Genomic DNA, 48,838 nt, shown 5'->3' on the forward strand with positions numbered 1-48,838 from the left:
CCCGGGCGTACGGCTGTTGTACGGGAAGCAGCCGGGGTCCACCGGGGCGGCGTGGCCGCCGACACCGGGTCCGGGGCGGAAGGCCTCGAAGCCGAACGGCTTGGTCTCGGCGCACCTGATGACGTCCCAGAGGTCGACACCGAGGTCGTGGCAGAGCACCGCCATCTCGTTGACCAGCGCGATGTTGACGTGCCGGAAGTTGGTTTCGAGGACCTTCGTCATCTCCGCCTCGCGGGGGCCGCGGGCCCGGACGACCTTGTCCGTGAGCCGCCCGTAGAAGGCGGCGGCCGATTCGGTGCAGGCGGGGGTGAGGCCCCCGATGACCTTGGGGGTGTTGCCGTAGACGTGGGTGCGGTTGCCGGGGTCGAGGCGGCCGGGGGAGTGGGCGAGGTGGAAGTCGCGTCCTGCGCGCAGACCGGAGCCCTCCTCCAGCAGGGGGCGCACGACGTTCTCGGTGGTGCCGGGAGGCACGGCGGATTCCACCAGGACGGTGGTGTGCGGCCGCAGCCGGGCGGCGAGCGCCCTGGCCGCGTCCGTCACGGCTCCGAGGTCGAGGGTGCGGTCCGGCCCCAGGGGGGTGGGGGCGCAGATCGCGGCGGTGCGGACCCGGCCCAGCGCGGCCGGATCGGCGGTGGGCCGGAAGCCGCCCGAGACCATCCGCCGGATGTCGGAGGCGCTGAGGGATCCCTCGACCGGCGTACGGCCGGCCGAGAGTTCGGCGAACGGGCGTGGGTCGGTGTCGTAGCCGACGGTGTGGATCCCCACACCGACGGCTGCCTGGGCGAGGGGCAGGCCGAGGTGACCGAGTCCGATGACGGCGAGGTCTGCGGGCATATGGGCCGTCCTTTCCCTAAGGCCAAGAGACAGAAAGTGCAACTGCTGGGGACAGCGCAATGTCAGACTAGGCGTAAATATGACCTATATGTCGCATTCTGTGACTCGTGTGGGGCGGGTGTTGTCCACAGGCGGTGGCTGAAGTCGTGGACCGCGGACAGAATCGAGTGGTGGGCACGGGCGCCCGGCCTTCCGGCCGGTCCCCGCTCCCGTGCCGTACCACCCCGATGCACCGGGATTACCGGGAGGCAGCAGTGAGGACAGCGACACTGGGACCTGCGGAGCGCGCCGAGGCGCTGACCGCGATGGCCGAGCGCGAACTGGACGTGCTGGTCGTGGGAGCGGGCGTGGTAGGCGCCGGGACCGCGCTGGACGCGGTCACCAGAGGACTCTCGACCGGACTGGTCGAGGCGCGCGACTGGGCGTCCGGCACGTCCAGCCGTTCGAGCAAGCTGATCCACGGCGGACTGCGCTATCTGGAGATGCTGGACTTCGCCCTCGTGCGGGAGGCGCTGAAGGAGCGCGGGCTGCTGCTGGAGCGGCTGGCGCCGCACCTGGTGAAGCCCGTGCCCTTCCTCTACCCGTTGCAGCACAAGGGCTGGGAGCGGCTGTACGCGGGCTCGGGCGTCGCTCTGTACGACGCGATGTCCCTGTCCTCCGGCCACGGCCGCGGGCTGCCCGTGCACCGGCACCTCTCCCGCCGCCACGCCCTGCGGGTCGCCCCCGCCCTCAAGAAGGACGCTCTGGTCGGAGCCCTGCAGTACTACGACGCCCAGATGGACGACGCGCGCTACGTGGCGACCCTGGTCCGCACGGCCGCCGGCTACGGGGCGCACGTGGCCAACCGGGCGCGCGTGACCGGCTTCCTGCGGGAGGGGGAGCGGGTCGTCGGCGCGCGCGTGCAGGACGTCGAGGGCGGCGGGGAGTACGAGGTCAGGGCCAAGCAGGTGGTCAACGCGACCGGGGTGTGGACGGACGACACCCAGGCCCTCATCGCCGAGCGCGGACAGTTCCACGTCCGGGCGTCGAAGGGGATCCACCTCGTCGTGCCCAAGGACCGCATCCACTCCTCGACCGGGCTCATCCTGCGGACCGAGAAGTCCGTGCTCTTCGTGATCCCGTGGGGGCGGCACTGGATCATCGGGACGACCGACACCGACTGGGACCTCGACAAGGCCCACCCGGCCGCCTCCAGCGCCGACATCGACTACCTGCTCGAACACGTCAACGCGGTGCTGAACACCCCGCTCGGCAGGGACGACGTCGAGGGCGTCTACGCGGGGCTCCGGCCGCTGCTGGCCGGTGAGTCGGACGCCACCAGCAAGCTGTCGCGCGAGCACACCGTGGCCCACCCGGCGCCCGGACTCGTCGTGGTGGCGGGCGGCAAGTACACGACGTACCGGGTGATGGCGAAGGACGCCGTGGACGAGGCGGTCCACGCGCTGGACCAGCGCGTGGCGGAGTGCGTCACCGAGGACGTCCCGCTGCTGGGTGCCGAGGGGTACCGGGCCCTGTGGAACGCCCGCGCCAGGATCGCCGCCCGCACCGGGCTGCACGTCGTCCGGGTGGAGCACCTGCTCAACCGGTACGGCTCGATGGCCGAGGAGCTCCTCGACCTCGTGCGCACCGACGCGACGCTGGGGGAGCCGCTGGCCGGAGCCGAGGACTACCTCCGGGCCGAAGTCGTCTACGCCGCCTCGCACGAGGGCGCCCGCCACCTCGACGACGTCCTGACGCGGCGTACCCGGATCTCCATCGAGACCTTCGACCGGGGCACGCGGTGCGCCCGAGAGTGCGCCGACCTGATGGCGCCGGTCCTCGGCTGGGACACGGACCAGGTCGAGCGGGAGGTGGAGCACTACCGCAAGCGGGTGGAGGCGGAGCGTGAGTCGCAGCGCCAGCCCGACGACCTGACGGCGGACGCGGCGCGCCTGGGGGCGCCGGACATCGTGCCGCCGCTCTAGCGCCCGGTGTCCCTACGGGCCCTCGGAGCGGGCGGGCGGGCAGAACTCCGCCTCCAGCAAATCCGCTTCGAGGGCCGCGCCGGGCGCTGTGTCCGTGTTGACCCGGAAGGTGAAGGTGTGGCGGCCGTCCCGGGTCGCGGCGCTCCGGACGTAGCTGCCGGTGATGTGCCCGTTGTGGCCCCAGACGGTGAGGCCGCAGGAGAGCTTCTGCGGATAGATCCCCATGCCGTACACACCGGCCGAGGCCCGGGTGTCGAGGAGTGTGGCCAGGTCGGCGGGGAGCAGCAGCCGACCGCCCAGCAGCGCCGCATAGAAGGCGTCCAGGTCGGCCAGCGTGGAGACCAGTTCCCCCGCCGCGCCCGCGAACCGCGGGTCGACGTCCGTGACCTCGCGCAGTGTGCCGTCCGCGGGGGAGCGGTGGTAGCCGCGTGAGTGGGGGAGGGGCAGGACCGCCCGGACGCCGGGCAGTGAGGTGCCGGTCAGCCGGAGGGGGACGAGGACGCGGCGCCGTATCTCGGCGGCGTAGGGATGTCCGGTGACGCGCTGGACGACGAGCCCGAGCAGCGCGTAGTTGGTGTTGGAGTAGGCGTACGAGCCGCGCGCCGCCACCGGAGGGCGGGCCACGGCCGCACGGACCGCCGCTGCGGGGGTGACCGGCTGCGCCGACGGGCCCGCGGCCCCCGTGAGCGCCGGATCGGTGGCCGGCAGGGCCGCCATGTAGTCGTAGAGGCCGCTGGTATGGGTCAGGAGGGCGCGCAGGCTGATGGCGGATCCGTCGTTCCCGTGCCCCTGCACGAGCCCCGGCAGGTGTTCCTCGACGCTGTCGTCCAGCCCGAGCTCGCCCTCGCGGGCCAGTTGGAGGACCACGGTCGCGACGAACGTCTTGGTGATGCTGCCTGCCCGGAAGCGGTCGCCCGGCCCTATGCCGGGGCCCGTGGAGCCGAACGTCTGCCCGCCGCCGGGCGTGTGGTGACGTGCCAGAAAGGCGGCCGCCGGGGCGCGGCCCTCGACGACGAGCCGGGGGAGGTAGGACGATGCGGGCGTGGGGTGTGGTTCGCTGGGCAGGCTCGCGGTTCCCACGGCGAGCAGAGTCAGCACCATCGGGGCGACGGGCAGCGCCCTGGATATCGGCATGGCAGGGGGTCCCTTCCTCCGGTCACATCATGGCCGACCCCGACCCGCGACCATGGCCGGTCCCGGGGTGAGGGACAATGAACGCTCTGCCAGGGCGGGTTGATCGCAGAGGGGACGCATGTCGGAGGCGGAGCAGGCGCGGGAGCCCCAAGGGGACAAGGACGGACGTCTCCTCGCGGGGCGGTACCGCCTCGGGGAGGTGCTCGGCCGGGGCGGCATGGGCACGGTCTGGCGTGCTGCCGACGAGACGTTGGGGCGCACGGTCGCGGTCAAGGAACTGCGGTTCCCCTCGGCCATCGACGAGGAGGAGAAGCGACGTCTCATCACGCGGACGCTGCGTGAGGCGAAGGCCATCGCGAGGATCCGCAACACCAGTGCGGTGACGGTCTACGACGTGGTCGACGAGGACGACCGGCCGTGGATCGTCATGGAGCTCATCGAGGGCAAGTCCCTCGCCGAGGTGATCCGTGAGGACGGGACGCTGACGCCCAGGCGTGCGGCGGAGGTCGGCCTCGCCATCCTCGACGTGCTGCGCTCGGCGCACCGCGAGGGCATCCTGCACCGTGACGTGAAGCCGTCCAACGTGCTGATCTCGGAGGACGGCCGCGTCGTCCTGACCGACTTCGGGATCGCCCAGGTCGAGGGCGACCCCTCCGTCACCTCGACGGGCATGCTCGTCGGTGCCCCCTCCTACATCTCGCCCGAGCGGGCCCGCGGGCACAAGCCGGGCCCGCCCGCCGACCTCTGGTCGCTCGGGGGGCTGCTCTACGCCAGCGTCGAGGGGCGTCCGCCGTACGACAAGGGATCGGCCATCGCCACCCTGACGGCGGTGATGACCGAGCCGGTCGAGACGCCCGTCAACGCCGGCCCGCTGGAGGAGGTCATCTACGGCCTGCTGGCCAGGGACCCCGATCAGCGTCTGGACGACGCCGGGGCGCGCGTCCTGCTCAACGCGGTGATCAACGCACCGGAGGCGCCCGCCGTCCCTCCGGCCGAACGCACCCAGGTCATGGCGCTGCCCACGATCGGCGACTCCGGGAGCGGCAAGGGCGGCCGGAGCGGCAAGGGCGGGCCGAAGAAGGCCGCTGCTGCTGCCGCCGCCGTACCCACGTCCGCCGCTGCCAGTAGCGGACCCGGGGCTCGCGGGGATTCCGGCAGCCCTGCCCCCGACGGCCGGGTGCCCGGTACCCCTGCCGTCCCGGCCTCCTCCGCGGCGCCCCCCGCGGCGGGTGCGGCCGGGATCGCCGAGGGGACGAAGGACCGGCTGCGCGACGCGCTTCGGTCGGTGCGCAACGCCAGGACCCCGGCGGCCACCGCGTCGGCCTCGGGCCCCGCAGCGCCGCCCGGACGTCCGGCAGCGGCCCGTGCGTCGATCACCGATGTCGTACCGCGCCGCACGCTGGCCGTCATCGCCGGTGTCGTCGTCCTCGCCGTGCTCGGCACGGTTCTGGCGCTCACGCTCGGCGACGACGACGCGAGTGACACGGGCGGCTCCAAGGGCGACACCGCCGTCTCTGCCGGCTCCACGGCCGGCGGTGACGCCGAGAAGGCCGCCGGAGGCGGCTCGGGCAAGGGTGAGGGAGAGGCCGCGCAGGACGGCGGCAAGGACGGCCAGGGTGAGGACAAGGGCGAGGACAAGGGCGAGGCGACGGGCGACCCCTCGCCCTCGCAGCAGACCGACGAGCCCTCCCCCGACCCGGACGCGCTGCCCACCGGGTACAAGAAGGTCGCCGACGAGCGGTTCCACTTCTCGATGGCGATGCCCGAGGGCTTCAAGCGCAACGGCATAGCGGGAAGCAACTCGGGTGGCATCTACAACGACGGCGGCGGCTTCCCGCGCGTCCAGATCGACTACAACTCCTCGCCCGGGGACGACGCCGCCGCCGCATGGCGCGGTCTGATGGGAAATGTCGCCGCGAGCAGCAGCGGATACTCGCACATCGGGATAAAGAAGGCCGAGTACAAGGGCTACCCGACCGTCGCGGACTGGGAGTTCACGCGCAACCAGCAGGGCATGCGGGTCAGGGTCCTCAACCGGGGCTTCAAGGTCGACGCCACCCGCGGCTACTCGATCATGGTCAGCTGCAAGGCGGACGAGTGGGACGGCGAGGCGTGCAAGACCCTGCGCGAGACGGCGTTCGCCACGTTCGAGCCCACCGGCTGACCGGCCCGGGCGGGGCCCGTGGCGGCCGGGTTGGCGAGACCCGGCCGCGCCGCCGCCCCTTGCCACGTATTGTGAGAGGCCGAGGACCGTACGCAGCCGTAATCAGGGGTCAATTGCACAGCAAGTGACCGCAATTGACGGATTGATGCGGTCTCGGTGACCGGGGGACAGCGCGCTCTGGGGAGGCGTCGTGGACGACTACGCGGGTCGGGTGCTTGCCGACCGTTACCGCCTTCCGCTGCCCCCGTCCGATGCGTACGAACTGGCGGAGACCCGGGCCTTCGACACGTACAGCGGGCAGGAAGTCCTGGTACGGCAGGTGCCGTTGCCGGAGGTCGTGGACGCCGAGGTGCTCGACGCCGACGGCGCGCCCTCGGCCAGGCGCGCCACCGGCCGTACGGTGCGGCGGTCCACGGATCCCGCGGTCCGGCGGGCCATCGAGGCCGCGCAGGCGGCGGCCCAGGTGCCCGACCACCCGCGCCTGGACCAGGTCTTCGACGTGTTCGCCGAGGCGGGATCGCTCTGGATAGTGAGCGAGCTGGTCGCCGCCCGGCCGCTCGCCGCCCTCCTGGCGGAGCGGCCCCTCAATCCGTACCGGGCCGCCGAGATCGGCTCCGACGTGCTCACGGCGCTGCGTGTGCTGCACGCGCACGGCTGGACGCACCGCAACATCACGATCCGCACGGTGCTGGTCTGCGACGACGGCCGGGTGGTGCTGACCGGACTCGCGGCGGGCGCGGCCGAGGAGGCACTGTGCGGATACGTTCCGGCGCCGCAGCCTGACGAGGAGAACGCCTACGGCCCCCCGGCGGTCGAATCGGGGCCCACCGGCCCGTACGAGCCCCCGGCGGTCGAATCGGGGCCTGTCGGCCCGTACGAGCCGCCGACCCCTCATGAGCCTCCGGCGGCCGAGCCCGGCCGCCACGAACTCCCGGCGGCCGGGCCCGGCCCGTACGAGCTCCCGGCCGTCGAGCCCGGCCCCTACGAGCTCCCGGCGGTCGGGGCAGGCCCGTACGAGCCCTCAGGTCCGTACCGGCCCGGCCCTGCCCCTCAGGCGCCCGGCGCGCTTCCCGCCCCGGAGGCCCTGCCGGCCCCCAGGACACCCACTGACGGGGTGACGCCCCCCGGCCCCCGTGCCGAGATCGAGGTGGCGCCGCCCACCCTGCCGCCGGCGGAGCACGGGGCGGGGAGCGCGGCGCAGCTGCGCGCCGCTCGCGCCGGGGCCATCGCGGCCTACCGGGCGGGGGCCCGCGCCGCGGCCCGCGTCGGCGAGGAGCGCAAGCGCGCGGATCAGGACGACGACGGCCATGGCGGCGGCCACGACGACGGCCATGACGACCGCCATGACGACGGCCACGACGACCGCCACGACGCGGAAGGAACCGAGGAGCCCGCCACTCCTCGCACTCCCGGACCTCCGCAGCTGACCGGCACCTGGGGCCGGGCGGCCGAGGCCCCGTACCCGTATCCGTACGACGACGAGGACGACGAGGACGACGACGAGGATCCGGGCGGCCCCCCGCCCCCCGGCCGGCGTGTCCATCTGGCCGGTACCTGGGGCGACGGCCCCGGCTCCGGCCGTCCCGTGCCCGCGGGCGGTTCCGGGGGGCCGGGCCGCTCCGGCGAGGACGCACTGCGTGCCGACGCGCGGCGCCTCGGCAGCGGTCCCGTCGACCGCCCGGACCGGCTGCCCCGCCCGGTCACCGCGCGGGGACCCGCCGGAGGGTGGGACGAGGTCGTCGCGGGACGCGGTGACGCCCCCGCCTACCGCGGACCGGCCACCCCGCTCGCCGCCGAACGCGCCCGGCAGGCCCGTATCGCGGTCGTCGGCGCCGTCACCGAGCGGTGGGCGCCCGAGCAGGCCGGCCCGGTCCACGACAACTGGCAGCTCGCCCCGCCCATCGGCCCGTCCACCGACCTGTGGGCGCTGGGCGCGCTGCTCTACCGCGCCGTGCAGGGCCACGCCCCGTACCCGGAGGAGAACGCCTCCGAGCTCGTCCAGATGGTCTGCGGCGAACCGCCCGCCTTCGCCGAGGAGTGCGGGCCGCTGCGACCCGTCGTCGAGTCCCTGCTGCGCCAGGACCCCACGGAGCGGCCCGACTTCGAGGAGCTGCGCGGCTGGCTGCGCTCCCTCGTGCGCTCGGCCCCCGAGCCCGAGGCCGGCACCGACATCGTCACGATGCCGCCCGCCGACGCCACCCGCCTGCCGGTCGTACGCCGCCGGGGCGAGCTCGTGCGCAGGCGCCGCGGCCGAGGCGCGGCGCACGGCCGGCACCGGCAGGGAAAGCCGCAGCGCCGCGAGAGCCGGCAGGCGTACGAGCAGCCGCCGGCGTACGAGAAGCCGCCGCGCGCTCCCCGAGAGCCCAAGGGGCCCAAGGTGCTGCGCCAGCCGCGGCCCGGCGGCCGGGCGCCGCGGAGGCTCGGACGCCTGCTGCTGGTGCTGATCCTGCTGGCGATGGCCGCCGCCGTCGCGTACGCCATGCTGTTCATGCCCAAGGACGGATCGGGGACGGGGGCGGCGCCTTCGGACTCCGTCGCACCCGCGGATCCGGGTTCCGGTGACGGCGCGTCGGCCGGGGAGGAGCCGTCGGCCGGTTCGCCCAAGCCTTCGGATCCCTCCGGGCCTTCGGCCTCCACGGGCTCGTCGGGCTCCGAGAAGCCGCAGACCAGCCGCTCCGCGGTCGCCCTCGCGCCGGGCTACAAGCTGCGCAAGGACGCCGAAGGCTTCGAGATCGGCGTACCGGAGGGCTGGCAGCGCAGCCCCGCCAACGCGGACCGTCAGGTCCGTTACGGCAGCGACGGGTTCAGCGTGCTGGTGGTGCCCGGCCGGGACACCGTCAAGGCCAACGGCGGCGACCCGCTGGACTACCAGCGGACCGCGGAGCCCGAGCTGAAGCCCTTCCGTGAGTCGAGCTGGGCCACGTCCACCGGTCTGCGCCGCGTCGACGTCGGACGACAGGCCATGGCGGAGGGGCAGTTCACCTGGCAGGAGGGTGACGGCCGTCAGGTGTACGTCCGCAACCTGGCCATGATCGTGGACGGCAGGTACCACATCGTCCAGGTCATCGGCCCGGAGAACGAGCGGGACAAGGTCTCCGACATCTACGAACAGGCCATCTCCTCTTACCGCGTCAACTCCTGACGGGGCGACAGCTCGACGCGACAAGCATCACAGTGCGGTCTCGTGGGCGATGTGAGGTTCCGTGACACGGCCTCCCGTCCGTACCCTGTCGTCCCAAGGAACGGGGCGAGGACACACGTGGAACACGCGCAGGGCACGGACGCGGGAATCGTACTGGCGGGGCGGTACCGGCTGGGTGACGTCCTGGGGCGCGGCGGCATGGGCAAGGTCTGGCGTGCCCAGGACGAGGTGCTCCACCGGACCGTGGCGGTCAAGGAACTGACCGCCGGACTGTACGTCGCCGAGGCGGACCGGGCCGTGCTGCACGCCCGCACGCAGAAGGAGGCGCGCGCCGCGGCCCGGATCACGCACCCGGGAGTCGTCACCGTCCACGACGTCATCGAGTACGACAACCGCCCCTGGATCGTCATGCAGTACGTCGACGGGCCCTCGCTCGCCGACGCGGTGAAGGAGTCGGGCGAGGTCGCTCCGCGCGAGGCGGCCAGGATCGGGCTCCATGTGCTGAGCGCCCTGCGGGCCGCCCACAGCGCGGGAGTCCTGCACCGGGACGTGAAGCCGGCCAACGTCCTGCTCGCCCGTGACGGCCAGGTCCTCCTGACCGACTTCGGGATCGCCGCGATCGAGGGCGACTCCACCATCACCAGGACCGGCGAACTGGTCGGTTCGATCGACTACCTGGCACCCGAGCGGGTGCGCGGCGGCGATCCGGGCCCCGCCTCCGACCTCTGGTCGCTGGGGGCCACGCTCTACACGGCGGTCGAGGGGAGCTCGCCGTTCCGTCGCACGTCCCCCATCTCCACCATGCAGGCCGTGGTCACGGAGGAACCGCTCCCGCCCACGCGCGGCGGCGCGCTGGCGCCCGTGATCACCGCCCTGCTGCGCAAGGACCCCGCGGACCGCCCGACGGCCGCGGAGACGGAGCGCATGCTGCTGGACGCGATGGAGGGGCGGAAGCCCCGCGCCGCGCAGGCGCACGTGCCGACCCAGCGGGTCTCCGAGGAGGAGCTGCGCGACTTCTCCGCCCCGGACGGCTCCACCGCCCACCTGGCCCGGCCCCTGCCCCCGGTGGCCGAACCCCCGTACACCACCGCGCCCGCCACCCGGCCCCCCGGGAACCGCTGGCGCACCGTCCTGGTGATCCTCGCGGTGGCCGCGCTGATCGGCGGGGCGGTGGGCCTGGTCATCCGGAACACCGGGGGCGGCGGGAGCGCGGCCGGTGACTCCTCGGGGCGGAGCACCGCGGGCCCCGCCCCCTCGGTGTCCTCCGCGTCCTCCGGGGACGGCGCCGGGGATCCGTCCGCGGAGCCGGCCGGCGAGGACGAGCCCGCCGCGGGGAAGACCCCCGACGGCTGGAAGCGGGTCGAAGCTGCCGAGGGCTTCAGCCTCCTGCTCCCGGAGGGCTGGGAGCGGCAGTCGGGCAGCGACCAGATCGACTACACCCCTGACGGCGGGGCGCACAGCCTCCGGATCAGCCTCGATCCGCAGCCCGACTTCGACACCTCGTACGCGCACATGCAGAGCATCGAGAAGGACCTGGCCCAGCGCCTGCCGGACTACGGACGCCTGACGCTGGAGGAGAACGTCTTCCGTGACCGCCCCGGCTCCCGCTGGGAGTTCACCTGGATGGAGTCCAAGGACCACCCGGGCCCGCGCCACGGCATCGACCAGATGTACTTCGCCGAGGCGGGCGGGCCGGAGTACGCGCTCTACCTGACCGGGCCCGAGGAGGACCGGGCCGAGACGCGGGAGCTCTTCGAGACCATGCTGCGCAGCTGGGTACCGCCGGAGCGGCTGGGCTGAGGGGGCCCGTGAGGACGCCGGGGGCCGGTCCTGCGGCGCCGCGCGGGGAGATCGTCGGCGCCGGCCCGGCCGAGCGGTGGAAGATTCACGGATCTTGACGGCCGATCCCGAGAATCACGGAGGATCGCCCCTGATCAGCGGTTATACAGCCAGTGATCACTGGCTGTATGGCTGGGCGCGGCGGGAGTCTCTGGCGGGGTCTGTGAAAACCTGTTACCCACGGGTACCCAAAGTGGGCGGGTGGACATACTCTCGCCCTCATGACGGACTCGCAGGCTTCCTCGACCACCTCCGCCGCCTCCGGCAGCCGTGTCGGCACCAATCCGGTGGCCGCCGCCCCGGCGGGCGCACGCACCGCCGCAGACGTGGTCACACCCGAGGTGATCGCCCAGCTGACCCGTGGCGTCGTGGGCTCCGGCCGCACGCTCAACCACAGCCCCTTCACCGGGGAGAAGCTGGCGGACCTTCCCGAGTCCACCCCCGAGGACGTCCAGACCGCCTTCGACCGGGCCCGCGCCGCCCAGCCCGCCTGGGCCGCGACCCCGGTCCGGGCCAGGGCGGCGGTGCTGCTGCGCTTCCACGACCTGATCCTTCAGCGCCAGTCCGAGGTCCTCGACCTCATCCAGCTGGAGACCGGAAAGGCCCGACTGCACGCACACGAAGAGGTGCAGGCCGTCGCCGTCTCGGCCCGGCACTACGGGCGCAGGGCCGCCGCGTACCTCAAGCCGAAGCGCCACACCGGGGTCGTCCCGGCCCTGACCAAGGTCACCGAGCTGCGCCAGCCGCGCGGCGTCATCGGCCAGATCGCCCCCTGGAACTACCCGCTCGAACTCTCCGTCGGTGACGCGCTCCCCGCCTTCGTCTCCGGCAACGCCGTCGTGATGAAGCCCGACACGGAGACCGCGCTGACCGCACTCTGGGCCCGTGACCTGCTGATCGAGGCCGGACTGCCCGCCGAGGTGTTCCAGGTCGTCCTCGGCGCGGGCCCCGTCGTCGGGCCGGAGGTCGTCCAGCGCGCCGACTACGTCTCCTTCACCGGCTCGACCGCCACGGGCCGCGACGTGGCCCAGCGTGCCGCGGCACGGCTGGTCGGTGTCTCGCTGGAGCTCGGCGGCAAGAACCCCATGCTGGTCCTGGAGGACGCCGACGTGGAGAAGGCCGCCGAAGGCGCCGTGCGCGCCTGCTTCTCCTCGGCCGGCCAGCTCTGCATCTCCATCGAGAGGCTGTACGTCCACGCGTCCGTCGCGGACGCCTTCGTGGAGCGCTTCGCCGCGCGCACCAAGGCGATGCGGCTCGGCAACTCCCTCGCGTACGGGGCCGACATGGGCTCGCTCGTGGGCGAACGTCAGCTGGAGACCGTCAGCCGGCACGTGGCGGAAGCCGTCGAGAAGGGTGCCACGCTCGTCGCGGGCGGCGTCGCCCGCCCCGACATCGGCCCGCTCTTCTACGAGCCGACCATCCTGGACAACGTGCAGGAGCCGATGGCCGTCTGCACCCAGGAGACCTTCGGCCCGGTCGTCTCCCTCTACCGCTTCACCGACGAGGACGAGGCGGTGACCCTCGCCAACGCCACCCCCTACGGCCTCAACGCGAGCGTCTGGACCAAGGACGCCCGGCGCGGCCACCGGATCGCGGCCCGGCTGCGGGCGGGCACCGTCAACATCAACGAGGGCTACGCACCCGCGTACGGCAGTGTCCAGTCGCCCATGGGCGGCATGAAGGAATCCGGGCTCGGCCGGCGGCACGGCTCCGAGGGCATCCTGAAGTACACCGAGGCCCAGACGGTCGCCCAGCAGCGGCTGATGCCCCTCGCGCCGGCCTTCGGGATGGACGACGAGAAGTACACGGCCTTCATGACCCGCAGCCTCAAGGCGATGAAGGCCTTCCGGCTGCGCTGATCCCCAGCGACCCACCTGCACCCGCACCTGCCCTTTTCGTACCGAGGAGAGCCATGTCCCAGGACAGCCCTGCCCAGAATCAGGCCGACACGGCGGCGACCGACGACGCGTACGACTACGACGTCCTCGTCGTCGGTTCGGGGTTCGGCGGCGCCGTCTCGGCCCTGCGGCTGAGCGAGAAGGGGTACCGGGTCGGCGTCCTGGAGGCGGGCCGCCGCTTCACGCGGGCGACGCTGCCCAAGAGCTCCTGGGACATCAAGAACTATCTCTGGGCGCCGGCGCTCGGCCTGTTCGGCATCCAGCGGGTGCACCTGCTGGGCAAGGTGATGGTGCTGGCGGGCGCCGGTGTCGGCGGCGGCTCCCTCAACTACGCCAACACGCTGTACGTGCCGCCCGCGCCGTTCTTCGAGGACCGCCAGTGGTCCGGCATCACCGACTGGAAGGCCGAGCTGGCGCCGTACTACGACCAGGCGAAGCGGATGCTCGGGGTGCGGCTCAACCCGACGATGACCCCGGCGGACGTCCACCTCAAGGCCGTGGCCGAGACCATGGGGGTCGGCGACACCTTCCATCTCGCCCCGGTCGGCGTCTTCTTCGGGGACGGGAAGGACGCCGACGGCACGGTGGGCACTAAGCCCGGAGGGGAGGCGGCCGACCCCTACTTCGGTGGCGCGGGCCCGGCCCGCAGGGCCTGCTCCCAGTGCGGCGAGTGCATGACGGGCTGCCGGCACGGCGCGAAGAACACCCTCAACGAGAACTACCTGTACCTCGCGGAGAAGGCCGGGGCCGTCATCCACCCGATGACGTCCGTCGTCGCGGTCACGGACGGCCCGGACGGCGGCTACCGTGTGTCGACCGTCCCCACGAACCGGCGTCGCAAGGCGGAGCCGTCCGTGCTCCGGGCCCGGAAGGTGGTCGTCGCCGCGGGCACGTACGGCACCCAGACCCTGCTGCACACGATGAAGGACGAAGGGTTGCTGCCCCGGCTGTCGTCCCGGCTCGGTGAGCTGACCCGCACCAACTCCGAGGGCCTGGTGGGGGCGCAGACGACCGACCGCCGCTACCGCAGGAGGCACGGCGCCGCCAAGGCCGACTTCACCAAGGGCGTCGCCATCACCTCGTCCATCCACCCCGACGAGAACACCCACATCGAGCCGGTGCGCTACGGCAAGGGCTCCAACGCCATGGGGGCCCTCACCATCCTCCAGGTGCCCTACGGCACCCACCGGGTGATGGGCTGGTTCGGCAACGTGGCCAGGCACCCGTGGCTCACGATGCGGTCACTGTCCAACCGCCGCTGGTCGGAGCACACGATCATCGGCCTCGTCATGCAGTCGCTCGACAACTCGCTGACCGCCTATCGCAAGCCCGGCGGCCTCGGCAAGGGGCTGCTCACCGCCCGGCAGGGCCACGGCTCGCCCAACCCGACCCAGATCGCCGAGGCCACCCAGGGCGCGACGCTGCTCGCCCAGGAGATCAACGGCTTCGCCGGATCGAACATCGGGGAGCTGATGGGCACGCCGCTCACGGCGCACTTCCTCGGCGGCTGCCCGATCGGCGCGAGCCCGGAGGAGGGTGTCATCGACCCGTACCACCGGCTGTACGGACACCCCGGCATCTCCGTGGTCGACGGCTCCGCGGTCTCCGCGAACCTCGGCGTCAACCCGTCGCTGACGATCACCGCGCAGGCCGAGCGCGCCATGTCCTTCTGGCCCAACAAGGGTGAGGAGGACCCCCGTCCGGAGCAGGACGCGGCGTACGAGCGGCTCGCCGCGGTCGAGCCGATGGCGCCCGCCGTGCCCAAGGAGGCGTTCGGTGCGCTGAAGCTTCCGTTCCTCGGGATGCCGGCGGTGCCCCCGAAGGCGGCCGTCAAGGAGGCCTGACCGCGATTGCGCGGAGACCTGAGCGCGATCCGGCCGAGGGCCCGCCCCGCGATCCCGCCGGGGGAGGGGCCGCACCCCTCCGCGGGAACGCCGAGGGGCTGCACCCCCCTCCGAGTGCAGCCCCTCCACGTACCTCCCGGTGACGCGCCTTACGCGGCGGCGTCACCGTTCTTGCGGCGCCGCACGATGAACATCGCGCCGGCACCCAGCACCACGGCCGCGCCGCCCGCGAGGGCGAACACCGGAGTGCTGGAGGACGAACCGGTCTCGGCGAGGCTGCCGGTGACCTTGTTGGTGGTGCCGGCCGGCTTCTCGGAAGGCACGGGGATCTTGCCGCCCTCCTGGGGCTTCGCGCCGTCGTCGTCACCGGCCTCGACGATCTGGAACTTGTAGGCGACGTCCGTGAAGCACGGCTCCGACTCGAAGTCGTCGCCGAAGACGAGCCCGCCACCGAGGCTGAAGCCGGCCCCGACGGGTGCGCTCGCCCCGACCTTGAGGCGCAGGGAGATGTCGACCTCGTAGCCCGGCTTGATCCCGTCGGTCTCGCCGACGTAACCGGACGAGGTGCCCAGCTCGTCCAGGTCCTCCCACGTGCCGTCGGCCTCGTTGAGCGCCTGGAGGCGGACCTGCTTGGAGGTGAAGAGCTGCTCGCCCGCCTTGTCGGCGGCGGCACCTGCGAAGAACACCACGTTCTTCACGGTCTTCTTCGAGTCGTTGTAGATGTTGAAGGTGAAGCGGTCCCAGCCGCTGCCCCGGACGATCTTTCCGGACAGGCCGTTGATGGCGAGCTTGAGCGGACGCGGCTCACACGTCGCCGTGGGCTCGTCCTCGTCCTCGTCCTCGGTCTCCGTGGCGGTGGGCGTCGGCGTCGCGGACGCCGTCTCCGACTCGGTGGCGGTCGGGGTCGGGGAGGTGGTCTCCGGAGTGGTGCCCTCGGACGACTCCGTGGCCTCCGGCGTCTCGGAGGGCGTGGCCGACTCGGTGTTCTCCGGGGACGGCGACTCGGTCGTCGTCTCAGTCGGCGTGGGCGAGGCGGTCTCGGTCGTCGTGGTCTCGGTCTCCGCGAACGCGGCAGGTGCCGAGAGCAGGACGACCGGGCCTATGACGGCGGTGGCGGCAGCGAGTGCCAGGGTGCGGCGAAGCTTCATCTGGGGGCCTCAGCGGGTCCGTGGTACCGCGCGGGTTGCGGTACGGCGAGGAAAGGGGCGCACGGGCCTGCCGTAGTGGGGCACGGAACGAGCCGGTGTGTTCGCCATGGATGACCTGTGAAGCCCGGTAACGGTTGTCCCCCGTTTCACAGAATCTTTATGTGGTGCTCGCCACACTCCCGCGCCGTGGTCAATTCGTGATCTTGCCCGGCGCAACTCTTCGCGCCTCGGCGCGGTCGAACCCGTACCGAGTCACAGCAGTCGCACAGCTCCGCCGATCCCCAGAGGTTCGCGATGTCACGCATGTCCCCGAGACCCGCCCTGCGCCGCGCGGCAGGCAGCCTCGCCGCCGCCGGTCTGCTCGCCGCCGGATCACTCGCCGTCGGTACGCCGGCGCAGGCCGCCGACCCCGTGTTCACGCTGGGCGGGCCCGCCGAGACGGCGCTGCACCCCTACCCGGCGTCCGGGTCCCCGCAGAAGTCCTCGCTCGGGCTCACCGTCCACAACCCGGATCCGGACGAGGAGAGCACGGGCTACGAGGGTGAGGTGACGTACACCCTCGACCTCAGCGGCATCGCCGGCGTCGCCCAGGTCCTCCCGGCCGAGGACACCGGATCGGACTGCGAGATCACCGGCGTTACGGCCGTCTGCCACGACTACGGGGTGTACGCGGGCCTCAGCTCCATCGCGGACTTCGACCTCGCGGCCGCCGAGGGCAGCGAGGACGGAGCCTCCGGCACCATCGAGGTGACGGGCTCGGCGGACGGGGCCACCTTCACCCCGTTCTCCACGAAGGTGACGATCGGCGGCCCCGACCTGGTCATGGAACGGCTCCCCTTCGAGCAGGAGCTGAAGCCGGGCGACACACAGCCCGCCCCGATCACCTTCACCAACAAGGGCACCACGGCCGCGGACGGCGTCCTGCTGACACTGAGGTACTCGCGCGGGCTGGAGATCCCCGAGCAGTACGCCAACTGCGAGTACAACGGCGAGGCCGGCGACGAGCCGTTCGACAGTGACGCCTGGGCCACCACCCTGTGCTCCGTCGAGGGCACCTACGAGCCGGGCGCCACGTACACGCTGGGGGTGCCGCTGTCCGTCAAGGCCACCGACCGCGCGTTCTACGACACCTTCATCTACCGCATCAACGAGGACAGCGGCGCACAGCGCTCCGCGCAGCGCGCGGGAGCGCCCTTCACCCGGGGCACCGGCCCCGATCTGACCCTGAAGAAGGTTGCGTCCTCCGCCCGGGGCGCGGACCTCGACCCCTGGGACAACCAGCAGGAGGTCGACTTCCGCACCGAGAACACCGCGGACTTCGTGGCGGTCGGCGGCACGGCCGACGGCGCCGTGGGCGACATCGTCACCGCCGGCATCGGCTTCCGCAACGACGGGCCGGCCTGGATCGGCTACATCCGCTCCGGCGAGCCCGTGGCCACCCTCGACTTCACCGTCCCCGAGGGCGCCGAGGTCACCGGCAAGCCGGACGCCTGCCGAGGTGTCACGGCCGACGGCAAGTACCGCGAGGACCAGAGCGCCGCGCCGCGCTACGTCTGCGACACCCGGATGACCGTGCGCGACGGGTCGGAGCGCACGTGGCCGTTCGACCTGAAGATCACCGAGGCGGTCCCGAACGCCTCCGGAGCCGTCCGGATCCGCAACACCTGGCTGAGCGACCCCGAGCTGCCCTTCGACTCGAAGCCGGCGAACAACACGGCGAAGCTGGTGCTCAACGACGACGGCTCCGGCTCCGGGGACACGGGCGACACGTCGGGCGGCGCCCATGGGGCGGGGGGTGCCTCCGGGGGTTCCACCGGAGGTGACACCGCAGGCTCCGGGACGACCGGCTCCCCGGGTGCCTCGTCGGGTCCGGGCTCGGCCGGGGACACCGGCACGTCCGGATCCGCGGCGCCGGGCACGGACGGCGGCCTCGCCTCCACCGGCTCGGTCGCGCTGATCTCCGCCGCGGCCGCGGCGGCCGCCCTGGCCGTGGGTGGCGTGCTGTACGGGACGACACGGCGTCGCGCCCGGCAGGGCTGACGCCGCCAATGTGACGGACCGCCGTCACGACGGTCCGAAGGCGGCCGGTCCCGGGCGTCCCCGGGGCCGGCCGCGCATGGGTGACCGGGCTGCTGTCCCCTGCCGACCGGTCACACACGCCGGGCCGTGGTCCCACGACGCGCTTGAGGCACGTCACACGATCCGGCGGAGCCACGCGTGGATTCCTGCCGGTGCCGCCCCTGGCTGGCACGGACACCCGGACCAACGAAGCCGTCCGGGGCCCGGTCACGCGCCGTACGGGTGAGACCGGGACCGAACGCGGGTGCGGCCGTACAGCCTTCCCGTACGTCACACCCGGCCGCGGCACAGCTCCAGCAGCGTCATGGCGAGTGACGTGCCCGGCTTGCCCAGGGCGTCGCTGTAGTGGTTGAGGACGTCCATCTCGCGGGACAGGTTCACCCGGCGGCCACCGGACGTGATCCTGGCCTCCTGGATGACAGCCGAGACGGCCATCCGTTCCTGGACGAGACCGATGATCCGGTCGTCCAGCGTGTCGATGCGGGTCCGGGCGCCCCCGATCAGGGACGCGGCCTCGTCGGTGTGCGCGCCGGTCCGCTCGGCGGCCGTCTTCGTGGGTGCGGTGCTGGTCATCTGTGACTCCTGGGGGCCGGGGCCTCCGGAGCGACGGGTCCGGAACGACAAGGCGCCCCGGGCCTGTCGGCCCGGGGCGCCTTGGAAAGTGCTTGTCAGTTGCTCAAGCAGCACGACCATGGCAGCCGGCGGGCCGGGTGCCATAGGTAAAGACGAAGATCGTGTGCTGACGCATGAGGGCAAGTATGGACCCCGCCCGGGCCGGGGTCCACGCCGGGCCCGGATCGTGAGACGGGAGCCCGGCGGGGCGCTGTCCCACGGCCGGTAGAATTGGGAGGACCGACCCCCTCTCCACCGCCGGAAGGCCGCCCCGTGCCAGCAGCACCCCCCGCCGCCCCCGACACCACGACCGACGTCGTCCTGGTTGTCGACTTCGGCGCCCAGTACGCCCAGCTCATCGCCCGTCGCGTCCGTGAGGCCCGGGTCTACAGCGAGATCGTCCCGTCCACCATGCCGGTGGCCGAGATGCTGGCGAGGAACCCGCGGGCGATCATCCTCTCCGGCGGCCCGTCGTCGGTGTACGCGGAGAACGCGCCCAGCCTGGACCGTTCGCTGTTCGAGGCCGGGATCCCGGTCTTCGGCATGTGCTACGGCTTCCAGCTCATGGCCACCACCCTCGGCGGCACGGTCGACGACAACGGTGCCCGCGAGTACGGCCGTACCCCGCTCGCCGTCTCCAAGGCCGGCTCCACCCTCTTCGAGGGCACGCCCACCGAGCAGCCTGTATGGATGTCGCACGGCGACGCCTGCTCCGCCGCCCCCGAGGGCTTCACCGTGACCGCGTCCACGGACGTCGTGCCGGTCGCCGCGTTCGAGAACGACGAGAAGAAGCTGTACGGCGTCCAGTACCACCCGGAGGTCATGCACTCGACCTACGGCCAGCAGGTCCTGGAGCACTTCCTCTACCGGGGCGCGGGCATCGAGCCGACCTGGACGACCACCAACGTCGTCGAGGAGCAGATCGCGCTCATCCGCGAGCAGGTCGGCGACAAGCGCGCCATCTGCGGCCTCTCCGGCGGCGTGGACTCCGCGGTCGCCGCGGCCCTCGTACAGAAGGCCATCGGCTCCCAGCTGACCTGCGTCTACGTGGACCACGGCCTGATGCGCAAGGGCGAGACCGAGCAGGTCGAGAAGGACTTCGTCGCCGCGACCGGGGCGAAGCTCAAGGTCGTCGACGCGGAGAAGCGCTTCCTCGACGCCCTGGCCGGTGTGTCCGACCCGGAGCAGAAGCGGAAGATCATCGGCCGCGAGTTCATCCGCGTCTTCGAGCAGGCCCAGCTGGAGATCCTCCAGGAGGACGGCCCCGAGGTCGCCTTCCTCGTCCAGGGCACCCTCTACCCGGACGTCGTCGAGTCCGGCGGCGGCACCGGCACCGCCAACATCAAGTCCCACCACAACGTGGGCGGGCTCCCCGACGACATCGAGTTCCAGCTCGTCGAGCCGCTGCGCCAGCTGTTCAAGGACGAGGTCCGGATGGTCGGCCAGGAGCTCGGCCTGCCCGAGGAGATCGTCCAGCGCCAGCCGTTCCCCGGCCCCGGCCTCGGGATCCGCATCGTCGGCGACGTCACCAAGGAGCGGCTCGACCTGCTGCGCGAGGCCGACGCCATCGCCCGCGAGGAGCTGACCGCGGCCGGCCTGGACCGTGACATCTGGCAGTGCCCCGTGGTCCTGCTCGCGGATGTCCGCAGCGTCGGCGTCCAGGGCGACGGCCGCACCTACGGCCACCCGATCGTGCTGCGCCCGGTCTCCTCCGAGGACGCCATGACGGCCGACTGGTCGCGCCTTCCGTACGAGACGCTGGCGAAGATCTCGACCCGCATCACCAACGAGGTCGCCGACGTCAACCGTGTGGTGCTCGACGTGACGAGCAAGCCGCCGGGGACGATCGAGTGGGAGTGACCCCTGCCCCCTGAGGTCAATGCCGATGCCGTCGCTCATTCGTTTGGGCGGCGGCATCGGCGTATCCGCTGGGTACGCTGACCGAGGAGACGAGACTCAGCCCCATGGGAGCACTTATGAGCGCCGCATCCGACGAACAGCGGTATCGCTGGCCCATCCCGCCCGAGGGCGGATGGACGTCGGACGACCTCGACCGGATCCCGGGCCTCCCGCCCCACACGGAGCTGATCGACGGGAGTCTCGTTTTCATGAGTCCGCAGCGGAAGTTCCACACCCGCACGATGTGGCTGCTGGAAAAGGCCCTGCTGGCGTATCTGCCGCACGATCTGGATGTCGATCGTGAGATGGGCATCAGGCTGGACGCCCGGAACCGCCCGGAGCCGGACCTGCTCGTCTACCGCGCGGAGGCGGATCTGGGAGCCGATCAGACGTGGTACGCCCCCGAGGACGTCGTCCTCGTCGTCGAGGTCGTCTCCCCCGACTCGGTCGACCGCGATCGTGAGGTCAAGCCGCGCAAGTACGCGGCCGCCGGAGTGCCGCACTTCTGGCGGGTCGAGGCGAACGGCGACGGCCTGCCCATCGTCTACGCCTACGAACTGGATCCGGCTCTGAAGGCCTACACACCCACGGGTATCCATCACAACAAGATCAAGCTGGACTCGCCCTTCCCGATCGAGGCGGACCTCACGGAGATCTACAACCGGGGCCGGTAGAAATCCCTGGCCTCCGCCGACGTCCCGTGCCAGGCTCCCGGTCATGCCGAGCGAAGAGATCCGCGCCCTCATGTCCGCCCCCGGGAACGACCGCCTCACGTGGAACACCCCGCTCTCCGAGGAACACGCCGCGCAGCTGATCGCCGCGTGCGCGCCCGCCCCCGGCGCCCGGATCGCCGACTTCGGCAGCGGCTGGGGCGAGCTGCTGATGCGCCTGGTCGAAGCGGCGCCCGGCTCCACCGGGGACGGCATCGAGACCGACCCGGAAGCCGTCGCGCGCGGCCTGCGGCTGGCGCGGGAGCGTGGGCTCGCGGACCGGGTGCGGTTCCACGAGGTGCCGGCGGCGGAGTATCCGGGTGACGGCTACGACCTCGTCGTCTCCATCGGTTCCTCGCACGCCTGGCCCGGCGGCACCCCGGAAGCGTTGAAGGCCCTGCGGGCAGCCGTACGACCCGGTGGGCGGGTGCTGTTCGGGGACGGGTTCTGGGAGCGTGAACCCTCGGCCGCCGCGCTGGAGGGGCTGGGCGCCGAGCCCGGTGACTTCGGCTCGCTGCTGGAGCTGATCCGGCAGGCGGAGGCCGCGGGGCTGAGGCCGCTCCAGGTGACCGTCGCCGACCAGCGCGAGTGGGACCTCTTCGAGTCCGCGGCCAACATCGGGCGCGGCGAACGCTGGGCACTGGCCAATCCCGGGCACCCGCTGCACTCCGGGGTGACCGAGGCCGTCGACGCCCGTCGCACCGGTTACTACGGGGGATACCGGGGGACCCTGGGTCTCGCCTACCTCGTGCTCAGCGCCTGAGAATCGCACATTTCTCCGACACGCGCTCCCGGCCCGCCCCGATGTGGGGCGAGCCCGCCCCGTACGGCACAATTCGCAGAAATCGCAGGCGAGTTGGTTTCACCGGGGTGGGAAAGGGCGGCGTTCTCCGTGGCGTTGGACGAGGCGAGGGCGAAGAGTGCGCACGGCGGTGGCTGTACGTGCGGCGACTGCCCGCACGGAGCACGTGAAGGTCACCGGCGGGCCGTGGCGGCCTTCCTCACCAAGCGGGACGAACTCGCCGCCGGGCAGGGCCTGCCCGGCGGGGTCGCGCAGTCCGTCTCCGCGTCCCGCCAGTGGGTGTCGGACGAGCTGACCGAGTCGGCCCGCGCCGTCGCCGAACGCAGCCGTGAGGCCGGTGACGCCTGGCTCCACACGCTCTGGCAGCGCACCCTGGTGGCGGTCTGGGGCGGTGTCGCGCTGCTGGTCATCGGCGAGGCCGCCACCGCCATCGGTGCCGGCTGGTCCACGGCCCGCACCGCGGGGCTGGTCGCGGCGCTCGTCACCGCAGGCCTCCTGACCGGCGCGGCCCGAGTCCACCGGGCCCGCGGCGGCCTCCTCGCCCCGCTGATCGGCGAGGACAACCGGCTCTCCACCTCGCGCACGGTCGCCGCGTCCTGGGTGCTCCTCGCCGCCTTCGCCGTGCTCGTCCTCGCGCTGCAACTGGCCGGAGCGTCCGACCACGGCGACCGGGACGCCCTGATCGAGGGCCTGGACCTGGTCCGCTCGGCCGGCGTGCTCACCGTGCTCGCCCTGGTGTGCGCCGTCGCCGTCGTCGTACGCCGGGTGGTGACCGTGCGCGTGCTGGGGCAGCGGCTGCAGAAGCTGCGCGCGGACCGGCCCCGGGCCGCCGATCTGCTGACCGACGACTCCGGGCGCGGCAGTTTCACCGATGTGCAGTACGTGCTGGTCAGCGCGGTCGCCGTGCTGTTCGCCGCGGTCCGTCTGGCCCGCCGGCCCGAGCAGCTCCCGGACCTTCCGTGGGGCCTGGCGGTCCTGGTGGCCGTCTCGGCGGCGACGTACTTCGCCGGCAAGTACGCGGAGGGCGGCCGGCCCGTCATCCTGTCGGTCGTCAGGGCCAGGGAGGCTGGGGACCTGGACGCCCCGATCCGTACCGGCGACGACATCGAGATCCGCGGCGCCGGATTCGTCGCGCCCGGCGCCGGCAGCCCCGACAGGCTGGCACGGGTGGTCGTCAGGATCGGACGGGTGCATGTGCACGTCCCCCTCATCCCGGTCACCGGAGGGTTCGCCAACCCGTCGGACACCGTGCTCACCGTGCCCGTGCCCGTCGAGGTCGAACCCGGCACCGTGGAGGTACAGGTCGTCACGGCGGCGGGTGTGGAGACGAATTCCTGCCTCATCGACGTCACGGACTGAACCGCGCACCTGGTGAGCGGCACCGAACCGGCGTACGTATGGTCTGTTGAAGGGCCAACGGAAAGCGGGACAGTGATGAGTGGGTACAGGGGCGGTTCGTACGGGCTGGACGAGCCGAAGGGGCTGCGGGACCGGGCGCGGGAGTACGCGCTCCTACCCCTGCGGATCTTCCTCGGCGTCACCTTCGTCTACGCGGGGCTCGACAAGCTGACCGACAGCGCGTTCCTTTCGGCGAGCGGGCCCGGCTCCATCGGCGAGATGATGAACGCCGTACGGGACAGCGCGGCGATCCCGGGCCTCGTCGACCTGGCGCTGAAGAGCCCCGAGGGCTTCGGCTACGCCATCGCGATCGGCGAGCTCCTCGTCGGCCTGGGTACCCTCGCCGGCCTCTGGGCGCGCCTGGCGGCCTTCGGCGGCGCCCTGATCTCCCTGAGCCTGTGGCTGACCGTCAGCTGGCAGAGCACGCCGTACTACTACGGCAACGACCTGGTCTACCTGATGGCCTGGCTCCCGCTGGTGCTGGCGGGCGCGTCCTACTGGTCGGTGGACGCCCTGAGGGGGAGCCGACGCCCCGGGAGGATCTGAGGCTCCGGGGGGATCCGGGGACCCGGGCCGTCTACGTGGACGGGGCCGCCGAGGACGCCTTCTTCGCTGCCCGCCGCCGGCGCAGCCGGTAGTTCACCCAGGTCACCGTGGCCGCGAGCCACAGGCCGCCGAGGAACACGGGGCCGAAGAACGTCCAGGGGACCTCCCACGCCCCGGCCGCGTCCGCCGCGTATCCGCCCGCCAGGGTCAGCATGGCCAGGCCGGCCACCGCGCGGCCCGGCCGGATCTCATGACGCACCACGGGTGACCTCCAGCTGTCCGATGCCGATGCCCATGCCCAGCTCGATCGTGCCGGCGGGTGCGCTGCCCCCGGGGGGTGCGACGGTCCGCCGGGTGTGACGGTCGGGGGCGATGTCCACGTCCTTGCGCACGTCGGACGGGAACCGGATGTCGCCCAGGCCCGCTTCGGCGTCGACCTTCACCGTCACCCCGGCCGGGACGACGACGACCGCTCGGCCGGCACCGACCTCGACGCGGGTCCGCAACGTCTCGCCCTTCGGGAGGGTGATCCGGGACAGGTCGAGCTTCGCGTCACCCAGGTCGAGCTTGTACAGGGGCTGGACCGCGGCGACCGAGGCCGGACCCCATTCCTCCCTCACCCAGTCGGTGCCGATGTCCTTCGGGACCACGGACGCCCCTGCCAGCAGCCCCGCCGTGATCATGGCCAGCAGGACCGTGCCGAAGCCGGTCCTGCCGAGGACGGAGGCGACCAGCAGGCCGAGGCCGAACACTCCGAGCGCGGCGGCGAGCCCGATCTGCAGGCTCGTCCCGAGCGGATGGGTCCCCCAGCTCAGCCCCGTGCCGAGACCGCCCGCGACGAGGGCGAGCAGGAATACGAGGCCGCCGATCGAACGCGGTCCCCGGGTCCCGGGCGGCCGGCCGGGCGGGGAGAACGGGGCGTCGGCCTTCGCACCGCTCCCGCCGGGCTCCGCCACCTCCGGCAACGCGCTCGCCGGGCCCCACAGATAGCCGCTGCTCGTGGGGCCGGTCGTGCCGTCCTTGACGATCGGGTCCCGCCACCAGGACGGGGTGCCCGTGGTGGGCGGTGCCTTCACCTCAGGAGGCGCCCCGTGGCCGGCGGTGTGCGCCGCGCTCTTCGGAACGTGCGCCGACGCCCCGGGAGCGTCCTCGGGCGGAGCCGTCCCGCGGTGCTGCGTCCAGACCGAGACGCCGATCACGGTCAGCGAGAGCATCGCGGCGAAGGCGAGCATCCCGCCGTTGTGCAGCATCGACAGCAGCAGCCCGCAGCCCACCAGGGCCAGCAGCAGCGCGATCAGCGAGGCGCCCTCGACCCGGCCCGACAGCAGCCGCCGCGCCTCGTTCTCGTCCTCGCCGTCCACGGGGAGCAGCAGCCAGGCGAAGCCGTAAAAGATCAGGCCGATGCCGCCCGTCACCGCGAGGACGCCGAGCACGATCCGGAAGATCACCGGGTCCACGTCGCAGTACCGGCCGAGCCCGCCGCACACCCCGGCCACCACCTTCTGCCGCTTGCTGCGACGCAGCCGCGGTGCCGGTTCTGGGGGCGGAGCGACGCCGGGGGAGGCGTCCTGGGGAACGGTCATGGCTCCATGGTGACGGCCCGTACGCCCTTGTGGGGCCCACGACGACCCTGGCCCGTCCCTGATATTGCGTCCCTCAGGCCCCTGGGGACCCCGGCCGTCCCGCCCCGCCCGGCGGGCCGGAGCGGCGGAGCCCGTCCCGGGGCCTCAGGGTCGAGTCCGGGCAGACCCTGATGCCACGACCCGCCGGGACGTGTGACGATCGGTGCATGCCAGCAGCCACGACGCGAGCCGCGAGCTCCCACGCCCCGGACCCGGAGGAGCCTGCGCCGCGCAAGCTGTACCGGAGCGCCGACGGACGGATGCTCGGTGGTGTCGCGCGAGGGCTCGCCGGGCATCTGGGACTGCCCGTCGCGTGGGTCCGGTTCGTCTTCCTCGGACTGTTCTTCGCGGACGGCCTGGGCGCCCTGCTCTACGCCGTGTTCTGGATCGTCGTGCCGCTCGGTGTCGGCGGGGTCGGCGGGGTGGAGAACCGGTCCCTCTTCGAGACCGCCCCCGACGGCCGTCGCCGGCTCCGCAAGCCCGACAAGGGCCAGGTCTTCGCCCTGGTCGCCCTGCTCGTCGGCGCCGTGACCTTCGTCGGCAACGTCGACATGGGCAGCAAGGCGGACCGTTACGTCTGGCCGGCGCTGCTGATCGGCGCGGGCTCCGTCCTCGTGTGGCGCCAGGCCGACAACGCCCGGCGCGCCCGGTGGATGGAGGTCGGCCGCCGTCGCCGGGTGCTGCACCTGGCCCGCGGACTGGCCGGGGTCGCGCTCGTCGGCCTCGGTCTCGCCGCCTTCATGGTGGTGCGGGGCTCGGCGGCCCAGCTGGGCACCGCGCTGACGGCCGCCATCGCCGTACTCACCGGCATCGCGCTCCTCGCGGGCCCCTACCTCGTGCGGATGACGCAGGACCTCTCCGAGGAACGCCTGATGCGCATCCGGGCACAGGAGCGTGCCGAGGTCGCCGCCCACGTCCACGACTCCGTCCTGCACACCCTCACGCTGATACAGCGCAACGCGGACGACGGCGGCGAGGTCCGCAGGCTCGCCCGCGCCCAGGAACGCGAGCTGCGCAACTGGCTGTACAACCCCGAGGGCACCGGCAAGGACGAGGCCGAGGAACCGTCCGGCCTCGCCGAGGCCGTCAAGCGCGCCGCCGCGGAGGTCGAGGACAAGCACGGGGTCCCGCTGGAGGTCGTCGTCGTCGGGGACTGCCCGCTCGACGAGAAGCTGGTGGCGCAGATGCAGGCCGCACGCGAGGCGATGGTCAACGCCGCCAAGTACGGTGGCGAGGGCGGTGCCGTCCAGGTCTTCGCGGAGGTCGAGGGCCGCACGGTCTTCGTCTCCGTACGGGACCGGGGGCCGGGATTCGACCTGGACGCCGTTCCCGGCGACAGGATGGGCGTACGAGAATCAATCATCGGCCGGATGCAGCGCAACGGCGGGACGGCGCGGCTGCGTTCGGTCCCCGGCGGGGGCACGGAAGTCGAGCTGGAGATGGAGAGGGCGGGCGAATGACCGAGAACACCGAAGCCACCGGGGGCCCGGAGCGCCGGGTACGGGTCGTGCTCGTCGACGACCACCGGATGTTCCGCACCGGGGTGCAGGCCGAGATCGGCCGCACCGAGGAGACCGGGGTCGAGGTCGTCGGCGAGGCCGCCGACGTCGACCAGGCGGTCACCGTGATCACCGCGACCCGGCCCGAGGTCGTGCTCCTCGACGTCCACCTCCCGGGAGGCGGAGGCGTCGAGGTGCTGCGGCGCTGCGCCCCGATGATGGGCGCGGTCGAGAACCCGGTGCGCTTCCTGGCGCTGTCCGTCTCGGACGCGGCCGAGGACGTCATCGGCGTCATCCGGGGTGGCGCCCGCGGCTATGTCACCAAGACCATCACCGGCGCCGATCTGGTCGACTCCGTCTTCCGGGTCCAGGACGGCGACGCGGTGTTCTCGCCGCGGCTGGCCGGGTTCGTCCTCGACGCCTTCGCCTCGACGGAGGCCCCGCCGGTCGACGAGGACCTCGACCGGCTGACGCAGCGCGAGCGCGAGGTGCTGCGGCTGATCGCCCGGGGATACGCGTACAAGGAGATCGCCAAGCAGCTGTTCATCTCGGTGAAGACGGTCGAGTCCCACGTCTCGGCCGTGCTGCGCAAGCTCCAGCTCTCCAACCGCCACGAGCTGACCCGGTGGGCGACGGCACGGCGGCTGGTCTGAGCCGCACGCACGCTCAGGCGGGATCGAGCGAGATGTTGAGCTTCTCGCCGGTCCTTCGGTAGCCGACGCTCGCGTAGATCCGCTCGACGTCGGGGCCGCCGGGCTCCAGCCACACGGTGTGGAAGCCGCGTGCGAAGGCGGTGCGGGTCAGCCAGGCGGCCAGTGCCGCGCCCACACCCCGGCGGCGGAAGGTGCCGGCGACGGCCAGGCCGGCCAGTTCGCCGATCCCGTCGGACGGGGCGGAGCAGCCGCCCGCCCCGGCGGGGTGCCCGTCCACGGTGGCCAGGGCCGAGACACCGCCGCCCGCCGTCGCTTCCCGCAGCCAGGCGATCTCGCCGTCGTCGGGGCCGCCCTCGCCGCCGAAACCGGAGTGCTGGACGGCGGCCGCGGCGGCGAACTCATCGGCGGTGACCGGCTCGGCGACGCGCAGGCCGTCCACCGGCTTCGGCGGCAGGAGGCCCCCGGCGGCGCAGGCCATGACCGGGGCGCGGCTCTCCGCCGTGAACCCCGCGGCCATCAGGGCGGGTTCGACGGCGGGCGCCCAGGCGGGCAGGAACTCCAGCCGGGGCAGCCGTTCGCGCGAGCGGAACGCCGCGACCAGGTCGGCGATGTCCTGCGCCGTGGGCTCGGCGTCCCGGTCGGGGATGGCGTAGTTGGCGAACTTCAGCTCCCAGCCCGGATTGTGGCGCACCGTGAACGGGCCCACCCGGTAGTGGTCCGGGGAGCGGAGCGTGAGTGTACGCACGTAGTTCTGGATGGCTGTGTCCATGAGGCCGGGAGCCTATGCGATGCGGGTGGCACCCGCGAGGGGCATTTCGCTGATCGGCGCGATACGGACGGGGGCTCCGGGGCGCGGGGCGTGGATCATCTGCCCGCCGCCGATGTAGAGCCCGACGTGGGTGATCCCGGAGTAGAAGAACACCAGGTCGCCCGGTGCGAGTTCGGACTGCGGGACGCGCCGGCCGGCGTTGATCTGGGTGTACGTCGTGCGGGGCAGGGAGACTCCTGCCGCGCGCCAGGCGGCTTGGGTGAGGCCGGAGCAGTCGAAGGAGGAGGGGCCCGTGGCTCCCCAGACGTACGGCTTGCCGAGCGCCCCGTAGGCGAAGTCGACGGCTTGTGCGGCACGGGCGTTCGGCGCGGCCACGGAGCCGCGCGGGGCGCTCCGGTCGGCGCGGGTGGCGGTGCCGCCGTGCGCGGCGTCGGCGGAGCGCTCGTAGGCGGCGCGCCGGTCCGCGGTCATGGTGGCGAGCAGCTTCCGGGCGTCGGCGAGTTTGGCGCGCACCTCGTTCTTGTGCTTCTGGAGATCGGCCCGGCGGGAGGCGAGCACCGCGAGCTCGTCCTCGGCCTGGGCGCGCAGCCGGGCGATGTCGCCGATCTGCCGGCGCACCCCGTTGATCGCGCCCGCCTGGCGGTCGCCCGCCCGGTCCTCGTACGAGGCGCGCTCCAGGTACTGGTCGGGGTCCGAGGAGAGGGCCAGCCGGACGGCGGGGTCGATGCCGGCGCTGCGGTACTGGGCGGTGGCGTACGAGCCGAGGGCGTCGCGCGCGGTGTTGAGGCGCTCGGTCCTGCGGGCCGCCTCGTCGCGCAGTGCGTCGAGGGCCTTCTCGGAGGCGGCGGTCTCCTCCTTCGCGCCGTTGTACTTCTCGGTGGCGACCTCGGCGTCGTGGTACAGCCGGTCGATCTTGGCCTCGACCTGGGCCGGGGTGGGCCGGGGATCCGCCTGGGCGGCACCTTCGAGAGTGGCGGCGGTCGCGGCCCCGGCGAGGGCGAGGGTCGCTGCGGTGCGGGCAGCAGGCCCGGTGAACAGGCGCTGCTTGGGCTTGCGGTGAGCGGCTTCTCGATGGCGGGGCACGGGGGTGGTGCGTCCTTCCGTTCGACTGCCCGTCGGGGATGCCGGCGGGCCCGCCGGGGTCCGGCGGCGGGCCACCACAGGGGGGAGCGGCCCGCCGCCGGATTCCTGGCGGGGCGACCGGCACGCCGCCCGGTACGGGGGCGGTGATGCAGAGCCGGTCACCTGGGAGGGACGCTAAACCCGGCGCACGGGGAAGAGGCGTAATGACAGGTATTGCCTGCATGTGCTGTTTCGTTTCCCTCGAATGACCGGAAAAATCAACCGGAGTCCGGCAATTCGCGCAGACCTGAGATGAACTCATCGGTAAGTCGTACCGTGCCGAAGAGTGGTGATATGGCCGCCGTTAGGCTGCGGCCATGGACGTACTCATCAATGTCTTCGTGGCCCTGCACATCATCGGGATCGCCTCCCTGCTCGGCGGCTTCCTGACCCAGATGAAGGCCATGGGGGCGGGTACGGCCCGCTTCGTCCCGGCCATGCTGCACGGTGCGCTCACCATGCTCGTCACGGGCGTCGCCCTGGTCGGTCTGAACCAGGCCGACGACCAGAGCGTGAACAACGTCAAGATCGGCGTGAAGCTGCTGCTCCTGGTCGTGATCCTGGCGCTCGTCTATGTGAAGCGGGACGACGAGAGGGCGGGCAAGGGCGCGTTCGCCGCGGTCGGCGGGCTGACCGTCGCCAACATCTTCATCGCCACGCTCTGGACCTGAGCGGAACGGGCGGGCCGGGGCTGTGCCCCGAACCCGCCCGCCGGTGGTGTCCCGCGCGCTACGCCGGGCGCACGCTGCCGTAGATCGGCATGTAGTAGATCGACTCCTCGCGGACGTTCGCTCCGGGCTTCGGCGCGTGGATCATCATGCCGTCGCCCTTGTAGATGCCGACGTGGCTGATGTCGTCGTAGAAGAAGACCAGGTCACCCGGCCGCAGATCCGCCGTGGCCACCCGGGTGCCGACCTCGACCTGGTCCCAGGTGGTGCGCGGCAGGTCGACACCGGCCGCCTTCCACGCGGCCTGGGTGAGCCCCGAGCAGTCGTACGAGGACGGGCCCGTCGCCCCCCAGACGTACGGCTTGCCGATCTGGGACCGGGCGAAGGACAGGACCTTCTCGGCCTTCGAGGCGTAGCCGCTGTCGGAGCCCGTGCCCCCGGTCTCCGTACCGGTGCCCGTTCCCTCCTGCGCGGCCTCCTCGGTGGCGGCCCGGTCGGCCTTCTCCTTCGCGGCGGCGGCCTGCTGCCTGGCCAGCTCCTCGGCCTTGCGCTCGGCCTCCGCCTCCTTCTTGCGCTCCAGCTCCGCGAGCCGTGCCTTCTCCTCGGCGGTGAGCTCCGACAGCAGGGAGCGGGCCTCGGTGAGCTTCGTCTGCACCTGCTGCTTACTGGTGCGCAGCGTGGCCTGCGACGTGGTGAGCGTCTCCAGGCTCTTCGTCGCCTCGACCCGCTTCGCCGCCGCCTCCTTCTGCTGCGTACGGAAGTCGGCGACCGACTTCTGCTGCTGGCTGGTCATCCGGGCCATCAGCTGGTCCTGGTCGAAGTACGACTGGGGGTCGTCCGCGAGGAAGAAGGTCGCGGTCGGGGCGATCGAGCCGGTGCGGTACTGCGCGGCCGCGTAGTTGCCCAGCTCCCGGCGCGTCTCGTTCAGCTTGTCGGCCCGCTTCGCCGCGGCCTCCAGCAGCGCGTCGACCTTCGAGCGCTGCTCGGCCGAAGCGGTCTTCGCCTGGTTGTACTGCTGGGTCGCCGTGCCGGCCTGGCGGTACAGGGCGTCGACCTTCTTCTGTACTTCCTCGATGCTGGGCCGGGGCTCCGCCGGGGCGGCCGTCGCGCTCTGCGTGGAGAGCAGGGTGACGGAGGCGAGCGCCGCGGTCGTGAGACCGACGGCAGGGGTGGTGCTGCGCACACGGGTGCGCGGTCTGCGATGCGACGCCAAGGCCGGCATCTCCTTCCGTGGACCGCCTACCCGGGTTAGCGATGGGGGTCCCCCCAGGCCGTTCAGGCCCTGGGGGAGGGTTCGGGCGGAACGGAAGGCTGCCCTACGGTCCGGCGAGGACGGACCGATTCACCCCGGTGCTGCGTCTGGGTCCCCGGTTCCGGCCCCCTGGGCGGGAGCGCGGATTCGGCGGGAGCGCCCGTGCGGCGCTGTTCGCCTCAAGGGGGTACGGGGCACCCGCCGGAGACGCTAGCCAACCCGTGGCGTCCCTGTGAAGGTTGATGTGCGATATGCCCGATACATTTTCGTGACCTTCGCCGCACGGCGGACCGTGTGGCCGGATCGGCCCCCTGAATCTCACGCACCGTGCGCGAACCGTGTCGGTGCGCGCACGTGCCGGAGCCCTTGTAGCCGATGCGGCCCGGGCTGTCGGTGCGGCCGCCTAGACTCGTGAGGCGATGAGCAGCCTCTTTGACGACAGTTTCCTGACCGGCCTCCAGCAAGCTGAGGAGGGCCCCCCGCCGCCCCCCGAGGAGCACGCACCCGAAGCGGTGCCGGAGGGCCTCTTCGAGGCTGTCTTCGACACGCCTCCGCCGCCGCGTGACGCCCACTACCGCGACGGTGCCCCGCGTCCCGTCATCGACTCCGCCGCGCTGCTCGACGGGCTGAACACCGAGCAGCGCGCCGCGGTCGTGCACGCCGGGTCCCCGCTGCTCATCGTCGCCGGGGCCGGGTCGGGCAAGACCAGGGTGCTCACCCACCGGATCGCCCACCTCCTGGCCGAGCGCGGGGTGCACCCGGGACAGATCCTCGCGATCACCTTCACCAACAAGGCCGCCGGCGAGATGAAGGAGCGGGTGGAGGACCTCGTCGGCCCGCGTGCCAACGCCATGTGGGTCATGACCTTCCACAGCGCCTGTGTGCGGATCCTGCGCCGTGAGTCGAAGCGCCTCGGCTTCACCTCGTCGTTCTCGATCTACGACGCCGCCGACTCCAAGCGGCTGATGGCGCTGGTCTGCCGCGATCTGGACCTCGACCCGAAGCGCTACCCGCCGAAGTCGTTCACGGCGAAGGTCTCGAACCTCAAGAACGAGCTCATCGACGAGGAGACGTTCGCGGGCCAGGCGGCCGACGGCTTCGAGAAGACGCTGGCCCAGGCGTACGCGCTCTACCAGGCGCGGCTGCGCGAGGCCAACGCGCTCGACTTCGACGACATCATCATGACGGCGGTCCACCTGCTCCAGGCGTTCCCCGACGTCGCCGAGCACTACCGCCGCCGCTTCCGCCACGTCATGGTCGACGAGTACCAGGACACCAATCACGCCCAGTACACCCTGGTGCGCGAGCTGGTGGGCCCGTCCGGCGAGGCCGAGGCCCCCGGTGAGCTCTGCGTCGTCGGTGACGCGGACCAGTCGATCTACGCGTTCCGCGGCGCGACCATCCGCAACATCCTCCAGTTCGAGGAGGACTACCCGGACGCGAAGACGATCATGCTGGAGCAGAACTACCGCTCCACGCAGACGATCCTGTCCGCCGCCAACGCCGTCATCGAGCGCAACGAGAGCCGCCGCCCCAAGAACCTCTGGACGAACGCCGGCGCGGGCACCCGGATCACGGGCTACGTCGCCGACACCGAGCACGACGAGGCGCAGTTCGTCGCCGACGAGATCGACCGGCTGACGGACGCCGCGGAGGCGAAGGCGGGCGACGTCGCCGTCTTCTACCGCACGAATGCCCAGTCCCGTGTCTTCGAAGAGATCTTCATCCGCGTCGGACTGCCCTACAAGGTCGTCGGCGGAGTGCGCTTCTACGAGCGCAAGGAGGTCAGGGACGTCATGGCCTACCTCCGTGTCCTCTCCAACCCCGAGGACACCGTCCCGCTGCGCCGCATCCTCAACGTGCCCAAGCGGGGCATCGGCGACCGGGCCGAAGCCATGATCGACGCCCTGTCCATGCGCGAGAAGATCTCCTTCCCGCAGGCGCTGCGCCGCGTCGACGAGGCGTACGGCATGGCGGCCCGCTCGTCGAACGCGGTGAAGCGGTTCAACACGCTGATGGAGGAGCTCCGCACGATCGTGGAGTCGGGCGCGGGCCCGGCCGTCGTGCTGGAGGCCGTCATGGAGCGGACGGGATATCTCGCCGAGCTCCAGGCCTCCACCGACCCGCAGGACGAGACCCGTATCGAGAACCTCCAGGAGCTCGCCGCCGTCGCCCTCGAGTTCGAGCAGGAGCGGGCGGAGGAGGAAGGCGCGGGCACGCTCGCCGAGTTCCTGGAGAAGGTCGCGCTCGTCGCCGACGCCGACCAGATCCCCGACGAGGACGAGGACGGGTCCGGCGTCATCACCCTGATGACCCTGCACACGGCCAAGGGCCTCGAATTCCCGGTGGTGTTCCTGACCGGCATGGAGGACGGCGTCTTCCCGCACATGCGCGCGCTGGGCCAGGTGAAGGAGCTGGAGGAGGAGCGCCGGCTCGCCTACGTGGGCATCACGCGCGCCCGCGAGCGCCTCTATCTGACCCGGGCGTCGATGCGGAGTGCGTGGGGCCAGCCCTCGTACAACCCGCCGTCGCGGTTCCTGGAGGAGATCCCGGACCAGCACCTGGAGTGGAAGCGCAAGGGGCCGATGGCCGCTCCCGCGGGTCCGACGTCCGGCATCACGTCGTCGCTGTCCTCGTCGCGCGCGAAGTCCGGGCCGTCGGGATTCGCGACCCGGCGCACGTCCGACAAGCCGGTGGTCACCCTGGTCGCGGGGGACCGGGTCACGCACGACCAGTTCGGCCTGGGCACGGTCACGGCGGTCGAGGGATTCGGCGACCAGGCCAAGGCCACGGTCGACTTCGGCGACGAACGGCCCAAGAAGCTGCTGCTGCGCTACGCACCGGTCGAGAAGCTCTGATCCGGCCGCCGGCGGAAAGCCCCGGCCTCGTATCTCCCGGACCGGGAGATACGAGGCCGGGGCTTTTCAGTCCGCGACGTGCCGGCTCAGTAAGGGTTGATCCCGTGGCTGCGGAGCCACGGCATCGGGTCGATCGCCGAGCCGCCGCCCGGCCGGACCTCGAAGTGGAGGTGCGGGCCGGTGGAGTTGCCGGAGTTCCCCGAGAAGGCGATGACGTCGCCGGCCTTGACCGATCCTGAACGGATCTTGGTGGTGCTGAGGTGGCAGTACCACGTCTCGGTGCCGTCGGCCGCGGTGACGATGGCCATGTTGCCGTAGGCGCTGTTCCACTGGGTGCGCACGGTGCCGTCGGTCGCCGCCATGACGGGGGTGCCGTAGGAGACGGGGAAGTCGATGCCCGTGTGCACGGACATCCAGTTCACGCCGGCCTGCCCGTAGGTGGCGCTGAGTCCGTGCTGCTTCACGGGCAGGACGAACTTGGGGCGCGCTGCCTCGCGGCGGGCCGCCTCCTCCTCGCGCTTCTTCTTCTCGGCGGCCTGACGCTCCTTCAGGTCGATGCGCTCCTGGGTGCGGCTGGCCCGGTCGGCGAAGTTCTCCGCGTCGGCGCTGAGGTTGGCGAGCTGGGTGTCCAGCTTGTTGTTGGCCGCGGCCGGCTTGACCGTGTCGGCGGCCGCCATGGACGTGGTCTCGTCCTTCGTCTCCTCGGCGCCGACCCCGCTCACCGAGGCGGCGGCGATGCCCGCGACGCTCATGACACAGGCGGACGGGACGGCGACGGTGAGGAGAGCGGAACGCTTCGCGGGGGTGCGGCGCCGGCCCCGGCCCCCGCCGCGCGGGGCGGCGGAGCGGCTCACGGGACGCGGGACGGCCGCCGTGGGCACGGATTCAGCCGATTCCGAGGTCACGTCGACGACGTCCGGATGGGGCTCGGGCCTCTCGGTCCCGAGACCTTCGTCGTACGCGTCGTCGTAGGCGTCCGTCCGCACGGTCCCGGCTTCTGTTCCGGCGGTTCCGACGTGGTCGGGGGAGTCGTGGAGGTCGTGGGAGCCGATTCCGTCGTGCGCGGCGAACTCGGCCGTCCCGTACGGCTCGTACGAGGCCGGCTGGTGTTCGTACGAGGGATACGACGTCTGTTCGGGTGCGTACGCCGGGCTCTCGGGCGTGGCGCCGGTGTTCCAGGCGGTGGCGTCGTAGGCGCCGGTGTCGGCGGCCGCGTAGTTCTCGTACCCCGCGGTCTCGAAGGCGGGGACGGCGTAGGTGCCGGTCGCGTAGGCCGTGGTGTCGAACGTGGTGGTGGGGAAGGCGCCGGTGTCGCCCGACGCCCACTGGGTGTCCTGGCCGGTCTGGTTCCAGCCGGTGGTGTCCCACTGGCCCGTCGCGTCAGGGGCCTGGGCGGCGGCCTGGGCCGGGATTCCGGCCTCGGGCATCCAGGTGGCGGCCGTGTCGTAGCTCTGGTGCATCTGCGGATGGCCCTGGGTGCCGTAGGCGTCGTACGGGGCCTGTTGATGCGCTCCGGTGTCCCACTGGTTCGCGTCGTAGCCGCCGTAACCGCCGTCGTACGCCGGGGCGTAGCCGTCGCCGTACGTGACCTCGGGGCCGGTTTCGTGCTGACCCGGCAGGGTCCCGAAGAGTGGATCTGTGTCGAAGCTGCCGGTGGACTGGCCGTCGTATCCGGCATTCCCGGCGTGGGGGTGCTGGTCGTTCACCAACTTCTCTCTCGCCTCGGCAGCAGGACCTGTTCCGGGGTCCGGTGGGGGGACCCCAGGGTGAGCAGTGGCCGCGACTGTACCCGGCGGTAGGTGAGGACGACAATCTTCGGCGGCTTCCAGCCCCGAAGGAATCGGGCAATCGGCCGCCTTTCGGCGGACGGGGCGTACAGGCTTGGCCCTATGTTCGAAATTAGTTCTAATCGCCAGGCGCTGTGCGGCGGTTCAGCCGTCGGATATCAGGCGACGGAGGCAGCTCCGGGGATGCCGATGGCCGTGCCGTCGGACTCCAGGGCCTGACGGATCGCGGACGCCACCGTGGGGTGCACCGGAAGGGCCAGGTGGCCGATCCCCGTGACGCGCACATTCACCGCGTCGAGGTCCGGGTGGTCGACGCAGGCCGTCTCGACGGGGAGCATCACCCTGTCCAGCTCGCTCCAGAAGCTGACGAACCGCGTCCGGCAGCCGGGAGCGGGACGGCGCAGCTCCTCGATCAGGTCGGAGCCGCCGCGCATCTGGCGGACGATGGGGTGGGCGCCGGCCAGCGGGGCGGCGGCCGTCCCGCCGTGCGGCGTGCCCAGGGTGACGAGGGTGCGCACCCGGCGGTCCCCGCCGAGCCGCTGCACGTAGTACCGCGCGATGAGGCCACCGAGACTGTGACCGACGATGTCGATCTCGCGGTGGCCGGTGCGGGCGCAGATCTCCTCCACGTGGCGGTCCAGCAGCTCGGCCGCCGTGCGGATGTCACAGGTCAGGGGTGAGTAGTTCAGTGATTCGAGATGGCGCCAGCCGTGCCGGGCCAGGGAGCGGCGGAGCAGGACGAAGACGGAGCGGTTGTCGATGAACCCGTGCAGGAGCACGACGGGCGGCCGGTCGACGGCCTTGGTGGGCAGCACGGCGGTGTCCGCCGAATGGGTGATTCCGTCTGCTTCAGCTGTTCCCGCTGTTCCCGCTGGTTCTGCCTGGGCGTGACCGTCTTCGGTTCCGTTGCCGTCACGTCCCGGGCCGGTCGGGGCCGGGGGCGTGGGTGCACGGCGCTCCGGAGTGAGGCCCGAGGGGTAGATGAGCACGTGCCCTGCCAGGATCACCAGCTCCAGCGCGGTGGCCCTGAGCAGCGTCGACGACAGCCAGGCGGGGCGCAGACACGGCCTGCGCAGCAGTAGGGGTAGGAAGGACAGGACCTTCATGGCCGACCTCCTGCACTGGCATGCGGGGAGGCGGCTCCCAGCCCCGTACGCCCTCACGGGAGTCGCTGCGGAGGCGGCCGGCCGCCCTGATGCGACCGGGGAGCCGTACCACCGTGCCGTGCGGCTGACGGCGCGGTGGTACGACGGCCTCGTTGCGGCTCCTCTGGCGACGCTCCCCGCGCGGCCGGTGGGCCGCCCGGTGCCGGGAACGGCGCCGGCGAACATGTCCCATGTGTGATTTCCCCCTCCCGGTCCACCGCGAAACGGCGCCGTGCGGGATGCTGTGGATAACGTTCGTTCACATCACCGGCCCACCGGGCACGGGAGACGCATGTGGAGGCAGTGATGGGTGTGACCGGTCCGATCCGTGTGGTGGTGGCCAAGCCGGGCCTCGACGGCCATGACCGCGGGGCGAAGGTGATCGCCCGGGCGCTGCGGGACGCGGGCATGGAGGTCATCTACACGGGGCTCCACCAGACCCCCGAGCAGATCGTGGACACGGCGATCCAGGAGGACGCCGACGCCATCGGGCTCTCCATCCTCTCCGGTGCTCACAACACGCTCTTCGCCAAGGTCATCGAGCTGCTGAAGGAGCGCGAGGCGGAGGACATCAAGGTGTTCGGCGGCGGCATCATCCCCGAGGCGGACATCGCTCCGCTGAAGGGGCTCGGCGTCGCGGAGATCTTCACCCCGGGCGCGACGACTGCTTCGATCGTGGACTGGGTCAACGCCCACGTCCGCCAGCCCGCAGAGGCCTGAGCACGCCGGAGCGAGGCTGATTCCGGGCGGGCGTCTGCGGCCGGTCCGTGGTGGGGCGGGGCCGGTGCGCCCTGCCTCCGCACCGAGTTCTTCCCGGACCCTGCCTGCACCTCTCCTGCCTGCGTGCCGAGTTGTTCCTGCCCTCCGCCCGCGCCTCCCCTGTCCCCGCGTCGAGACTCTTCCGGCTTCCGCCCGCATCTCCCCTCTCTCCGGGCTGAGTTGGTCCGTCCTCCGCTCGCACCTCCCGTGTTCCGTGCCGAGTCGCTCCCGTCCTCCGCCCGCGCCCTGCCCGGTCCGCTTCCCGAACCGATCAGCCCGTGCCCGCCCGGGCCAGCTCCGCATCCATGGCGGCGCGCAGCCGCAAGGTGGAGACCAGACGCTGGAACGCCTCCGACCAGTAGCCGCCCGCACCCGGCGAAGCGCCTTCCCGTTCGTCCGGAGTGGTGGTGAGCACCGCGAGCCGGTCCGCCTCGGCGGGGTTCAGACAGCGCTCGGCGAGACCCATCACCCCGCTGAAACTCCAGGGGTAGCTCCCCGCGTCCCGGGCTATGTCCAGTGCGTCGACCACCGCCCGGCCGAGCGGCCCGTCCCAGGGGACGGTGCAGACGCCGAGCAGCTGGAAGGCCTCGGACAGACCGTGCGCGGCTATGAAGCCCGCGACCCAGAGCGCCCGTTCGGCCGGAGGCAGGGTGGCGAGGAGCTTCGACCGCTCCGCCAGCGATGCCGTCCCCGGGCCGTTCGCCGGCGGTGTCGCGGGGGCACCGAGCAGGGCTCGCGCCCAGTCCGGGTCCTGTTGTCTCACCGCGGCGCGGCACCAGGCGGCATGCAGCTCACCTGCCCAGCCGTCGGCGACCGGCAGGGTGACGAGCTCGTGGGCCGTCCGGCCGCCGAACCTCTCCCGCCAGACACCGAGCGGGGTGGCCTCCACCAACTGACCGAGCCACCAGGACCGTTCGCCGCGTCCCGAAGGGGGCACGGGAACCACACCGTCGCGCTGCATCGCGGCGTCGCACTCGTGCGGCGCCTCCACGGCGACGGAGACGGCGCCCCCCGTACGGTCCGGGTTCACGCAGGACGTGGCACGGTCCGCCATCCGCCCGGCGAGCGCGGAACCGGGCAGCGCGGACAGCAGCTCGGCGGCCGTGGAGCGGACGTTGCGGCTGCGGTCCGTGAGAGCCCCCTCCAGAAACGCCTCGTCGGCCCCGGAGAGGCCGGACCGCAGGGAATCGAGGAACATCAGCCGGTCCTCCGCCCTCTCCGCGGGCCATGTGGCGGCGAGCAGGGTCCGGGCCGCGGCGGGATCCCGCTCCCGCAGGGCCTCCAGCAGGGCGACCCGTTCGGCGAAGAGGCCCTCTTCCCAGAGCAGGCGCACCGCCTCCGGATCTGCCGTGTCCGGCCGCGGGGCTCCGCGTGACGAGGCGCGCAGCGCGAACCTCCACTCCGGATTCAGCCCGGCCAGCCAGATCCCGCGCGGCCCGGCGAAAGCCAGGACGTGCGGACGCAGATCCGTGCGCGCCCTCGCCGCGTCCAGCAGGGCGGGCAGCAGCTCGGCCGGTGCCCGGTAGCCCCGGGCGCCGGCGGCAGCCAGCCACTGGGGGATGAGCTCGGTGAGATCGGGGGCCGTGCCCCGGCGTCCTCCGCCGGTCGGCGCCGAGCGGTCGGCGAGCAGCTGGGCGAGCCTGCGGCGCGCGGCAGAGGGCACCGGCGGACGAGGGTCGGCGGGTGCGGGCCCGGGCGGGATGGCCCCGGTGACCGGTACGAGTGCCGCCCGGCGCCGCACGGTGTGCACCGCAGCCGCGGCGAGCACGGCCGCCGGTCCGAGCACGGCGCCGTCCTCCGCCCGCAGCGGGCGCCGGTCGGTGCCGAGCAGGGCCGAGGTGACGAGGTCGTCCCACGGTGTGTCCAGGGGCACGCCGGTCGTCGTGGCGGTGGTGGGCATCGGGTCCCTTCCGGTGCTGGTCCAGGAATCGCGGATCGGGAATGCTGCGGATCGGGGGCGGAGGGGGCCGGCGGTGTGTCAGGCGAGCGCCACGGCCGCACCCGCTCCGACGTCGTCCGAGGACTCGGGCCCCCACGCCGCGAGCGGATCGAAACCGCGGTGTCCGCACTCGCCGAAGACCGTCAGCGGACTGCCACCGGCGAGGGCCACGAGCTTCCACAGGCCGGGCCGGGACAGCGCGGAGGGTGCGACCGGCAGGGCGGATCCGTCCGCCGCGCCGATCAGTTGCCAGCCGTCCGAGGACGGCGCGGGTATGACGTCCCGCAGCACGGCGGGCCAGGCATCCAGCCAGGGATCGTCCCGCAGGGCGTCTCCGTACGCGGCGACGGCATCGGCCGCGGTGCCGCCGGGTGGCGGCGCCGCGGTGACGACGGGCTCACCGAACCGCTGCCCCAGCTCGGCCCGCAGCCCTCCGCCACCCGGATACGGCCTCACCTCGGCGTCGATCACGGTGCTCACCGGCAACGCCAGGGCCGGGGCCCGGCCCTGGGCGCCGTAGGACAGCAGGAGCGCCGTGCGGCCCGACTCCTCGCCGTACAGCCAGATGCGACGGGTGACGATCCTGCCGTCCGGTGCGTCGTACTGTGCGAGGACCGTCCAGCGGTCGCGGACAGCCGGTCCCTCGGGGGAGGCCGTCAGGCCCACCCTCGTACGGACGGTCGCCGCCAGCGGGCCGGGCAGCCGATCGAGTCCCAGCCAGGCCGAGTCCAGCAGGTGCAGGAGCGCGCACTGCTCGAGCAGCCGCACCGGCCAGCCGGGTCCCGAAGCGGCTACGGACCCCAGATCCCGCACCCGGTGGGCGAGACCCGGCGCCTGCGCGTCGACCATGCGCGCCGCGGTCTCCTCCCACAGCCCGTAATCCGGCCGGTCCGCCGTCGCGAGTCCGCCGCGCAACAGGTCGGCGAGGCGCTGCTCCAGCTCCTGCGCGCCGCCCGTGACGCGCTCGGCCCTGCGGGCGGCGCGACGGGCGGCTGCGGCCCGGCTCGCCGCGCCCCCGGACGCCTCGGGGCGTCGCTCCGCCAGCCACTGTGCCGCCCAGGGCGGCGGATCCCCCGGCGGCGACGGCATCGGGGCGTCGGCGGCCAGGAGGAGCAGCAGGCCCAGGACGTGTCCGCAGGGAGAGGCCCCGGCGGAACAACTGCACGTGGAGGACGACCCGTTCGCGTCGACCGCCGTGCGGTACTGCGTGCCGTCGGTTCCCGGGCAGAGACCCCACGCCATGCCCGGTCCGGCCCGGCCGGCCTCGGACCACGCCGACTCCGCACCGAGCGCGCGACCGGACGCGCGCGACGCCTCGTCAGGAGCGAGCTCCAGCACGCGATCCACCGTCCGACGCTCCACCGGGCCCATGGGGCGCCCGGATTCTCCCCCGTGAGATAGCACCATGGAACCGACGGTAGAGGGCGGCACTGACAATCGGCTCCGGCCTGCGGTTCCATCCGCTGCGAGGTGCCCCGACCGCCTCTCCTCCGTGCGAGGCCATCGGGGAGGCGAAGGGCGGAGCGCTCCTAAAGGGCGGTGGACGCGTCCCGCTCCCGCCTGTCGGGACCGGCTCCGCCGTTCACCGGCCGCCCGGCCGCAGCCGATTGTCAGTGGTGTGGTGCACGGTGGAAACCGCATCGGATCGACCGATCCGGAGGGGGATCCATGACCGTGTCCGTACAGACCGACGCAGCCGGCGGCGAAGTCCTGAGGCCGCATGCCGAGCATGCCTTCGCCGACGAGCTCAAGGCGCTCGCCGCCGCCGACGACCGTCCCAGGCCGACCCGTTGGAAGCTCTCCCCGTGGGCCGTCTCCACCTATCTGCTGGGCGGGACGCTCCCGGACGGCACCCTGATCACACCGAAGTACGTGGGCCCGCGCCGCCTCGTCGAGGTCGCTGTGGCCACGCTCGCCACGGACCGCGCCCTGCTGCTCCTCGGCGTTCCCGGGACCGCCAAGACCTGGGTGTCCGAGCATCTGGCCGCGGCCGTCAGCGGAGACTCGACCCTGCTCGTCCAGGGCACCGCGGGCACCCCCGAGGAAGCCGTCCGCTACGGATGGAACTACGCGCGGCTGCTGGCCCACGGCCCCAGCCGCGAGGCCCTGGTGCCCAGCCCGGTCATGCGGGCCATGACCGACGGCATGACCGCCCGCGTCGAGGAGCTCACCCGCATCCCCGCCGATGTGCAGGACGCGCTCATCACCGTCCTGTCGGAGAAGACGCTCCCCGTCCCGGAGCTGGGGGAGGAGGTCCAGGCGGTCCGGGGGTTCAACCTCGTCGCCACGGCCAACGACCGGGACCGCGGCGTCAACGAACTCTCCAGTGCCCTGCGTCGGCGGTTCAACACCGTCGTCCTGCCGCTGCCCGCGACACCCGAGGCCGAGGTGGACATCGTGTCCCGTCGCGTGGCCCAGATGAGTCATGCGCTCGAACTGCCCCCGGCGCCCGACGGCATGGCGGAGATCCGGCGCGTCGTCACGGTCTTCCGTGAACTGCGCGACGGCATCACCACGGACGGCCGCACCACGCTCAAGTCGCCCTCGGGGACGCTGTCCACGGCCGAGGCCATCTCCGTGATCACCGGGGGCCTGGCGCTCGCCGCCCACTTCGGCGACGGCGTCCTGCGCCCCGGTGACGTGGCGGCGGGGATCATCGGGGCCGTCGTCCGCGACCCCGCGGCGGACCGGGTCGTCTGGCAGGAGTACGTGGAGACCGTCGTCCGCGAGCGGGACGGCTGGAAGGACTTCTACCGCGCCTGCCGAGAGGCCTCCGAATGACACCCCGCGCCGCGGCCGACGGTCCTCTGCTGCTGGGGGTGCGTCACCACGGCCCCGGCTCCGCCCGCGCGGTCCTGGCGGCTCTGGAGTCCGTACGGCCGCGTGCCGTGCTCGTGGAGGGGCCGCCCGAGGGCGACGCGCTGCTGCCGCTCGCCGCGCACAGCAGGATGCGTCCGCCGGTCGCGCTGCTCGCCCACGCCGTGGACGATCCGGGGCGCGCCGCGTTCTGGCCGATGGCCGGCTTCTCGCCCGAGTGGGTGGCGATCCGCTGGGCCCTGACGCACGGGGTCCCCGTGCGTTTCGTGGACCTGCCGGCCGCAAACTCCCTGGCGCTGACGGGCAGGCAGGAGGACGGCGCGGACAGGGAGGAGAGGGGCCGGGGCATCGACCCGATCGGCATCCTCGCCGGGGCCGCGGGCTACGACGACCCCGAGCGCTGGTGGGGGGACGTCGTCGAGCACCGCGCGGCGGACGGAGGGACGGCCGACCCGTGTGCCCCGTTCGCCGCGCTCGCCGAGGCGATGGCGGCGCTGCGTGAGGCGCACGGTGACGGGGGGCATCCGCAGGACGCCGTCCGGGAGGCGTGCATGCGCCTCCAGCTGCGCGCCGCCCGCAAGGAGTTCGGCGACGGCATCGCCGTGGTCTGCGGTGCGTGGCACGTGCCCGCCCTCACCGCGAGGACGACGGTCGCCGCGGACCGGGCCCTCCTCAAGGGGATACCCAAGGTCAGGGCGGAGCTGACCTGGGTGCCCTGGACCCATCGCCGGCTTGCCCGGCACAGCGGATACGGCGCGGGGATCGATTCGCCCGGCTGGTACGGGCACCTGTTCGGCGCCCCCGACCGGCCCGTGGAGCGCTGGATGACGAAGGCCGCCGGGCTGCTGCGCGACACGGACAGAGCCGTGTCCTCGGCGGATGTGATCGAGGCCGTCCGGCTCGCCGCGACGCTGGCGGCCCTGCGCGGCCGTCCGGCCGTCGGACTCGCCGAGGCCACCGACGCGGTCAGGGCCGTCATGTGCGAGGGCTCCGACGTGCCGCTCGCCCTCGTCAGGGACCGGCTCGTCGTCGGCGAGATCCTCGGCGAGGTCCCGGACACCGCCCCCGCCGTGCCCCTCCAGCGCGACCTGGACAGGCAGCAGCGCACTCTGAGGCTCAGACCGGAGGCGGAGAAGCGCGAGCTGGAGCTCGATCTGCGGAAGGACACCGACGCGGCCCGCAGCAGACTGCTCCACCGGCTGCGGCTCCTCGGAGTGGACTGGGGCGAACCCGCCGCGGGCCGGGGCAGCACGGGGACCTTCCGGGAGAGCTGGAGGCTGCACTGGGAGCCGGAGCTGTTCGTCCGTATCGCCGAAGCCGGTGTGTGGGGCACCACGGTGCTCGGCGCCGCGACCGCCAGGGCCGGGTCGGCCGCCGTGTCTGCGTCCTCGCTCGCCCGGGTCACCGCGCTCGCCGAGCAGTGCCTCCTGGCCGGTCTGCCAGAGGCGCTGCCCGTCGTGATGAGGGCCCTCGCCGACCGGGCCGCCCTCGACGCGGACGTCGGCCACCTCGCCGACGCACTGCCCGCCCTGGCGCGCTCCCTGCGGTACGGGGACGTGCGGTCCACCGACACCTCCGCCCTGGGAGAGGTGGCCGTGGGTCTCGCCGAGCGCGTCTGCGTCGGCCTGCCGTCCGCCTGCACCTCCCTCGACGCGGACGCCGCCGCCGAGGCGCACCGCCGGGTGGACGGCGTGCACGGTGCGATCGCGCTGCTCGCCGGCGCCGTCCGGGCGGACGGGCTGCCCGAGCGGTGGGCCGCCGTCCTGCGCAAGCTGTCCGGCAGGGACGCGGTCGCCGGTGTGATCCGGGGCCGCGCCACGCGACTGCTCCTGGACGACGGGCGGCTCACCGGGAGCGAGGCCGCGCGGCTGACGGGACTGGCCCTCTCGCCCGGGACGGCCCCCGCCGACGCAGCGGCCTGGATCGAGGGCTTCGTCGGTGGAGCCGCGGGCGGCGGCCTGCTGCTCGTCCACGACGAACGGCTCCTCGGGCTGGTCGACACCTGGCTGACGGGCATACCGGACGACACGTTCACCGACGTACTGCCCCTGTTGCGCCGTACGTTCTCGGCCTACGAGCCCGGTGTCCGGCGCGCGCTGGGCGAGCTCGTCCGCCGTGGACCGGGTACCGGCACCGCGCACGAGGAGGGCGCTCCCGCCGTTCCCGGCTTCGGCGGAGCACTCGACGAGGAGCGGGCGGACGCGGTGGTCCCGGTGCTGCGGCTGCTCCTCGGCCTGGACGACCCGGCCCGCCGGGCGGCGACCGGATGAGCACGGAACGCGCGGACACCGGGGGACAGGAGAGAGCGATGCACACGACTCCCGCCGCCGATGAGCGGCTGCGGCGCTGGCGCATGGTGCTCGGCGCGGACGGCGCCGAGAGCACGGGACGCGCGCTCACCGGACGTGACGCGGCGATCGACGAGGCGCTGGCCGCGCTGTACGACGGGAAGAAGTCCGGCGGCAGGGGCGGGGCCGAGCGATCCGCGGGGCTCGGGGCTTCCGCCCCGTCCATGGCCCGCTGGCTCGGCGACATCCGTACGTACTTCCCGGGCCCCGTGGTCCAGGTCATGCAGCGCGACGCCATCGACCGCCTCGGACTGGACGCCCTGCTGCTGGAGCCGGAGATGCTGGAGGCCGTCGAGCCCGACGTGCACCTCGTCGGCACCCTGCTCTCGCTCGCCAAGGCCATGCCGGAGACGACGAAGGAGACGGCCCGGGCGGTCGTACGCAAGGTCGTCGAGGACCTGGAGCGCCGACTGGCCCCGCACACGAGGGCGACGCTCACCGGTGCTCTGGACCGCTCGGCCAGGGCTCACCGGCCGCGCCACCGGGACATCGACTGGGACCGCACGATCCGGGCCAACCTCAAGAACCACGTGTCCCTTCCCGGCCGGGAGGGGGCCGGCACGGTGGTGCCCGAGCGTCTCGTCGGATACGGGCGCTCGGACCGGTCGATGAAGAAGGAGGTCATCCTCTGCGTCGACCAGTCGGGGTCCATGGCCGCGTCCGTCGTCCACGCCGCGGTCTTCGGCGCGGTGCTCGCCTCGATGCGGACCCTGTCGACCCGGCTCGTCGTGTTCGACACGGCCGTCGTCGACCTCACCGACCAGCTCGACGACCCGGTCGACGTCCTGTTCGGCACGCAGCTCGGAGGCGGGACGGACATCAACCGCGCGCTCGCCTACTGCCAGTCGAGAATCACCCGTCCGGCGGACACGGTCGTCGTCCTCATCAGCGATCTCCACGAGGGAGGGATCCGCGACGAGATGGTCCGACGGGCCGCCGCGATGACGGCGTCAGGTGTGCGGTTCGTGACCCTGCTCGCGCTCTCCGACGAGGGAGCCCCCTCCTACGACCGGGCGCACGCGGCCGCGCTGGGGGCACTCGGTGCCCCGGCCTTCGCCTGCACTCCGGACCTCTTCCCCGAGGTCATGGCCGCGGCGATCGAGCGGCGGCCCCTGCCGGTGCCGGACACCGGCCGGTGACCATGCCGCCCGGTCCCCGCCGCCGGACCGGGGGGCGCCCGGCACCGCCCTGCGGACGTGCCGTTTTGTCCCTCGTACCCCGGCCACCAGCGCGGTCTGTGACCGGTATCACCGCTCAGGTGTGATCTGCAATTTAGGGTCCGGTGCGGCGCGGGGGATAACCTGCCGGATGGACATGCCGCGTACCCGGTCACCGTGTGCGCCTCCCTTGTGACCGCGCAGTCACGTTGCCCTCGCGGCACGCCCACGCAGAAAACCAACCGCGAGACCACTAAAAGGGACGGACGCGCGTGGACCTGTTCGAGTACCAGGCGAGGGACCTCTTCGCCAAGCACGGTGTACCGGTGCTGGCCGGTGAAGTGATCGACACGCCTGAGGCAGCCCGCGAGGCGACCGAGCGGCTGGGCGGCAAGTCCGTCGTCAAGGCGCAGGTGAAGGTCGGTGGCCGAGGCAAGGCCGGCGGCGTCAAGCTGGCGGCAGACCCGGATGAGGCGGTCGCTCGCGCGACCGACATCCTTGGCATGGACATCAAGGGCCACACGGTCCACAAGGTGATGATCGCCGAGCTGTCCCCGGAGATCGAGGCGGAGTACTACGTCTCGTACCTCCTCGACCGCACCAACCGCACCTTCCTCGCCATGGCGTCGGTGCAGGGCGGCATGGACATCGAGGAGGTCGCGGAGAAGACCCCCGAGGCCCTCGCGAAGGTCCCGGTCAACGCCGTCGACGGCGTCGACATCGAGAAGGCCCGCGAGATCGTGGCCCAGGCGAAGTTCCCGGCCGAGGTGGCCGAGGGTGTCGCCGAGGCGATGGTGACCCTGTGGGACACCTTCGTCGCCGAGGACGCGCTCCTCGTCGAGGTCAACCCGCTGGTGAAGACCAAGGACGGCCGCATCCTGGCGCTGGACGGAAAGGTGTCTCTCGACGAGAACGCCGACTTCCGCCAGCCCGACCACGAGGCGCTCGAGGACAAGGCCGCGGCCAACCCCCTCGAGGCAGCCGCCAAGGCCAAGAACCTCAACTACGTCAAGCTCGAGGGCGAGGTCGGCATCATCGGAAACGGTGCCGGTCTGGTCATGTCGACCCTGGACGTCGTCGCGTACGCCGGTGAGAACCACGGCAACGTGAAGCCCGCCAACTTCCTCGACATCGGTGGCGGCGCCTCCGCAGAGGTCATGGCGAACGGCCTCGAGATCATCCTCGGCGACCCGGACGTCAAGTCCGTCTTCGTCAACGTCTTCGGTGGCATCACCGCCTGCGACGAGGTCGCCAACGGCATCGTCCAGGCCCTGGAGCTGCTCAAGTCCAAGGGTGAGGCCGTCACCAAGCCGCTGGTCGTGCGCCTCGACGGCAACAACGCGGAGCTGGGTCGCAAGATCCTCTCCGACGCCAACCACCCGCTCGTTCAGCGCGTGGACACCATGGACGGCGCGGCCGACAAGGCCGCCGAGCTCGCCGCGGCTGCGAAGTAAGGGACGAGGGACTCCAACACCATGGCTATCTTCCTCACCAAGGACAGCAAGGTCATCGTCCAGGGGATGACCGGCGCCACAGGCATGAAGCACACGAAGCTCATGCTGGCCGACGGCACCAACATCGTCGGCGGCGTGAACCCGCGCAAGGCGGGCACCTCCGTCGACTTCGACGGCACCGAGGTACCCGTATTCGGGTCCGTCGCCGAGGCGATCGAGAAGACCGGCGCCGACGTGTCGGTCCTCTTCGTGCCGCCGGCCTTCGCGAAGGCCGCCGTCGTCGAGGCCATCGACGCCGAGATCCCGCTGGCCGTCGTGATCACCGAGGGCATCGCCGTCCACGACTCGGCCGCCTTCTGGGCGTACGCCGGCTCGAAGGGCAACAAGACCCGGATCATCGGTCCGAACTGCCCCGGTCTGATCACCCCCGGCCAGTCCAACGCCGGCATCATCCCGGGCGACATCACCAAGCCCGGCCGCATCGGCCTCGTGTCCAAGTCCGGCACGCTGACCTACCAGATGATGTACGAGCTCCGTGACATCGGCTTCTCGTCCGCCGTCGGCATCGGTGGCGACCCGGTCATCGGCACGACGCACATCGACGCCCTCGCGGCGTTCGAGGCGGACCCCGACACCGACCTCATCGTGATGATCGGCGAGATCGGCGGCGACGCCGAGGAGCGTGCCGCCGACTACATCGCGAAGAACGTCACGAAGCCGGTCGTCGGCTACGTCGCGGGCTTCACCGCCCCTGAGGGCAAGACCATGGGCCACGCCGGCGCCATCGTCTCCGGCTCCTCCGGCACCGCCGCCGCCAAGAAGGAGGCCCTCGAGGCCGCCGGCGTCAAGGTCGGCAAGACGCCGACCGAGACCGCCAAGCTGGCTCGCGAGATCCTCGGCGGCTGACCGCCCGGCTTCACCGCTTCACCGCGGGAACGGCGCGGGTCCGCACCCCATCGATGAGGGGGTGCGGACC

At 72.5% G+C, this 48,838-nt stretch carries 35 protein-coding genes (1 of these 35 cut by a window edge); 22 read left to right on the forward strand and 13 right to left on the reverse strand.

The window, feature by feature from the left end:
* Nucleotides 1–834 carry the 5' portion of a nucleotide sugar dehydrogenase gene (locus tag ACFUNE_RS14950; protein ID WP_383566604.1) on the reverse strand. The gene continues 429 nt to the left of window position 1, outside the view, so only the first 834 of its 1,263 coding nucleotides appear in the window; it begins with the start codon at nt 832–834; the stop codon falls past the left edge of the window.
* Between the two features lie 254 nt (nt 835–1,088).
* Between ACFUNE_RS14950 and ACFUNE_RS14955 the strand changes: the two genes are divergently transcribed.
* Complete coding sequence (locus ACFUNE_RS14955; protein WP_383566607.1) at nt 1,089–2,798, forward strand: glycerol-3-phosphate dehydrogenase/oxidase; 1,710 nt, start codon at nt 1,089–1,091, stop codon at nt 2,796–2,798.
* A gap of 12 nt (nt 2,799–2,810) precedes the next feature.
* On the opposite strand, the gene ACFUNE_RS14960 is transcribed toward ACFUNE_RS14955, so the two are convergent.
* Complete coding sequence (locus ACFUNE_RS14960) at nt 2,811–3,932, reverse strand: serine hydrolase domain-containing protein (protein WP_383566610.1); 1,122 nt, start codon at nt 3,930–3,932, stop codon at nt 2,811–2,813.
* A 118-nt stretch (nt 3,933–4,050) separates the two neighbouring features.
* Here ACFUNE_RS14960 and ACFUNE_RS14965 point away from each other — a divergent pair, with 118 nt between their 5' ends.
* The 5 genes from ACFUNE_RS14965 (at nt 4,051) to ACFUNE_RS14985 (ending at nt 14,819) form a co-directional block, all read left to right on the forward strand.
* Nucleotides 4,051–6,096, forward strand: coding sequence for a serine/threonine-protein kinase (locus ACFUNE_RS14965; RefSeq protein ID WP_383566612.1), 2,046 nt, complete (start codon nt 4,051–4,053; stop codon nt 6,094–6,096).
* Between the two features lie 190 nt (nt 6,097–6,286).
* On the forward strand, nt 6,287–9,238 hold the full coding sequence (locus ACFUNE_RS14970; RefSeq protein WP_383566615.1) for a protein kinase: 2,952 nt from the start codon (nt 6,287–6,289) through the stop codon (nt 9,236–9,238).
* A 117-nt stretch (nt 9,239–9,355) separates the two neighbouring features.
* Nucleotides 9,356–11,038 carry a protein kinase gene (locus ACFUNE_RS14975; protein ID WP_383566618.1) on the forward strand — a complete coding sequence of 561 codons (1,683 nt, stop codon included), beginning with the start codon at nt 9,356–9,358 and terminating at the stop codon, nt 11,036–11,038.
* A gap of 260 nt (nt 11,039–11,298) precedes the next feature.
* A complete protein-coding gene (locus tag ACFUNE_RS14980; protein WP_383566621.1) occupies nt 11,299–12,936 on the forward strand; it encodes a succinic semialdehyde dehydrogenase in 1,638 nt (545 codons plus the stop codon).
* A gap of 53 nt (nt 12,937–12,989) precedes the next feature.
* Nucleotides 12,990–14,819: a GMC oxidoreductase gene (locus ACFUNE_RS14985; protein ID WP_383566624.1), complete on the forward strand. Its 1,830-nt coding sequence runs from the start codon at nt 12,990–12,992 to the stop codon at nt 14,817–14,819.
* Nucleotides 14,820–14,968: 149 nt separating this feature from the next.
* On the opposite strand, the gene ACFUNE_RS14990 is transcribed toward ACFUNE_RS14985, so the two are convergent.
* Nucleotides 14,969–15,967, reverse strand: a complete 999-nt coding sequence (locus ACFUNE_RS14990) for an LAETG motif-containing sortase-dependent surface protein (RefSeq protein WP_383566627.1) — start codon at nt 15,965–15,967, stop codon at nt 14,969–14,971.
* Nucleotides 15,968–16,261: 294 nt separating this feature from the next.
* Between ACFUNE_RS14990 and ACFUNE_RS14995 the strand changes: the two genes are divergently transcribed.
* The gene (locus tag ACFUNE_RS14995) at nt 16,262–18,007 is read left to right on the forward strand and encodes a peptidase (RefSeq protein WP_383566630.1); all 1,746 of its coding nucleotides are present in this window, start codon (nt 16,262–16,264) and stop codon (nt 18,005–18,007) included.
* A gap of 309 nt (nt 18,008–18,316) precedes the next feature.
* Here ACFUNE_RS14995 and ACFUNE_RS15000 read toward each other — a convergent pair whose 3' ends face one another.
* Nucleotides 18,317–18,619, reverse strand: coding sequence for a chorismate mutase (locus ACFUNE_RS15000; RefSeq protein WP_383566633.1), 303 nt, complete (start codon nt 18,617–18,619; stop codon nt 18,317–18,319).
* Nucleotides 18,620–18,931: 312 nt separating this feature from the next.
* On the opposite strand from ACFUNE_RS15000, the gene guaA reads away from it, so the two are divergent.
* The 5 genes from guaA (at nt 18,932) to ACFUNE_RS15025 (ending at nt 24,013) form a co-directional block, all read left to right on the forward strand.
* A complete protein-coding gene (gene guaA / locus ACFUNE_RS15005) occupies nt 18,932–20,518 on the forward strand; it encodes a glutamine-hydrolyzing GMP synthase (RefSeq protein ID WP_383566636.1) in 1,587 nt (528 codons plus the stop codon).
* 116 nt (nt 20,519–20,634) lie between these two features.
* Complete coding sequence (locus ACFUNE_RS15010) at nt 20,635–21,231, forward strand: Uma2 family endonuclease (protein WP_383566639.1); 597 nt, start codon at nt 20,635–20,637, stop codon at nt 21,229–21,231.
* Between the two features lie 43 nt (nt 21,232–21,274).
* A complete protein-coding gene (locus ACFUNE_RS15015) occupies nt 21,275–22,030 on the forward strand; it encodes an SAM-dependent methyltransferase (protein ID WP_383566642.1) in 756 nt (251 codons plus the stop codon).
* 129 nt (nt 22,031–22,159) lie between these two features.
* Nucleotides 22,160–23,428 carry a hypothetical protein gene (locus ACFUNE_RS15020; RefSeq protein ID WP_383566645.1) on the forward strand — a complete coding sequence of 423 codons (1,269 nt, stop codon included), beginning with the start codon at nt 22,160–22,162 and terminating at the stop codon, nt 23,426–23,428.
* A gap of 75 nt (nt 23,429–23,503) precedes the next feature.
* Nucleotides 23,504–24,013, forward strand: a complete 510-nt coding sequence (locus ACFUNE_RS15025) for a DoxX family protein (RefSeq protein ID WP_383566648.1) — start codon at nt 23,504–23,506, stop codon at nt 24,011–24,013.
* Between the two features lie 31 nt (nt 24,014–24,044).
* On the opposite strand, the gene ACFUNE_RS15030 is transcribed toward ACFUNE_RS15025, so the two are convergent.
* Nucleotides 24,045–24,275 carry a hypothetical protein gene (locus ACFUNE_RS15030; RefSeq protein WP_383566651.1) on the reverse strand — a complete coding sequence of 77 codons (231 nt, stop codon included), beginning with the start codon at nt 24,273–24,275 and terminating at the stop codon, nt 24,045–24,047.
* On the reverse strand, nt 24,262–25,596 hold the full coding sequence (locus ACFUNE_RS15035; RefSeq protein WP_383566654.1) for a PspC domain-containing protein: 1,335 nt from the start codon (nt 25,594–25,596) through the stop codon (nt 24,262–24,264). Before ACFUNE_RS15035 ends, ACFUNE_RS15030 begins: the two co-directional genes overlap by 14 nt.
* A 206-nt stretch (nt 25,597–25,802) precedes the next feature.
* On the opposite strand from ACFUNE_RS15035, the gene ACFUNE_RS15040 reads away from it, so the two are divergent.
* Nucleotides 25,803–27,095, forward strand: a complete 1,293-nt coding sequence (locus tag ACFUNE_RS15040) for a PspC domain-containing protein (protein ID WP_383566657.1) — start codon at nt 25,803–25,805, stop codon at nt 27,093–27,095.
* Nucleotides 27,092–27,787, forward strand: a complete 696-nt coding sequence (locus ACFUNE_RS15045) for a LuxR C-terminal-related transcriptional regulator (RefSeq protein ID WP_383566662.1) — start codon at nt 27,092–27,094, stop codon at nt 27,785–27,787. The genes ACFUNE_RS15040 and ACFUNE_RS15045 overlap by 4 nt, the downstream gene beginning before the upstream one ends.
* Before the next feature lie 13 nt (nt 27,788–27,800).
* Here the strand turns inward: ACFUNE_RS15045 and ACFUNE_RS15050 are convergent, their stop codons facing one another.
* Entirely contained in the window at nt 27,801–28,556 is a 756-nt protein-coding gene (locus tag ACFUNE_RS15050; protein ID WP_383566665.1) for a GNAT family N-acetyltransferase, read from the reverse strand.
* A 12-nt stretch (nt 28,557–28,568) separates the two neighbouring features.
* Entirely contained in the window at nt 28,569–29,639 is a 1,071-nt protein-coding gene (locus ACFUNE_RS15055) for an NlpC/P60 family protein (protein WP_383566668.1), read from the reverse strand.
* 356 nt (nt 29,640–29,995) lie between these two features.
* On the opposite strand from ACFUNE_RS15055, the gene ACFUNE_RS15060 reads away from it, so the two are divergent.
* Nucleotides 29,996–30,349 carry a hypothetical protein gene (locus ACFUNE_RS15060; protein ID WP_383566671.1) on the forward strand — a complete coding sequence of 118 codons (354 nt, stop codon included), beginning with the start codon at nt 29,996–29,998 and terminating at the stop codon, nt 30,347–30,349.
* A 58-nt stretch (nt 30,350–30,407) separates the two neighbouring features.
* On the opposite strand, the gene ACFUNE_RS15065 is transcribed toward ACFUNE_RS15060, so the two are convergent.
* Nucleotides 30,408–31,568, reverse strand: coding sequence for an NlpC/P60 family protein (locus ACFUNE_RS15065; protein WP_383566674.1), 1,161 nt, complete (start codon nt 31,566–31,568; stop codon nt 30,408–30,410).
* 449 nt (nt 31,569–32,017) lie between these two features.
* Here ACFUNE_RS15065 and pcrA point away from each other — a divergent pair, with 449 nt between their 5' ends.
* A complete protein-coding gene (gene pcrA, locus ACFUNE_RS15070) occupies nt 32,018–34,456 on the forward strand; it encodes a DNA helicase PcrA (protein ID WP_383566677.1) in 2,439 nt (812 codons plus the stop codon).
* Between the two features lie 86 nt (nt 34,457–34,542).
* Here pcrA and ACFUNE_RS15075 read toward each other — a convergent pair whose 3' ends face one another.
* Together ACFUNE_RS15075 and ACFUNE_RS15080 are read right to left on the reverse strand one after the other, a co-directional pair.
* On the reverse strand, nt 34,543–36,162 hold the full coding sequence (locus tag ACFUNE_RS15075) for a peptidoglycan DD-metalloendopeptidase family protein (RefSeq protein WP_383566680.1): 1,620 nt from the start codon (nt 36,160–36,162) through the stop codon (nt 34,543–34,545).
* A gap of 239 nt (nt 36,163–36,401) precedes the next feature.
* Nucleotides 36,402–37,349 carry an esterase/lipase family protein gene (locus ACFUNE_RS15080; protein WP_383566682.1) on the reverse strand — a complete coding sequence of 316 codons (948 nt, stop codon included), beginning with the start codon at nt 37,347–37,349 and terminating at the stop codon, nt 36,402–36,404.
* Nucleotides 37,350–37,694: 345 nt separating this feature from the next.
* Between ACFUNE_RS15080 and ACFUNE_RS15085 the strand changes: the two genes are divergently transcribed.
* A complete protein-coding gene (locus tag ACFUNE_RS15085; protein WP_383566685.1) occupies nt 37,695–38,108 on the forward strand; it encodes a cobalamin B12-binding domain-containing protein in 414 nt (137 codons plus the stop codon).
* Nucleotides 38,109–38,418: 310 nt separating this feature from the next.
* Here the strand turns inward: ACFUNE_RS15085 and ACFUNE_RS15090 are convergent, their stop codons facing one another.
* A complete protein-coding gene (locus ACFUNE_RS15090; protein ID WP_383566688.1) occupies nt 38,419–40,047 on the reverse strand; it encodes a DUF5691 domain-containing protein in 1,629 nt (542 codons plus the stop codon).
* 78 nt (nt 40,048–40,125) lie between these two features.
* Nucleotides 40,126–41,493 (reverse strand): SWIM zinc finger family protein, encoded by a 1,368-nt coding sequence (locus ACFUNE_RS15095; RefSeq protein WP_383566691.1) that lies wholly within the window; start codon nt 41,491–41,493, stop codon nt 40,126–40,128.
* A 261-nt stretch (nt 41,494–41,754) separates the two neighbouring features.
* On the opposite strand from ACFUNE_RS15095, the gene ACFUNE_RS15100 reads away from it, so the two are divergent.
* From ACFUNE_RS15100 to sucD, 5 genes are all read left to right on the forward strand, one after another.
* A complete protein-coding gene (locus ACFUNE_RS15100; protein WP_383566694.1) occupies nt 41,755–42,867 on the forward strand; it encodes an AAA family ATPase in 1,113 nt (370 codons plus the stop codon).
* Nucleotides 42,864–45,173 carry a DUF5682 family protein gene (locus ACFUNE_RS15105; RefSeq protein ID WP_383566697.1) on the forward strand — a complete coding sequence of 770 codons (2,310 nt, stop codon included), beginning with the start codon at nt 42,864–42,866 and terminating at the stop codon, nt 45,171–45,173. The genes ACFUNE_RS15100 and ACFUNE_RS15105 overlap by 4 nt, the downstream gene beginning before the upstream one ends.
* A 38-nt stretch (nt 45,174–45,211) precedes the next feature.
* The gene (locus ACFUNE_RS15110; RefSeq protein WP_383566700.1) at nt 45,212–46,390 is read left to right on the forward strand and encodes a vWA domain-containing protein; all 1,179 of its coding nucleotides are present in this window, start codon (nt 45,212–45,214) and stop codon (nt 46,388–46,390) included.
* 290 nt (nt 46,391–46,680) lie between these two features.
* Entirely contained in the window at nt 46,681–47,862 is a 1,182-nt protein-coding gene (gene sucC / locus ACFUNE_RS15115; RefSeq protein ID WP_383566702.1) for an ADP-forming succinate--CoA ligase subunit beta, read from the forward strand.
* Nucleotides 47,863–47,883: 21 nt separating this feature from the next.
* The gene (sucD, locus tag ACFUNE_RS15120; RefSeq protein WP_099173770.1) at nt 47,884–48,768 is read left to right on the forward strand and encodes a succinate--CoA ligase subunit alpha; all 885 of its coding nucleotides are present in this window, start codon (nt 47,884–47,886) and stop codon (nt 48,766–48,768) included.
* Nucleotides 48,769–48,838: the final 70 nt, after the last annotated feature.

The organism is Streptomyces sp. NPDC057287 (genome assembly GCF_042667905.1).
Classification (GTDB): Bacteria; Actinomycetota; Actinomycetes; order Streptomycetales; family Streptomycetaceae; genus Streptomyces.

What these genes read in the sequence shown, in the direction of transcription:
- ACFUNE_RS15060 (WP_383566671.1), top strand. Translation starts at nt 29,996, where the DNA reads ATGGACGTACTCATCAATGTCTTCGTGGCCCTGCACATCATCGGGATC.
- pcrA (WP_383566677.1), top strand. Translation starts at nt 32,018, where the DNA reads ATGAGCAGCCTCTTTGACGACAGTTTCCTGACCGGCCTCCAGCAAGCT.
- ACFUNE_RS14985 (WP_383566624.1), top strand. Translation starts at nt 12,990, where the DNA reads ATGTCCCAGGACAGCCCTGCCCAGAATCAGGCCGACACGGCGGCGACC.
- ACFUNE_RS15040 (WP_383566657.1), top strand. Translation starts at nt 25,803, where the DNA reads ATGCCAGCAGCCACGACGCGAGCCGCGAGCTCCCACGCCCCGGACCCG.
- ACFUNE_RS15015 (WP_383566642.1), top strand. Translation starts at nt 21,275, where the DNA reads ATGCCGAGCGAAGAGATCCGCGCCCTCATGTCCGCCCCCGGGAACGAC.
- ACFUNE_RS15095 (WP_383566691.1), bottom strand. Translation starts at nt 41,493, where the DNA reads ATGGTGCTATCTCACGGGGGAGAATCCGGGCGCCCCATGGGCCCGGTG.
- ACFUNE_RS14995 (WP_383566630.1), top strand. Translation starts at nt 16,262, where the DNA reads ATGTCACGCATGTCCCCGAGACCCGCCCTGCGCCGCGCGGCAGGCAGC.
- ACFUNE_RS15105 (WP_383566697.1), top strand. Translation starts at nt 42,864, where the DNA reads ATGACACCCCGCGCCGCGGCCGACGGTCCTCTGCTGCTGGGGGTGCGT.
- ACFUNE_RS14960 (WP_383566610.1), bottom strand. Translation starts at nt 3,932, where the DNA reads ATGCCGATATCCAGGGCGCTGCCCGTCGCCCCGATGGTGCTGACTCTG.
- ACFUNE_RS14965 (WP_383566612.1), top strand. Translation starts at nt 4,051, where the DNA reads ATGTCGGAGGCGGAGCAGGCGCGGGAGCCCCAAGGGGACAAGGACGGA.
- ACFUNE_RS14980 (WP_383566621.1), top strand. Translation starts at nt 11,299, where the DNA reads ATGACGGACTCGCAGGCTTCCTCGACCACCTCCGCCGCCTCCGGCAGC.
- sucD (WP_099173770.1), top strand. Translation starts at nt 47,884, where the DNA reads ATGGCTATCTTCCTCACCAAGGACAGCAAGGTCATCGTCCAGGGGATG.
- ACFUNE_RS15050 (WP_383566665.1), bottom strand. Translation starts at nt 28,556, where the DNA reads ATGGACACAGCCATCCAGAACTACGTGCGTACACTCACGCTCCGCTCC.
- ACFUNE_RS15080 (WP_383566682.1), bottom strand. Translation starts at nt 37,349, where the DNA reads ATGAAGGTCCTGTCCTTCCTACCCCTACTGCTGCGCAGGCCGTGTCTG.
- ACFUNE_RS15010 (WP_383566639.1), top strand. Translation starts at nt 20,635, where the DNA reads ATGAGCGCCGCATCCGACGAACAGCGGTATCGCTGGCCCATCCCGCCC.
- ACFUNE_RS14990 (WP_383566627.1), bottom strand. Translation starts at nt 15,967, where the DNA reads ATGAAGCTTCGCCGCACCCTGGCACTCGCTGCCGCCACCGCCGTCATA.
- ACFUNE_RS15085 (WP_383566685.1), top strand. Translation starts at nt 37,695, where the DNA reads ATGGGTGTGACCGGTCCGATCCGTGTGGTGGTGGCCAAGCCGGGCCTC.
- ACFUNE_RS15100 (WP_383566694.1), top strand. Translation starts at nt 41,755, where the DNA reads ATGACCGTGTCCGTACAGACCGACGCAGCCGGCGGCGAAGTCCTGAGG.
- ACFUNE_RS15110 (WP_383566700.1), top strand. Translation starts at nt 45,212, where the DNA reads ATGCACACGACTCCCGCCGCCGATGAGCGGCTGCGGCGCTGGCGCATG.
- ACFUNE_RS15035 (WP_383566654.1), bottom strand. Translation starts at nt 25,596, where the DNA reads ATGACCGTTCCCCAGGACGCCTCCCCCGGCGTCGCTCCGCCCCCAGAA.
- ACFUNE_RS15000 (WP_383566633.1), bottom strand. Translation starts at nt 18,619, where the DNA reads ATGACCAGCACCGCACCCACGAAGACGGCCGCCGAGCGGACCGGCGCG.
- ACFUNE_RS15025 (WP_383566648.1), top strand. Translation starts at nt 23,504, where the DNA reads ATGAGTGGGTACAGGGGCGGTTCGTACGGGCTGGACGAGCCGAAGGGG.
- ACFUNE_RS15090 (WP_383566688.1), bottom strand. Translation starts at nt 40,047, where the DNA reads ATGCCCACCACCGCCACGACGACCGGCGTGCCCCTGGACACACCGTGG.
- ACFUNE_RS15065 (WP_383566674.1), bottom strand. Translation starts at nt 31,568, where the DNA reads ATGCCGGCCTTGGCGTCGCATCGCAGACCGCGCACCCGTGTGCGCAGC.
- ACFUNE_RS15045 (WP_383566662.1), top strand. Translation starts at nt 27,092, where the DNA reads ATGACCGAGAACACCGAAGCCACCGGGGGCCCGGAGCGCCGGGTACGG.